This window comes from Streptococcus sp. ST16 (assembly GCF_046098135.1).
Taxonomy (GTDB): domain Bacteria; phylum Bacillota; class Bacilli; order Lactobacillales; family Streptococcaceae; genus Streptococcus.
Genome location: NZ_JBJUSE010000001.1, coordinates 173,015 through 230,685 on the forward strand (window position 1 = coordinate 173,015; position 57,671 = coordinate 230,685).

General features: G+C 40.8%; 55 protein-coding genes (2 of these 55 running past the window's edge). 34 read left to right on the forward strand and 21 right to left on the reverse strand.

The annotated features are described in order from the left end of the window. From smc to ACIY14_RS00895, 4 genes are all read left to right on the forward strand, one after another. Positions 1-2,988, forward strand: the 3' portion of a protein-coding gene (smc, locus tag ACIY14_RS00880; protein ID WP_409001203.1) for a chromosome segregation protein SMC. The gene continues 552 nt to the left of window position 1, outside the view; only the last 2,988 of its 3,540 coding nucleotides appear in the window; its start codon lies beyond the left edge, outside the window; it ends in the stop codon at positions 2,986-2,988. 143 nt (positions 2,989-3,131) lie between these two features. Then, on the forward strand, positions 3,132-4,058 hold the full coding sequence (locus tag ACIY14_RS00885; protein WP_409001204.1) for a bifunctional riboflavin kinase/FAD synthetase: 927 nt from the start codon (positions 3,132-3,134) through the stop codon (positions 4,056-4,058). A 276-nt stretch (positions 4,059-4,334) separates the two neighbouring features. After that, a complete protein-coding gene (locus ACIY14_RS00890; protein ID WP_000260599.1) occupies positions 4,335-4,571 on the forward strand; it encodes an AbrB family transcriptional regulator in 237 nt (78 codons plus the stop codon). Continuing rightward, on the forward strand, positions 4,568-4,981 hold the full coding sequence (locus ACIY14_RS00895) for a type II toxin-antitoxin system death-on-curing family toxin (RefSeq protein WP_409001205.1): 414 nt from the start codon (positions 4,568-4,570) through the stop codon (positions 4,979-4,981). Before ACIY14_RS00890 ends, ACIY14_RS00895 begins: the two co-directional genes overlap by 4 nt. A 90-nt stretch (positions 4,982-5,071) precedes the next feature. Here the strand turns inward: ACIY14_RS00895 and ACIY14_RS00900 are convergent, their stop codons facing one another. Genes ACIY14_RS00900 through ACIY14_RS00910 form a run of 3 tightly spaced genes read right to left on the reverse strand, consistent with a single transcriptional unit; the run spans position 5,072 to position 6,921 of the window. After that, entirely contained in the window at positions 5,072-5,887 is an 816-nt protein-coding gene (locus ACIY14_RS00900; RefSeq protein ID WP_409001206.1) for a TIGR03943 family putative permease subunit, read from the reverse strand. Then, a complete protein-coding gene (locus ACIY14_RS00905) occupies positions 5,884-6,789 on the reverse strand; it encodes a permease (RefSeq protein ID WP_409001207.1) in 906 nt (301 codons plus the stop codon). The genes ACIY14_RS00900 and ACIY14_RS00905 overlap by 4 nt, the downstream gene beginning before the upstream one ends. Next, positions 6,790-6,921, reverse strand: a complete 132-nt coding sequence (locus ACIY14_RS00910) for an SPJ_0845 family protein (RefSeq protein ID WP_000268697.1) — start codon at positions 6,919-6,921, stop codon at positions 6,790-6,792. A 136-nt stretch (positions 6,922-7,057) separates the two neighbouring features. On the opposite strand from ACIY14_RS00910, the gene ACIY14_RS00915 reads away from it, so the two are divergent. The 7 genes from ACIY14_RS00915 to ACIY14_RS00945 all read left to right on the forward strand — a co-directional run bounded on the left by ACIY14_RS00915 (position 7,058) and on the right by ACIY14_RS00945 (position 15,854). Beyond that, complete coding sequence (locus tag ACIY14_RS00915; protein ID WP_409001208.1) at positions 7,058-9,187, forward strand: Tex family protein; 2,130 nt, start codon at positions 7,058-7,060, stop codon at positions 9,185-9,187. Continuing rightward, a complete protein-coding gene (locus ACIY14_RS00920) occupies positions 9,174-9,617 on the forward strand; it encodes a SprT family protein (RefSeq protein WP_409001209.1) in 444 nt (147 codons plus the stop codon). The genes ACIY14_RS00915 and ACIY14_RS00920 overlap by 14 nt, the downstream gene beginning before the upstream one ends. 59 nt (positions 9,618-9,676) lie before the next feature. Further along, positions 9,677-9,949: a PspC domain-containing protein gene (locus ACIY14_RS00925; protein ID WP_001092797.1), complete on the forward strand. Its 273-nt coding sequence runs from the start codon at positions 9,677-9,679 to the stop codon at positions 9,947-9,949. Between the two features lie 190 nt (positions 9,950-10,139). Next, positions 10,140-10,811, forward strand: a complete 672-nt coding sequence (locus ACIY14_RS00930) for a hypothetical protein (RefSeq protein WP_409001210.1) — start codon at positions 10,140-10,142, stop codon at positions 10,809-10,811. A gap of 3 nt (positions 10,812-10,814) precedes the next feature. Beyond that, positions 10,815-12,338, forward strand: a complete 1,524-nt coding sequence (locus ACIY14_RS00935) for a hypothetical protein (RefSeq protein WP_409001211.1) — start codon at positions 10,815-10,817, stop codon at positions 12,336-12,338. A gap of 767 nt (positions 12,339-13,105) precedes the next feature. Further along, positions 13,106-13,864, forward strand: a complete 759-nt coding sequence (locus ACIY14_RS00940) for an ABC transporter ATP-binding protein (protein ID WP_409001212.1) — start codon at positions 13,106-13,108, stop codon at positions 13,862-13,864. Position 13,865: 1 nt separating this feature from the next. Beyond that, entirely contained in the window at positions 13,866-15,854 is a 1,989-nt protein-coding gene (locus tag ACIY14_RS00945) for an FtsX-like permease family protein (RefSeq protein WP_409001213.1), read from the forward strand. A gap of 39 nt (positions 15,855-15,893) precedes the next feature. Here the strand turns inward: ACIY14_RS00945 and ACIY14_RS00950 are convergent, their stop codons facing one another. Next, positions 15,894-16,589, reverse strand: a complete 696-nt coding sequence (locus tag ACIY14_RS00950) for a VIT family protein (protein WP_409001214.1) — start codon at positions 16,587-16,589, stop codon at positions 15,894-15,896. 205 nt (positions 16,590-16,794) lie between these two features. On the opposite strand from ACIY14_RS00950, the gene ACIY14_RS00955 reads away from it, so the two are divergent. From ACIY14_RS00955 to ftsY, 3 genes are read left to right on the forward strand one after another with little or no spacing between them, the layout of a single operon-like run. Next, the gene (locus tag ACIY14_RS00955) at positions 16,795-17,586 is read left to right on the forward strand and encodes a Cof-type HAD-IIB family hydrolase (protein WP_409001215.1); all 792 of its coding nucleotides are present in this window, start codon (positions 16,795-16,797) and stop codon (positions 17,584-17,586) included. Then, the gene (locus ACIY14_RS00960; RefSeq protein ID WP_409001216.1) at positions 17,586-18,404 is read left to right on the forward strand and encodes a Cof-type HAD-IIB family hydrolase; all 819 of its coding nucleotides are present in this window, start codon (positions 17,586-17,588) and stop codon (positions 18,402-18,404) included. Before ACIY14_RS00955 ends, ACIY14_RS00960 begins: the two co-directional genes overlap by 1 nt. A 3-nt stretch (positions 18,405-18,407) precedes the next feature. Next, entirely contained in the window at positions 18,408-19,718 is a 1,311-nt protein-coding gene (ftsY, locus tag ACIY14_RS00965) for a signal recognition particle-docking protein FtsY (protein WP_409001217.1), read from the forward strand. Between the two features lie 44 nt (positions 19,719-19,762). Here ftsY and zwf read toward each other — a convergent pair whose 3' ends face one another. The 3 genes from zwf to ACIY14_RS00980 all read right to left on the reverse strand — a co-directional run bounded on the left by zwf (position 19,763) and on the right by ACIY14_RS00980 (position 24,304). Further along, the gene (gene zwf, locus ACIY14_RS00970; protein ID WP_409001218.1) at positions 19,763-21,250 is read right to left on the reverse strand and encodes a glucose-6-phosphate dehydrogenase; all 1,488 of its coding nucleotides are present in this window, start codon (positions 21,248-21,250) and stop codon (positions 19,763-19,765) included. 148 nt (positions 21,251-21,398) lie between these two features. Further along, the gene (locus ACIY14_RS00975; protein WP_007516801.1) at positions 21,399-22,139 is read right to left on the reverse strand and encodes an amino acid ABC transporter ATP-binding protein; all 741 of its coding nucleotides are present in this window, start codon (positions 22,137-22,139) and stop codon (positions 21,399-21,401) included. Further along, a complete protein-coding gene (locus ACIY14_RS00980) occupies positions 22,139-24,304 on the reverse strand; it encodes an ABC transporter substrate-binding protein/permease (protein WP_409001219.1) in 2,166 nt (721 codons plus the stop codon). Before ACIY14_RS00980 ends, ACIY14_RS00975 begins: the two co-directional genes overlap by 1 nt. A gap of 180 nt (positions 24,305-24,484) precedes the next feature. Between ACIY14_RS00980 and uvrB the strand changes: the two genes are divergently transcribed. The 3 genes from uvrB (at position 24,485) to ACIY14_RS00995 (ending at position 27,686) form a co-directional block, all read left to right on the forward strand. Next, positions 24,485-26,473 (forward strand): excinuclease ABC subunit UvrB, encoded by a 1,989-nt coding sequence (gene uvrB, locus ACIY14_RS00985; protein ID WP_409001220.1) that lies wholly within the window; start codon positions 24,485-24,487, stop codon positions 26,471-26,473. 346 nt (positions 26,474-26,819) lie between these two features. After that, the gene (locus ACIY14_RS00990; RefSeq protein WP_409001221.1) at positions 26,820-27,053 is read left to right on the forward strand and encodes a hypothetical protein; all 234 of its coding nucleotides are present in this window, start codon (positions 26,820-26,822) and stop codon (positions 27,051-27,053) included. 165 nt (positions 27,054-27,218) lie between these two features. Continuing rightward, entirely contained in the window at positions 27,219-27,686 is a 468-nt protein-coding gene (locus tag ACIY14_RS00995) for an 8-oxo-dGTP diphosphatase (RefSeq protein WP_409001222.1), read from the forward strand. Here ACIY14_RS00995 and ACIY14_RS01000 read toward each other — a convergent pair. The 5 genes from ACIY14_RS01000 to coaB all read right to left on the reverse strand — a co-directional run bounded on the left by ACIY14_RS01000 (position 27,683) and on the right by coaB (position 30,716). Continuing rightward, positions 27,683-28,198 (reverse strand): transcription repressor NadR, encoded by a 516-nt coding sequence (locus tag ACIY14_RS01000; protein ID WP_033629698.1) that lies wholly within the window; start codon positions 28,196-28,198, stop codon positions 27,683-27,685. The genes ACIY14_RS00995 and ACIY14_RS01000 overlap by 4 nt on opposite strands. 11 nt (positions 28,199-28,209) lie before the next feature. Further along, positions 28,210-28,737, reverse strand: coding sequence for an ECF transporter S component (locus ACIY14_RS01005; protein ID WP_220106878.1), 528 nt, complete (start codon positions 28,735-28,737; stop codon positions 28,210-28,212). Between the two features lie 179 nt (positions 28,738-28,916). After that, a complete protein-coding gene (locus ACIY14_RS01010; RefSeq protein WP_001042727.1) occupies positions 28,917-29,480 on the reverse strand; it encodes an ECF transporter S component in 564 nt (187 codons plus the stop codon). After that, a complete protein-coding gene (gene coaC / locus ACIY14_RS01015; RefSeq protein WP_409001223.1) occupies positions 29,464-30,015 on the reverse strand; it encodes a phosphopantothenoylcysteine decarboxylase in 552 nt (183 codons plus the stop codon). Before coaC ends, ACIY14_RS01010 begins: the two co-directional genes overlap by 17 nt. A gap of 11 nt (positions 30,016-30,026) precedes the next feature. Beyond that, the gene (gene coaB / locus ACIY14_RS01020) at positions 30,027-30,716 is read right to left on the reverse strand and encodes a phosphopantothenate--cysteine ligase (protein ID WP_409001224.1); all 690 of its coding nucleotides are present in this window, start codon (positions 30,714-30,716) and stop codon (positions 30,027-30,029) included. 231 nt (positions 30,717-30,947) lie between these two features. Between coaB and ACIY14_RS01025 the strand changes: the two genes are divergently transcribed. The 4 genes from ACIY14_RS01025 (at position 30,948) to radC (ending at position 36,305) form a co-directional block, all read left to right on the forward strand. Next, the gene (locus tag ACIY14_RS01025) at positions 30,948-32,618 is read left to right on the forward strand and encodes a formate--tetrahydrofolate ligase (protein ID WP_409001225.1); all 1,671 of its coding nucleotides are present in this window, start codon (positions 30,948-30,950) and stop codon (positions 32,616-32,618) included. 71 nt (positions 32,619-32,689) lie between these two features. Beyond that, the gene (locus ACIY14_RS01030; RefSeq protein ID WP_409001226.1) at positions 32,690-33,202 is read left to right on the forward strand and encodes a GNAT family N-acetyltransferase; all 513 of its coding nucleotides are present in this window, start codon (positions 32,690-32,692) and stop codon (positions 33,200-33,202) included. Between the two features lie 88 nt (positions 33,203-33,290). Beyond that, positions 33,291-35,582, forward strand: coding sequence for a DNA helicase PcrA (gene pcrA, locus ACIY14_RS01035; protein WP_409001227.1), 2,292 nt, complete (start codon positions 33,291-33,293; stop codon positions 35,580-35,582). 42 nt (positions 35,583-35,624) lie between these two features. Beyond that, entirely contained in the window at positions 35,625-36,305 is a 681-nt protein-coding gene (gene radC / locus ACIY14_RS01040) for a RadC family protein (protein ID WP_409001228.1), read from the forward strand. On the opposite strand, the gene ACIY14_RS01045 is transcribed toward radC, so the two are convergent. From ACIY14_RS01045 to ACIY14_RS01075, 7 genes are all read right to left on the reverse strand, one after another. Continuing rightward, entirely contained in the window at positions 36,302-36,991 is a 690-nt protein-coding gene (locus ACIY14_RS01045) for a gamma-glutamyl-gamma-aminobutyrate hydrolase family protein (RefSeq protein ID WP_409001229.1), read from the reverse strand. The genes radC and ACIY14_RS01045 overlap by 4 nt on opposite strands. A gap of 15 nt (positions 36,992-37,006) precedes the next feature. Then, the gene (locus tag ACIY14_RS01050) at positions 37,007-37,648 is read right to left on the reverse strand and encodes a redox-sensing transcriptional repressor Rex (protein ID WP_409001230.1); all 642 of its coding nucleotides are present in this window, start codon (positions 37,646-37,648) and stop codon (positions 37,007-37,009) included. A gap of 93 nt (positions 37,649-37,741) precedes the next feature. Further along, the gene (locus tag ACIY14_RS01055; protein ID WP_025169551.1) at positions 37,742-37,945 is read right to left on the reverse strand and encodes a DUF4649 family protein; all 204 of its coding nucleotides are present in this window, start codon (positions 37,943-37,945) and stop codon (positions 37,742-37,744) included. Positions 37,946-37,951: 6 nt separating this feature from the next. Then, positions 37,952-38,299 carry a DUF1831 domain-containing protein gene (locus ACIY14_RS01060; protein ID WP_000863519.1) on the reverse strand — a complete coding sequence of 116 codons (348 nt, stop codon included), beginning with the start codon at positions 38,297-38,299 and terminating at the stop codon, positions 37,952-37,954. A gap of 4 nt (positions 38,300-38,303) precedes the next feature. Next, on the reverse strand, positions 38,304-39,419 hold the full coding sequence (locus ACIY14_RS01065) for a cysteine desulfurase family protein (protein ID WP_409001231.1): 1,116 nt from the start codon (positions 39,417-39,419) through the stop codon (positions 38,304-38,306). 9 nt (positions 39,420-39,428) lie between these two features. Next, positions 39,429-40,388 (reverse strand): ribose-phosphate diphosphokinase, encoded by a 960-nt coding sequence (locus tag ACIY14_RS01070; protein ID WP_409001232.1) that lies wholly within the window; start codon positions 40,386-40,388, stop codon positions 39,429-39,431. Positions 40,389-40,499: 111 nt separating this feature from the next. Beyond that, complete coding sequence (locus tag ACIY14_RS01075) at positions 40,500-41,069, reverse strand: CYTH domain-containing protein (protein ID WP_409001233.1); 570 nt, start codon at positions 41,067-41,069, stop codon at positions 40,500-40,502. Positions 41,070-41,197: 128 nt separating this feature from the next. Here ACIY14_RS01075 and ACIY14_RS01080 point away from each other — a divergent pair, with 128 nt between their 5' ends. From ACIY14_RS01080 to ACIY14_RS01120, 9 genes are all read left to right on the forward strand, one after another. Then, on the forward strand, positions 41,198-41,869 hold the full coding sequence (locus ACIY14_RS01080; RefSeq protein WP_000151551.1) for a GTP pyrophosphokinase family protein: 672 nt from the start codon (positions 41,198-41,200) through the stop codon (positions 41,867-41,869). Continuing rightward, the gene (locus ACIY14_RS01085; protein ID WP_000799063.1) at positions 41,853-42,671 is read left to right on the forward strand and encodes an NAD kinase; all 819 of its coding nucleotides are present in this window, start codon (positions 41,853-41,855) and stop codon (positions 42,669-42,671) included. The genes ACIY14_RS01080 and ACIY14_RS01085 overlap by 17 nt, the downstream gene beginning before the upstream one ends. Further along, on the forward strand, positions 42,668-43,564 hold the full coding sequence (locus ACIY14_RS01090) for an RluA family pseudouridine synthase (protein ID WP_409001234.1): 897 nt from the start codon (positions 42,668-42,670) through the stop codon (positions 43,562-43,564). The genes ACIY14_RS01085 and ACIY14_RS01090 overlap by 4 nt, the downstream gene beginning before the upstream one ends. 43 nt (positions 43,565-43,607) lie before the next feature. Beyond that, positions 43,608-44,582, forward strand: a complete 975-nt coding sequence (gene pta, locus ACIY14_RS01095; protein ID WP_268720308.1) for a phosphate acetyltransferase — start codon at positions 43,608-43,610, stop codon at positions 44,580-44,582. Positions 44,583-44,664: 82 nt separating this feature from the next. Then, complete coding sequence (gene mutY, locus ACIY14_RS01100; protein WP_409001235.1) at positions 44,665-45,840, forward strand: A/G-specific adenine glycosylase; 1,176 nt, start codon at positions 44,665-44,667, stop codon at positions 45,838-45,840. Positions 45,841-45,899: 59 nt separating this feature from the next. Continuing rightward, positions 45,900-46,607 (forward strand): response regulator YycF, encoded by a 708-nt coding sequence (yycF, locus tag ACIY14_RS01105; protein ID WP_409001236.1) that lies wholly within the window; start codon positions 45,900-45,902, stop codon positions 46,605-46,607. Then, positions 46,600-47,949, forward strand: a complete 1,350-nt coding sequence (gene vicK, locus ACIY14_RS01110; protein ID WP_409001237.1) for a cell wall metabolism sensor histidine kinase VicK — start codon at positions 46,600-46,602, stop codon at positions 47,947-47,949. The genes yycF and vicK overlap by 8 nt, the downstream gene beginning before the upstream one ends. A gap of 1 nt (position 47,950) precedes the next feature. Next, the gene (locus ACIY14_RS01115; protein WP_409001238.1) at positions 47,951-48,760 is read left to right on the forward strand and encodes an MBL fold metallo-hydrolase; all 810 of its coding nucleotides are present in this window, start codon (positions 47,951-47,953) and stop codon (positions 48,758-48,760) included. An 85-nt stretch (positions 48,761-48,845) separates the two neighbouring features. Further along, a complete protein-coding gene (locus ACIY14_RS01120; RefSeq protein WP_409001239.1) occupies positions 48,846-49,619 on the forward strand; it encodes a potassium channel family protein in 774 nt (257 codons plus the stop codon). Positions 49,620-49,655: 36 nt separating this feature from the next. On the opposite strand, the gene ACIY14_RS01125 is transcribed toward ACIY14_RS01120, so the two are convergent. Next, complete coding sequence (locus ACIY14_RS01125; RefSeq protein WP_409001240.1) at positions 49,656-50,003, reverse strand: thioredoxin; 348 nt, start codon at positions 50,001-50,003, stop codon at positions 49,656-49,658. A gap of 110 nt (positions 50,004-50,113) precedes the next feature. After that, positions 50,114-51,832, reverse strand: coding sequence for a phospho-sugar mutase (locus ACIY14_RS01130; protein WP_409001241.1), 1,719 nt, complete (start codon positions 51,830-51,832; stop codon positions 50,114-50,116). Positions 51,833-52,063: 231 nt separating this feature from the next. Here ACIY14_RS01130 and ACIY14_RS01135 point away from each other — a divergent pair, with 231 nt between their 5' ends. The 4 genes from ACIY14_RS01135 to ligA form a co-directional block, all read left to right on the forward strand. After that, complete coding sequence (locus ACIY14_RS01135) at positions 52,064-53,965, forward strand: ABC-F family ATP-binding cassette domain-containing protein (RefSeq protein ID WP_409001242.1); 1,902 nt, start codon at positions 52,064-52,066, stop codon at positions 53,963-53,965. A gap of 2 nt (positions 53,966-53,967) precedes the next feature. Then, positions 53,968-54,831, forward strand: coding sequence for a MutR family transcriptional regulator (locus ACIY14_RS01140; RefSeq protein WP_409001286.1), 864 nt, complete (start codon positions 53,968-53,970; stop codon positions 54,829-54,831). Between the two features lie 80 nt (positions 54,832-54,911). Beyond that, the gene (locus ACIY14_RS01145; protein ID WP_409001243.1) at positions 54,912-56,090 is read left to right on the forward strand and encodes an MFS transporter; all 1,179 of its coding nucleotides are present in this window, start codon (positions 54,912-54,914) and stop codon (positions 56,088-56,090) included. Positions 56,091-56,179: 89 nt separating this feature from the next. After that, positions 56,180-57,671, forward strand: the 5' portion of a protein-coding gene (gene ligA, locus ACIY14_RS01150; RefSeq protein WP_409001244.1) for an NAD-dependent DNA ligase LigA. It continues 467 nt past the right edge of the window; only the first 1,492 of its 1,959 coding nucleotides appear in the window; its start codon is at positions 56,180-56,182; its stop codon lies beyond the right edge, outside the window.

Consider the following 57,671-nt stretch of genomic DNA (forward strand, 5'->3'; position numbering starts at 1 on the left):
CAGGACAATCTAGACCGCTTAGAGGATATTATCTATGAGTTGGACAATCAAATCAAGCCTCTTGCCAAACAAGCCGAGAATGCTCGGAAGTTTCTAGACTTGGATGGTCAACGTAAGGCTATTTACTTGGATGTTTTGGTCGCTCAGATCAAGGAAAACAAGGCTGAACTAGAGCTGGCAGAAGAAGAACTAACTCAGCTTCAGGAACTTTTGACTAGCTATTACCAAAAGCGTCAAGAGTTAGAGGAGGAAAATCAAACTCTTAAAAAGAAACGCCAAGATCTCCAAGCTCAAATGTCCAAAGACCAAGGAAACTTGATGGATTTGACTAGTTTGATCAGTGACTTAGAGCGAAAATTAGCCCTTTCAAAACTGGAGTCCGAGCAGGTAGCCCTCAATCAACAAGAAGCACAAGCCCGTTTGGCGATTTTGGAAGATAAGAGGAAGACTCTAAGTAAAGAAAAATCTGAAAAAGAAGCAAATCTGGCACAGTTAGAGGAAAGTCTAGCTGAAAATAACAAGGAACTCAATCGTTTAGAAGCAGAATTGCTAGCTTTTTCAGATGATCCTGACCAGATGATCGAGCTCTTGCGCGAACGCTTTGTCGCTCTTTTACAAGAAGAAGCGGATGTCTCAAACCAACTGACCCGCATCGAGAATGAACTAGAGAACAGCCGTCAGTTATCTCAAAAACAGGCAGATCAACTTGAGAAACTGAAAGAACAACTGGCTACAGCAAAAGAGAAGGCAAGTCAGCAAAAGACTGAGCTTGAATCTGCCAAGGAGCAGGTTCAGAAATTATTGGCTGACTACCAAGCTAGTGCCAAGGAACAAGAGGAACAGAAAGTTTCTTACCAAGCCCAGCAGAGCCAGCTCTTTGATCGTCTGGACAGTCTCAAAAACAAGCAGGCTAGAGCCCAAAGTTTGGAAAATATTTTGAGAAATCATAGCAACTTTTATGCGGGTGTTAAGAGTGTTCTCCAAGAAAAAGACCGTCTTGGTGGGATCATTGGTGCAGTCAGTGAGCATCTGACTTTTGATGTGCGTTATCAAACTGCATTGGAGATTGCACTTGGAGCTAGCAGTCAGCATATCATCGTAGAAGATGAAAATGCGGCAACCAAGGCGATTGATTTCCTCAAACGTAACAGAGCTGGTCGTGCAACCTTTCTTCCACTGACGACTATCAAGGCTCGTACGATTTCTAGTCAGAATCAAGATGCTATCGCAGCAAGTCCAGGCTTCCTTGGTATGGCTGATGAGTTGGTGTCGTTTGACAAGAGATTAGAAGCCATTTTTAAGAATTTGCTCGCAACGACAGCAATATTTGATACTGTAGAACATGCGCGTGCCGCAGCTCGCCAAGTTCGTTATCAGGTTCGCATGGTGACGCTTGATGGTACAGAGTTGCGAACAGGTGGTTCCTACGCGGGTGGTGCCAATCGCCAAAATAACAGTATCTTCATCAAGCCAGAGCTGGAGCAATTACAAAAAGAAATTGCTGAAGAAGAAGCTAGTTTGCGATCAGAAGAAGAAAGTTTGAAGATATTGCAAGATGAGATGGCGGTATTGGCAGAAAGATTAGAAGCTATCAAATCTCAAGGCGAGCAAGCTCGTATTCAGGAGCAAGGTTTGTACCTAGCCTATCAACAAACCAATCAGCAGGTCGAAGAACTGGAAACGCTTTTGAAACTTCAAGAAGAGGAATTAAATCGCCTTACTGAAGGAGATTGGCAAGCGGATAAGGAAAAATGCCAAGAGCGCCTTACTACTATCGCAAGTGAAAAGCAAAATCTAGAAGCTGAGATTGAAGAGATTAAGTCTAACAAAAACGCTATTCAAGAACGCTATCAAAACTTGCAGGAACAGGTTTCTCAAGCACGCTTGCTTAAGTCCGAACTGCAAGGACAAAAGCGGTACGAAGTTACTGATATTGAACGCCTAGGTAAGGAACTGGATAATCTGGATATTGAACAAGAGGAAATCCAGCGTCTCCTCCAAGAAAAGGTTGATAATCTTGAGAAGGTTGATACGGATCTGCTAAGTCAACAAGCGGAAGAGGCTAAAACTCAGAAAACAAACCTCCAACAAGGTTTGATTCGCAAGCAGTTTGAATTGGATGATATCGAGGGTCAACTGGATGATATTGCCAGCCATTTGGATCAGGCTCGCCAGCAGAATGAAGAGTGGATTCGTAAACAAACACGTGCTGAAGCCAAGAAGGAAAAGGTCAGCGAACGCTTGCGCCATCTACAAGGTCAGTTGACAGACCAGTACCAGATTAGCTACAATGAGGCTCTAGAAAAGGCTCATGAACTGGAAAATCTCAATCTGGCGGAGCAAGAGGTTAAAGATCTTGAGAAGGCTATTCGCTCACTGGGTCCAGTCAATTTGGATGCTATTAAGCAATATGAAGAAGTCCATAACCGCTTGGAATTTCTAAATAGTCAGAGAGATGATATTCTTTCTGCGAAAAACCTTCTTCTTGACACCATCACAGAGATGAATGATGAGGTTAAGGAACGCTTCAAATCAACCTTTGAAGCTATTCGTGAGTCCTTTAAAGTGACCTTTAGACAGATGTTTGGCGGAGGTCAAGCAGACTTGATATTGACTGAGGGCGATCTTTTAACAGCTGGTGTGGAGATTTCTGTTCAACCTCCAGGTAAGAAAATCCAGTCTCTCAACCTCATGAGTGGTGGGGAGAAAGCACTATCAGCTCTGGCTTTGCTCTTCTCCATTATCCGAGTTAAGACCATTCCTTTCGTCATCTTGGACGAGGTAGAGGCGGCGCTGGACGAAGCCAATGTCAAACGTTTTGGGGATTACCTCAACCGCTTTGACAAGGATAGTCAGTTTATCGTCGTAACCCACCGTAAGGGGACGATGGCGGCAGCGGACTCTATCTATGGAGTTACCATGCAAGAATCAGGTGTGTCTAAGATTGTTTCGGTTAAGTTAAAAGATTTGGAAGAAACAATAGACTAGTTACTAAACGATAGCATCTCTTAGGAGGTGCTATTTTTTAAAACTAAAGTGCTAAATTTTCACTTAAGGTCAGTTCAGGCACAGAAAACGACATTTGGGATTTCCTCTTAGCGAAAAGACTTTCTCTATGATATAATAGTTTTATGATTACAACAGTACCTATTAAGAACGAAAAAGACATTGCAGTACCGGGGGAAACAGTCCTTGTATTAGGTTATTTTGATGGCATCCACAAGGGGCATCAGAAACTTTTTGAAGTGGCCAGCAAGGCTTCTATGAAGGATTATCTGCCAGTTGTCGTGATGACCTTTACAGAATCGCCAAAACTTGCCTTGCAACCTTACCAACCTGAGCTTATGCTCCATATCGTCAATCACGAGGAACGGGAGCACAAGATGAAATGGCATGGGGTAGAGGCTCTTTTCTTACTTGACTTTAGTAGCAAATTTGCTAGTTTAACGGGTCAAGAATTCTTTAATACCTATGTTCGAGCTTTAAAACCAGCTATTATTGTAGCAGGATTTGACTATACTTTTGGCTCTGATAAGAAAACTGCGGATGACCTGAAGGATTATTTTGATGGAGAGATCATCATTGTTCCTCCGGTCGAAGACGAAAAGGGCAAGATTAGTTCTACACGGATTCGTCAGGCAATTCTTGATGGAGATGTAAAGGAAGTCAATCATCTGCTCGGCACTCCGCTCCCATCTCGTGGAATGGTCGTTCATGGAAATGCTCGTGGGCGGACTATTGGTTATCCAACAGCCAATCTAGTTCTAAGAGATCGAACTTATATGCCAGCAGACGGTGTTTACGTAGTTGATGTAGAAGTACAACGTCAGAGATATCGTGGCATGGCAAGTGTTGGGAAAAATGTTACTTTTGATGGAGAAGAGCCACGTTTTGAAGTCAATATTTTCGACTTTTCAGATGATATTTATGGTGAGACAGTCATGGTCTACTGGCTAGACCGTGTCCGTGATATGGTCAAATTTGACTCCATCGAAGAGCTCGTAGACCAACTCCAGAAAGACGAAGAGATTGCTCGAAACTGGAAGGATGGAGAGTGAGAGTTAAAAAAGTGAACCATATTTTGTGTTCGCTTTTTTATTTTTGAAAGAAATTTTTATAGCGAGGAACATAATTGAAGCTTAATTGAAAATCTGTTAAAATAGTGATATTCATAACTTTAAAACCAAAGAAAAGAGACTAGTATGATTACAGGTGAATTAAAAAATCACTTATTCAGGAGTATTTCAGTTAAGATTTGAGATGAGATAGCAGTTTTACACTATCATTGTAATTACCGTAATTATTTGTTATAATACTTCAAAGGAGGAAAGCAGATGGTAGTAAAAACAAGAAAACAAGGAAATTCAATCACCATTACGATTCCAAGCGAGTTCAATATTCCAAGTGGTGTTAAATACGAAGCGAAATTGTTACCAAGTGGCGAAATTATCTTTACTCCTGAAGAATTGGATCATCAGGTTTCTTATGTATCTGATGATGCCTTTGACTTGAAATTGGATACAATTTTTGATGAATACGACGATGTTTTCAAAGCTTTGGTGGAAAAATGACAGTCTATTTAACAGAAAAGCAAATTGAAAAAATCAATGCTTTAGTAATTCAACGGTATTCTCCAAATGAGCAAATTCAAACAGTTAGTCTTTCAGCGTTAAATATGATTGTGAACTTACCAGAACAATTTGTTTTTGGCAAACCTCTTTATCCAACAATTTTTGATAAATCAACAATATTATTTGTCCAATTGATAAAGAAGCGTGTTTTTGCCAATGCCAATAAACGAACAGCCTTTTATGTTTTGGTGAAATTTTTACAATTAAATGGTTATCACTTTTCTGTTTCTGTGGAAGAAGCGGTTGATATGTGTGTGACTATAGCGGTAGACGATTTGACTGATGAAAAAATGATAAGCTATTCTAAATGGGTTTCTGAACATTCTATCAGAGAAAAGGTCAAAAAATAAGCTAGTATGTTGGATTGAAATGAGCATCAGAAAAAAATGAAGAGACAATATTAGAATTCTGTAATGCAGAAACTCTGATATTGTCTCTTTTTAAAACACACGATAGACATAAGGATTTTCTGGTTTGTCTACTTTTGTGAAACTCTCAACCTCTAGTGTTGGGAGTTTTTGTTTGAGTTCTTTATGGTAGTGAAGGGTCAGGGTTCCTCTAGCGATAATCCAGGTATTGTCAGGATACTGGCGTGAGTTTCCCTTGGTCAAGAGCCCATATACACCAGAGTCAGCGATACAGTGAATAATCCCAAAGCGAAAGAGGAACTGGCTATCTGGATGACTAGGGTCGTTATAGACAAAGCCTGTAAACTCGATTTTCTTTCCTTCAAACTCTTGTGGATAGTCATAGAGAACTTCCATGACTTCCATATAGTTTTCGTCTGTAATCTGAATGGTTGGCTGGGAGATGTATTTATCAGCTGTAGTCCTCATTTCCTTTTCATAAGCAGATTTGGAAAAATAGGTACTGGTATCGGGTTTGAGGTATTGACTGGATGTTCCTTCGCTTGCCTGAATAGCTGTGTCAATTCCTTCAGCAAGTGGGAAATGATAGCCTTTGGCAGATACGGTTCTCGAGTCCAAACTTACTGTCGGAAAGGCAACTCCAATCAAGAGAGGTAGAGACAGTAAAAGGATGCTGATTTGTCTAGCACGACGACTTTCCATATGGCTGTGAGAGTTGATTTTCTTAATCCAAATGTAGAATTGTACCAGAGCCAAGAGAAGAGAAAGGAACATGGAGATATAGACTAGATAGGAATAGTGGAGGTTGATGTAGTGGCTGAGCTTGCCAGATAGCTTGAGGTAAAGGGTCAGAGCAAAATAGCCCAGTAGAATGAAAAATCGAATCATAGCATCACCCCTATCATGTAAGAATAAAGCAAGACAAGCACTGTCACGATGCCCATGAATTGCCATATGAAGTGGGGTTTTAGGTAGTGTTTCATCATGAGGAGATTTTTGATATCAAGCATGGGGCCGATGACCAGAAAGGCAAGAACAGGAGCAAGACCAAAGCTCGAGAGGAGAGAAGCACCGATAAAGGCATCCGCCTCACTACAGAGGGAAAGGAGAAAGGCAAGAAACATGAGCAAGAGAATCGCAAGGACTGGACTAGCACTGATAGAGGTCAGGATCCGAGTCGGGACATAGACCTGGACGATAGCTGCAAAGAGACAGCCAAAGACCAGGTAACGCCCCATATCGAAAAACTCGTCAATAGCCTGTATAAAGACCTGAAAGGCTTTTCTAGCAGGGGTCAAGTGTGAAAAGTCATGTTCATGACAAGCAATAGGATTCTCTTTTTGAATGGGTTCCTTCCAGAAAAATCCTAGAAAAATTCCTAACATCAATGCGACTAAAATAGCTCCCAGAGCTCGCAAGAAGGTAATTTTTAAGGAATTACCAAAGGCAGAATAGGTAGCGAAAAGAACGATAGGATTGATGATGGGAGCAGTCACCAGAAAGGGAACGGCCGTGTAGCTGGGGACTTTCTTTTCCAAAAAACGATTGATGATTGGAACGATTCCACACTCGCAGGATGGGAAGAGAAAGCCAATGAAGGTACCAAAAAAGATCCTCCCCCAACGATTGCGAGGGAGAAACTCAGTGACTTTATCTGGTGTGATATAGACTTCAATCCAGCCGGAAATAATACTACCAATCAAAACAAAAGGAAGGGCTTCGATGATGATTGAGAGAAAAATAGCTCCCGCTTGTAATACACTAGGAGGAAGAGATTGGAAAAGTGTCATCTATTTTTTCTTCTCAACTTTTTCTTTTTTGTTTTTGTCATCTGGGAAAGTGACTTGTGTTAAGTCAGGAAGTTTGGCGAATTCTTCAAACATCTTGTCCAAGTCATCCGTTTTTGTAAATTTAACAGCCATGGGCCTACCTCTTTTCTAAATGTTACCTCTATTATACTATTATTTTGCGGAAAAGGGATTATTTTTATTTTGATAATCAAAGAGGTAAAAACAGATAAGGTGAAACAAGCCTTGTTCCTTATGGTATAATAGGTATATGGATAAAAAATATGAAAAAATTTCCCAAGATTTGGGTGTAACCTTAAAGCAAATCGATACCGTTCTAAGTTTGACGGCTGAAGGGGCGACAATTCCCTTCATTGCACGTTACCGGAAGGACATGACTGGTAGTCTGGATGAGGTAGCGATTAAGGCCATTATCGACCTAGATAAAAGTCTGACAAATCTCAACGACCGTAAAGAAGCTGTCTTGTCTAAGATTCAAGAACAAGGCAAGCTGACCAAGGAATTGGAGGAAGCTATCCTGGCAGCTGAAAAATTATCGGACGTAGAAGAACTCTACCTTCCTTATAAGGAAAAGCGTCGGACCAAGGCAACTATTGCCCGAGAAGCAGGACTCTTTCCTCTTGCTCGCTTGATCTTGCAAAATGTAGATGGCTTAGAGAAAGAGGCCGAGAAGTTTGTCTGTGAAGGATTTGTGACTGGTCAAGAAGCTTTGGCTGGTGCAGTTGATATCTTGGTAGAAGCCCTATCTGAAGACGTCAATCTACGTGCTATGACCTATCAGGAGGTGCTGAGACACTCTAAAATCACTTCGCAAGTCAAGGATGAAAGTCTTGATGAAAAACAAGTTTTTCAGATTTATTATGATTTTTCGGAGACAGTTGGCAACATGCAGGGCTATCGAACCTTAGCCCTCAATCGTGGGGAAAAATTAGGTATTTTGAAGGTTAGTTTTGAACATGCAACGGATCGTATTCTAGCTTTCTTTGCTGCTCGTTTCAAGGTGAAAAACGCCTATATTGATGAAGTTATCCAGCAATCTGTTAAGAAAAAGGTCTTGCCTGCTATCGAGCGACGCATTCGGACAGAATTAACTGAGAAGGCAGAAGAAGGAGCTATCCAACTCTTTTCTGACAACTTGCGAAATCTCCTCTTGGTTGCTCCACTGAAAGGGCGCGTGGTTCTAGGCTTTGACCCTGCCTTTCGTACAGGTGCCAAGCTGGCTGTCGTTGATGCGACGGGGAAAATGCTGACGACTCAGGTCATTTATCCTGTCAAACCAGCATCAGCTCGTCAAATCGAAGAGGCCAAGAAAGATTTGGCAGACTTGATTGGTCAATACAGCGTGGAAATTATTGCCATCGGAAATGGGACGGCCAGTCGTGAAAGTGAAGCCTTTGTGGCGGAAGTTCTGAAAGATTTTCCAGAAGTGAGCTATGTCATTGTCAATGAAAGTGGCGCTTCTGTCTATTCTGCCAGCGAACTTGCCCGTCAGGAATTTCCAGAATTAACCGTTGAAAAACGATCGGCTATCTCTATCGCCCGTCGTTTGCAAGATCCCCTTGCTGAATTGGTCAAAATTGATCCCAAGTCAATCGGTGTCGGGCAATACCAGCACGATGTTAGTCAGAAGAAACTGTCTGAAAGTCTGGATTTTGTCGTCGATACCGTGGTCAACCAAGTCGGTGTCAATGTCAATACAGCCAGTCCAGCTCTTCTTTCCCACGTGGCTGGACTCAATAAAACCATCTCTGAAAATATTGTCAAATACCGTGAGGAAGAAGGAAAAATCACTTCACGCGCTCAAATCAAGAAGGTTCCTCGCCTCGGTGCCAAAGCCTTCGAGCAAGCTGCAGGTTTCCTCCGTATCCCAGAAAGTAGCAATATCCTCGATAATACAGGAGTTCATCCAGAGAACTATGCTGCGGTTAAGGAGCTTTTCAAACGCTTGGATATCAAGGACTTGAATGAAGAAGCACAAAATAAGCTTAAGTCCCTTTCAGTTAAGGAGATGGCGCAAGAACTAGATCTTGGCCCAGAAACCCTTAAAGATATTATTGCCGACCTTCTCAAACCAGGTCGAGATTTCCGTGATTCTTTTGATGCACCTGTACTCCGTCAAGATGTACTGGATATCAAAGACTTAAAAGTCGGCCAGAAGCTAGAAGGTGTGGTGCGTAATGTCGTTGACTTCGGTGCCTTCGTTGATATCGGGATTCACGAAGACGGCCTCATTCATATTTCTCATATGAGTCGCAAATTTATCAAACATCCCAGCCAAGTGGTGTCTGTTGGAGATTTGGTAACGGTTTGGGTTAAGAAAATCGATACCGAACGTGAAAAAGTCAATCTGTCGCTCCTAGCTCCAGATGAATCTAACTGAGTACGTTCAGTCTGTTTCACTCGAAGACTTTGGTAGACCTTTCACGCACCAAGCCCAGTGGAATTCTCGTCTGCGAACGACAGGTGGACGATTTTTCCCCAAGGATGGGCATTTGGATTTTAATCCCAAGGTTTATAATGAACTAGGTTTGGAGATCTTTCGGAAGATCGTGCGCCATGAACTCTGTCACTATCACCTTTATTTTCAGCAAAAGGGGTATCGCCATAGGGACCGAGATTTTAAGAAACTTTTGAAAGAAGTGGATGGACTTCGCTTTGTTCCCCCTCTGAAAGACCAAAGTACCTACCTAGTCTATCAGTGTCAATCCTGCCAGCAGACTTATCAGCGTAAGAGAAGAATTGATACCAAACGCTATCGCTGTGGAGTTTGTCGAGGTAAACTCGTTATCATAAATCGGCCTAAGGACTGATGTTGATAGTTCTGATTCATGCTATACTACTTGTAAGAACACCGAAAGAGGAAACAATCATGAATACAAAATTTTATAAAATGAGACGAAATCGTATGGTATCAGGAGTTTTAGCTGGTCTATCAGACAAGTGGAATTTTGATGTAACCCTAGTCCGCTTTCTCTTTGCCATTTTTACCGTGGCAAATTTTGGAATTGGTGTGATAATCTACATCATCCTTGCCTCTATCCTGCCAACTAAGGAAGAGATTGAAGCTGAAATGTACGGAACAGGACCACGCAAACGCAAGGAAGCCCAAGCCATTGAAGATAATGATGGTTGGTTTTGGTGATAATAGTAGAAGCATGAACTTCGTCCAATAGGACGAAGTTTTTTAAACTTGTCAAATCAAATCCTGAAATGGTATAATAAGCGTATAAAATGATTTTGATTATTATGGTGAAACATGCCAAAGCATTGAAAACAATACATAGCAATAAGAAATCATAATTATAAATTCATGTATAATATGGGGGAACTTTATGTTTGAACAAAATACAACAGAATTAATTATTGTTTGTGATGAAAAAACAGTAGGATACGCTAATTATTTACGCCAGCTTGTAAGTACGAACGATGATGAAGAAGAGGTAGTAGGTACCAAAGATGGTGCTATCGAAGTAGTTGTTTGGCTTGAAAAAGACTATCTAGCTAATAGGGCAACTATAACATCCAATCAACATATACTTTTTATAGGTGAAAATCAAGCTAGTAAGAATGAAATATCTAGCATGAATGTAAAATTCGACAAGTATGGAATGAAATACGGTTGGTTAGGGAAACGTGGGATGATGCTAGTCTCAGAAGTTATTAGTCAACCAGAAACTTATAATGAATTTATTGAGCTTTGTCGAAATTATAAAACCGAATTTGAACTTATAGAATTTAAAAAATCTCTACCAGAACAGGCTATAGATGCTGCGGTAGGTGCTATGGGAGATATTCCAAATGTTATTTCGAATGTCGGGAATACACTATTTTCTTTCCTAGTAGGTTCTGCTCCAGCTATTGCAGCGGATGCAGTCAATGCGGTTGCAGAAGCTACAAAATGGATTACAACAACAGATGATCAGAGAAAAATAACTGACCAACAATTTCGAGCTTTGACTTTAATATTATACATGGATGGATTATCTGAATTCTTGGAGGGATAAAGAATGAATGGCTTTAAAGAGGGATCTGAATTCTTTGAGAAGCACACAGGTAATTTTTCAGGACATGCTACCGGAGTACATTATGTAGACGCTGTAGAATCAGAGATAAAGAAGCTGGTGAATAATCTAAATGACTTTGAAACAAGTGGTGCACGTATAGATACACTAAAGGGAGATGTTGCTGAGTTTTGGCATGCTGGGACTTTTAATATTAATGCAGCTATTAATTCTTCAAAAAACAGAGTACAAGTTGATCGTAGCCATGATTTTGGGTCTCCTGATATTACGGGAGTAAACTTCGATGCTGAATTTGGTTTAAAATATTATAAAAACGGAGCATCCAGTGCAGAACAACAAGCTAAGAGTATTTTTCAACGTTTTGGCGAATATAAATCACAAGGTGGGAAAGAAAGTTTAGATTTATATTTGGAGAAGAGGGGATACTCAGCAGACACAATTTTGAGTGATCCAGTTTATACAGGGCAGTATAGAGTAATTCCATCAGATCAGCTAAAAGAAGCGACTATGCTTTTAGAGCGAAAAATAAGAGAAGAAGCTGTAAAGCGACCGGAGCAAGTTCATCGCTATGAAGAAACTCTAAAATTACTCAGTGATAAAGTTAAAGATAATAAGGGGAATGAATCGATTGCTTTGTCGGAACAGGAAGCACGTGAACTTGCAAGATTGTCTAAAGAGGGTGGAGTAAATCCTGAGGACTTACATTTAACAACCGAAGAATTAATAAAGTATACCAATATCTTAAGGCATGCGTACAAAGCTGGCTTAACTGCAGCAACAATATCAATGGCGTTAAGAGTTGCTCCTGAAATATTGAATGCCATAGCTTATCTAATTAAAAATGGAGAAATTGAAGAAGGTCAATTTAAAAAGATAGGATTTGCAGCGATTACAGGTGCAGGCGAAGGATTTGTAAGAGGTACAGTTTCAGCAGCAATTACAGCAAGTTGTAAGGCGGGATTATGTGGTAGTGCGATGAAATCTGTTGATCCATCAATTGTTGGAGCAGTGACTGTATTAGTGATGAATTCCATGAAAAATTCGTATCTAGTCACTACTGGAAACATGAGCAGAGCTGAGATGGTTAATGAATTAATCAAAGAAATGTTTCTAACAACATGTGCTTTATCTATAGGGGTTGCAAGTCAATCACTAATTGAAATTCCTGTGTTAGGATACATGATTGGTAGTTTTGTGGGGTCGGTAGCTGGTTCTGTAATTTACTCTTCAATATACAATCCAGTACTATCATTTTGTGTCGATTCAGGATTTACTCTATTTGGTTTAGTAGACCAAAATTACGAATTGCCAGAACAAGTATTAAAAGAAATAGGGATTGAGGTATTTGAATATAAAAAATTTGAATTTAAGAAATTTGAATATAAAAAGTTCGAATTTAAGAAATTTGAAGTTCAAAAGAAAAAAAATAGAAAATCTAATTATACGAAGTTTGAAACTACTTTCTTAAGACGAGGAGTAATTGGTGTTAATTGTGTAGGATATTTATAATAGTCGGATTGAATATCTTTTATAAGTACGAATATATTTATAATTATAAAAGATAATTTATTTCTATCCGAAATTAGTTTTATTAAGTTAAATCAGTCAATAACCTTTAAATGATAATATAGAAACGCAAGGAAGCCCAAGCCATTGAAGACAATGATGGTTGGTTTTGGTGAGGTAAATCTACGATAACAAAAGTTTTGCTACATTACTACAAGAGAAAAGAAGGTATTAGCATGCTTAGAAAATACTTTAAAAACTATAAATGGACGGACGTGTTCTGGATTCTATTCATTTTGATTACTAGTTTTCTATCAACCAATAATTACTTATACCACTTAACGAAACAGGATTTTTCAGAAGAAGGTTGTCTTTTAGCAATTCCTTTGTTTCTTTTTCATTTTCTCTTCATTGATAAATTCGTCATTTCTAGACGAGATCAAAAAGATGATTAACTTTTAACCCTTGCATCCGCAAGGGTTTTCTTCTTGTATTTTATTTATGGTAAAATATTGATAGCGAAATTGCTTGATATTCTTCAATCTTACAAAAATGTAAGATTAAAGTCTCTTTTGTAAGGTTAGGTTATGGCAAGCCGTCTTTTTTTGCGATAAACTAGACTCATAAAGAACAAAGGAGTAAAACCATGAAAAGAATTTTACAAAAGAAAACAAGAAAACCAAGTCAAAAAGATATCGAGCGTGTTCAACTGGGATGCGCTATGATGCAAGCACAGTTTCAAATGATGGGATATTAAGAAGGAGAAAATCATGACACTTTTAGATGTAAAACACGTTCAAAAAATCTATAAAACACGTTTCCAAGGCAACCAAGTAGAAGCCCTCAAAGACATTCACTTTACCGTAGAAAAGGGTGACTATGTTGCCATCATGGGGGAGTCTGGTTCCGGTAAATCAACCTTGCTCAACATCCTAGCTATGCTTGACAAACCAACTCGGGGACAGGTCTACCTAAACGGAACAGACACAGCAACCATTAAAAATTCTCAGGCTTCTAGCTTCCGTCGTGAGAAGTTAGGCTTCGTTTTCCAAGACTTTAACCTGCTAGATACCTTGTCTGTTAAGGACAATATCTTGCTTCCCTTGGTCTTATCAAGAAAGCCTATTACTGAGATGATGAAAAAATTGGTAGTGACAGCTGAAAATTTAGGCATCAACCAATTGCAAGAGAAGTACCCTTACGAGATCTCTGGTGGGCAAAAACAGCGGGTTGCAGTAGCACGCGCCATCATTACCGAGCCTGAAATTCTGCTTGCGGATGAGCCAACAGGTGCCCTTGACTCCAAGTCATCTGCAGCCTTACTTGATGTTTTTGATGAAATCAATGAGCGTGGCCAAACCATTCTCATGGTTACCCACTCAATAGCAGCAGCTAGCAGAGCCAAACGTGTTCTCTTCATCAAGGACGGCATTCTTTACAACCAAATCTACCGTGGAAACAAGACAGAACGTCAGATGTTCCAAGAAATCTCTGATACCTTGACTGTCATGGCAAGCGAGGTGAATTAGTATGTTTCGATTGACCAATAAGTTAGCGGTATCTAACTTGATTAAAAACCGCAAACTCTACTATCCCTTTGCTTTAGCTGTTCTCTTAGCAGTGACCATCACCTATCTTTTTTACTCTTTGTCACTTAATCCTAACATTGGCAAGATCCGAGGGGGAGAAACTATCTCTATGACCCTGGCTCTCGGTATGGTGGTTGTTACCATCGCTTCTGGAATTATTGTCCTTTATGCCAATAGTTTTGTCATGAAGAACCGCTCCAAAGAGCTGGGTATATATGGTATGCTGGGTCTTGAAAAGCGCCATTTGATCAGTATGGTTTTTAAGGAGCTTCTTATTTTTGGTTCCTTAACGCTGACAGCTGGTCTCGGCCTAGGAGCTCTCTTTGATAAGCTAATCTTTGCCCTTCTTCTGAAGTTGATGAAAATGAAGGTGGAGCTCGTTTCAACCTTCCAACCAATAGTCTTTATCCTAGTTCTTATCGTTTTTGGCGCTATTTTCCTAGGTTTGATTTTTATCAATGCCTTTCGTATCGCACGAATGAATGCCCTTCAGCTCTCTCGTGAAAAGGCCAGTGGTGAGAAAAAAGGACGTTTCTTAGGTCTTCAAACCATTCTAGGTTTGATAAGTATGGGAGCTGGCTATTTCCTAGCAGTTACCGTTGAAAATCCACTTAATGCTGTTCTGATTTTCTTTGTAGCAGTCTTACTGGTAATCTTTGGTACCTATCTCTTGTTCAATGCAGGGATTACAGTATTCCTACAAATCTTGAAGAAAAACAAGCGTTACTATTACCAACCCAACAACATGATTTCCGTATCCAACCTCATCTTCCGTATGAAGAAAAATGCGGTTGGCTTGGCTACGATTGCTATTCTCTCAACCATGGTCTTGGTAACCATGTCAGCAGCAACCAGTATCTTTAAGGGCTCTGAAACTTTCAAGAAATTCATGAATCCACATGATTTTGGAATTACAGGGCGAAATGTTGAAAAAGAAGATTTAGATAAACTTTTGAGTCAGTTTGCTAGTGATAAGGGATTAACGGTTACAAAGAAAGAAGTCCTTACATACAGTAACTTTGGTGTAGCAAACCAAGAAGGTACGAAATTAACAATTTTTGAGAAAGGTCAAAATCGTGTCCAACCTAAAACCATTTTCATGGTCTTTGACCAAAAAGACTATGAAAACATGACTGGTAAAAAACTCTCCCTTTCAGGCAATGAAGTTGGGTTGTTTACTAAGAATAAGGAACTTCAAGGACAGAATGAACTCACTCTAAATAATCAGACCTATACCGTTAAAGAAGAGATTAAAAATGATTTCATTCTGGGACATGTGCCAAATCAGTATAATATTATAACATCTGACTACAATTATCTTGTTGTTCCTAATCTGCAGGCCTTTATTGATCAATATCCGGATTCCTCTCTCTTCGATCAACTTTATGCTGGTATGAATGTAACAGCTAGTGAGGAAGAACAGCTCAAACTTGCTGACGACTTTACAAAATCACTTGATAATTTCAATAGAGAATTAAGTAAAGAAGGAAGTTATGTTTACGGAAGCAATCTGGCTGATAGCAGTGCACAGATGAGTGCTTTCTTTGGTGGGGTCTTCTTTATTGGTGTTTTCCTCTCCATTATCTTTATGGTCGGAACTATTCTGGTCATCTACTACAAACAAATCTCTGAGGGCTATGAAGACCGTGAACGCTATATCATTTTGCAAAAAGTCGGACTCGATCAAAAGCAAATCAAGCAAACCATCAACAAACAGGTCCTAACTGTTTTCTTCCTTCCATTGCTCTTTGCCTTCCTACACCTTGCTTTTGCCTATCACATGCTTAGCCTCATCCTAAAAGCCATTGGGGTGCTAGATGCAACTATGATGTTGACAGTCACTCTGTCCATTTGTGCCATCTTCCTCATCGTCTATGTCTTGATCTTTATGATTACGTCGAGAAGCTATCGCAAGATAGTGCAAATGTAAAAAAGATACCTCGAAATTCATCGAGGTATTTCTTTTATCTTAAATGCTAAAGAGTTGTCCAAATAGGTAAGTTACCCCCATGGTGAGAAGTCCGATACAGAGGTTGCGGATCATAGCAGTTTTCGTAGGAGCCTTGCCTAGTTTAGCACTGGTATAGCCAGTAATGAGAAGGGAAAGAGCTACGATAAGAACAGTAGCTGGAATCCGAAAGTCACTTGGAAAGACCGTGATCGAAAGCATAGGAGGAAGACTTCCCAGTACAAAGGCGATAAAGCTAGAAGCGGCAGCATGCCAAGGATTGGTAAACTCTTCGTACTCGATACCATATTTTTCTTCAACTAAGGCTTTGAGTGGATTTTTTAGAAAGGCCTTGTTGGTCAAGAGTTGGGCGGACGTTTCACACTCACCATTTTGAAGATAAGCAGCATAGAGGGATTGTTTTGCAGATTCGATGTCTTTATCCAAGAGTAATTGCTCTCTAGCGACAGCGGCTTCTTCCGTGTCTTTCTGAGTAGATACAGAGACATATTCGCCACCTGCCATAGAAAAAGCACCAGCGAGGATAGCGGCTAGTCCAGATAAAAAGATAATCCAGATATTGCTTGTCGCACTGGCAACACCGATAACGACTCCAGCGATGGAAATAATTCCATCATTGGCACCGAGAACGCCCGCTCGTAGGATATTGAGTCGGCCTGCAAAGTTAGCATCAATTTCATGTTTTATTTCTGTCATAGTCATCTCCTTTCTCTCCATTATAGAGAAAAGAGTAGGGGAATACAAACTTTTTAAACTATCTGAAAAAAGTTCTACGATTCTAATTTTTAATCCTTTTGAAGTTTCTACGAAAAAGTAGTGCTATCCTACTGTACTAGAACTTTTTAAACTTATCTATGGTATAATAGAAAGTAGATTTATCAATTGGAGTATGAAGGATTTTATGATTAAACTTGTAGCAACCGATATGGATGGAACCTTTCTAGACGGAGAGGGTCGGTTTGATATGGAACGCCTCAAAAACTTACTCGTTTCCTACAAGGAAAAGGGAATTTATTTTGCTGTGGCTTCGGGTCGCGGTATCTTGTCCCTTAAAAAGCTATTTGCGGATGTGCGTGATGAAGTGATTTTTATAGCTGAAAATGGGAGCTATGTTGAGTTTCATGGTGAGGATATGTACGAGGCTACTATGTCTCGGGACTTTTACTTGAGCACTTTTGAAGCTTTGAAGAAATCGCCTTATTTTGATGAAAGAAAGATGCTCTTGACAGGGAAAGAAGCTTGTTATGTTTTGGACACAGTGGATGAGACTTATCTAATGTTTAGTCGTCACTATAATGAAAACATTCAAAAAGTAGCTAGTCTGGAAGATATTACGGATGAGATTTTTAAATTCACTACTAACTTTACTGAAGAAACGATAGAAGCTGGAGAGACCTGGGTCAACGAAAATGTTCCTGGTGTGAAAGCCATGACAACTGGTTTTGAATCCATTGATATTGTCTTGGACTACGTTGATAAGGGTGTGGCTATTGTTGAGCTGGCAAAAAAACTGGGACTTAGCATGGATCAGGTTATGGCGTTTGGAGATAATCTCAATGACCTTCATATGATGCAGGTTGTCGGGCACTCAATCGCTCCTGAAAATGCGCGACCAGAGATTTTAGAATTAGCAGAAGCAGTGATTGGCCACCATAAGGACCAGTCAGTGATGGCTTATATGGAGGGCTTATAATGGCAGATATTAAATTGATTGCACTTGATTTGGACGGTACTTTGCTGACAACGGATAAAAAGCTAACAGATCGTACTAAGGCGGTGCTAAAAGCTGCGCGTGATCGTGGCATCAAGGTCGTTCTGACAACAGGTCGTCCTCTGAAGGCTATGGATTTCTTTCTCCATGAGCTAGGGACTGACGGTCAGGAGGATGAGTACACCATCACCTTTAATGGTGGTCTGGTACAGAAAAATACAGGAGAGATTCTCGATAAAACGGTTTTTTCAATCGACGATGTGGCACGCTTGTACGAGGAAACTGAAAAACTAGGTTTGCCGTTAGATGCCATTTCAGAAGGAACAGTCTATCAAATCCAGTCGGACCAAGAAAGCCTCTATGCTAAGTTTAATCCAGCTCTGACTTTCGTGCCAGTCGCTTTTGAAGAGCTATCTAGTCAGATCACTTATAATAAATGTGTGACTGCCTTTGCCCAAGAACCCTTGGATGCAGCTATTCAACAGATTTCTCCAGAATTGTTTGACCAATATGAAATCTTCAAATCGCGTGAACTCTTATTGGAATGGTCACCGAAAAACGTCCATAAGGCAACAGGTTTAGCGAAATTAATTAAACACTTAGGAATCAATCAAAGTCAAGTCATGGCTTGTGGGGACGAGGCCAATGACCTTTCCATGATTGAGTGGGCAGGTTTGGGAGTTGCTATGCAAAATGCAGTTCCAGCAGTTAAGGCAGTTGCAAATGTGATTACCCCCATGACCAACGACGAGGAAGCCGTTGCTTGGGCTATCGAAGAATACGTGCTAAAGGAGGACTAGGATATGGGATTATTTGACCGTCTATTCGGAAAAAAAGAAGAGCCTAAAATTGAAGATGTTGTAAAAGAAGCTCTGGAAAATCTTGATTTGTCAGAAGAGGTTGAAGAAACCAAAACGGCAGTCGAGGAAACTTCTCAGGAAGAGACAACAAGAGAAAAAGTGGAAGAAACACTTGCTCAAGAAGAAATTCCTCAGATCACGACAGAAGAAGTGATTGAACCAGAAGCAGTCGAGGAAACTGCTCAGGAAGAGGTTGAGCTAGAAGTTGATGATACAGAGCAAAGCCAAGAACCTAAAGAAGTTTTAGAAGAAAAGAATCAAGAAACTTTAGAAACTGAGGAAGAGCTAGGGGCTGAAGACGTAGAAGAAGAAAGTCCACAGCCTGAAGAAACTGTTCAGGAAAAATATGACCGCAGTCTCACGAAAACGCGTACGGGATTCGGTGCTCGCTTGAATGCCTTCTTTGCCAACTTCCGTTCTGTCGATGAAGAATTCTTCGAGGAATTGGAAGAACTGCTCATCATGAGCGATGTCGGTGTGCAGGTTGCTTCAAACTTAACAGAAGAACTACGTTATGAAGCCAAACTTGAAAACGCTAAGAAACCTGACGCACTTCGTCGTGTCATTATCGAGAAATTGGTTGAACTCTACGAAAAAGATGGAAACTACAATGAAAGCATCAACTTCCAAGATGGTTTGACAGTCATGCTCTTTGTTGGTGTTAATGGTGTTGGGAAAACAACTTCTATCGGGAAATTGGCTCATCGCTACAAACAAGCTGGCAAGAAAGTCATGCTGGTTGCAGCAGATACCTTCCGTGCTGGAGCTGTTGCCCAGCTAGCTGAATGGGGCCGTCGTGTGGATGTTCCTGTTGTGACGGGGCCTGAAAAAGCTGATCCAGCAAGTGTGGTCTTTGATGGGATGGAACGTGCTGTAGCAGAAGGGATTGATATTCTCATGATTGATACAGCAGGCCGTCTGCAAAACAAGGACAACCTTATGGCTGAGTTGGAAAAGATTGGTCGTATTATCAAGCGTGTCGTTCCAGAGGCACCACATGAAACCTTCCTTGCCCTTGATGCTTCAACTGGACAGAATGCCTTGGTACAAGCTAAGGAATTTTCTAAGATAACTCCATTGACAGGAATTGTTTTGACAAAAATTGACGGAACTGCCCGAGGTGGTGTTGTTCTGGCTATCCGCGAAGAACTTAATATCCCTGTAAAATTGATTGGTTTCGGTGAAAAAATCGATGATATCGGTGAATTTAACTCAGAAAACTTTATGAAGGGTCTCTTAGAAGGCTTGATTTAATACAAAATAAATATCCTGCAAGATTGACTTGCAGGATATTTTTACTATTCTAAACGGCCATCTTCACGATAGGCGATATCTGGTTGCCAGGTCCATTTGGCTCCATACTTCTCAAGTAAGTCAAAGCTAGCTTGTGGCCCCATGCTTCCGGCTTTATAGTCATGAAGTGGGGCACCATTTTCAGCCCAGAGCTCTTCGATACGATCAATCAATTTCCAAGAAGCACTTACCTCATCCCAGTGACTAAAATTGGTTGAGTTGTTGTTCAAAACATCGTAGATTAATTTCTCGTACGGATCTGGTGAGGCCCCAGTAGCAGTAGCATCTGTACGGTAATCCAAAGAGCTTGGTGCTAGGTTAAATTCTTCACCGACTTGCTTCCCATTGAGGCTGAGAGAGAAGCCTTCTGTTGGTTGAATATAAATAGTTAAGATATTTGGCGCTAATGGTTCTCCAAAGATAGAGTCCATTTGCTTAAAGACAATATTGACATGAGTCCCTTTTTCAGTCAGGCGTTTCCCTGTACGGAAGAAGAAGGGAACACCACGGAAGCGATCGCTGTCTACAAAGAAGGCACCAGATGCAAAGGTTTCTGTTGTAGATTCAGGATCGACGTTTGGCTCGCTTCGATAGGAAATGTATTTCATGCCATCTATTTTACCAGAGCGATACTGACCACGGATAAACTGTTCTTTCAATTCTTCCTCAGTTGGATGATAGAGGTTTTTAAAGACCTTTATCTTTTCAGCACGAATCTCATCTTTTGTAAAGCTAGCTGGTTTGTCCATGGCTAGAAGAGAGAGGAGTTGTAGAGTATGGTTTTGCACCATATCACGAAGGGCACCAGATTCATCATAATAGCCACCACGTTCTTCTACACCCAAGCGCTCTGCAAAGGTAATCTGTACATTATCAATGTGTTCGCGATTCCAAACATTTTCAAAGATCATATTGGCAAAACGAACCGCAAAGATACTTTGAATCATTTCTTTCCCCAAGTAATGGTCGATACGGTAGATTTGCTCCTCATCAAAAGCCGCAAGGAGATCTTCATTGAGTTTGCTAGCTGTTTCGTAGTCTGTACCAAAGGGTTTCTCAACGATCAAACGCTCAAAACCTTTGCTATCAACAATGTTTTCAGATTTGAGGTGCTTGGCAATGGTTCCGAAGAACTGAGGTGCCATAGACAAGAAGAAGAGCTTGTTGAGTTCAGCTTGGTATTTTTCATTGAGTTCAGCTTGTAATTGGCGCAAAGCAATGTAATGTTCTGTATCATTCACATCATGGCTTTGATAGTAGAAGTGACTGGCAAATTCTTGGGCTTGCTCGGTACTATCTGCCAAATCAAGGATGGACTCGACAACTACAGATTCAAAATATTCCTTACTCCAAGGTCTACGAGCTGTTCCGATAACAGCAAAATGCTCAGAGAGATTGCCTGATTTATAGAGTCTGAAAAGGGAAGGGTAGAGTTTGCGTTTAGCTAAATCTCCACTCGCACCGAAAATTGTAACAATAACCTTTGATGACATCTAGCTACCTAATTTCTATATTTTTTCCTAGTTGGACTAGGGATGAGATTTTCTCATTGTCATAGCTTTTATTTTATCATAATTTTCAAAAAAATCAAAAATCCAATACGCAATTAAAAAACTGTAAGGAAAACCTTACAGTTTTGTTTTATACATTTAAGACCTTATCCAAGAACTCTTTCAGACGAGGGTGTTGTGGGTTATCGAAGATTTGATCTGGAGTTCCATCTTCCAGGAATTCACCATCAGCCGTAAAGATAACGCGGTTGGCTACCTGGCGAGCAAATCCCATTTCATGGGTTACGATAATCATGGTCATACCTTGTTCCGCCAATTCCTTCATAACATTCAGTACATCTCCGACCATTTCAGGGTCCAGAGCGGAAGTTGGCTCATCAAAGAGCATGATATCAGGATTCATGGCAAGTCCACGAGCGATAGCTACACGCTGTTTCTGACCACCTGATAGGCTATCTGGGTTGGCATTAGCTTTATCTGCTAGTCCAACCTTTTCAAGCAACTCCATCCCCAATTTTTCAGCTTCTTCTTTGGTCATTCGTTTGTGTTCAATAGGAGCAAAAGTGATATTCTCTAGAACGGACATGTGAGGGAAGAGGTTGAAATGTTGGAAAACCATTCCCACGTTCTCACGAACATGGTCAACATTGGTTGATTTGTCAGTCAAATCATAACCATTTACAGTGATGTGACCACTCGTTACCTCCTCGAGAAGGTTAAGGCTACGGAGGAAAGTGGATTTACCAGAACCCGAAGGACCGATGATACAGACAACATCCCCTTCATAGAACTTAGTAGTAATGCCTTTTAAAACTTCATTTTTTCCATAATACTTATGCAAATCATTTACATCAATTTTTAGTTTTGCCATTAACGAATCCTCTTTTCTAAGCGTTTCGCTAGTCTAGTCAAAAGCGTGATAATTACAAGATAGAAGATAGCAAGGATTGCATACATCTTGAAACTTTGGTAGTTACGGGCGATGATGATCTTACCAGTTTGGAAAAGTTCAACCAGACCGATAGCAGATACGATGGTTGTATCTTTCAATGCAATAACAAATTGGTTGACAAAGTTTGGCAACATCAATTTAGTTGCTTGTGGCAAGATAATCTTACGCATAGTTTTTCCATAAGAGATACCAAGACTGCGGCTGGCCTCCATTTGCCCAACTGGAACAGCTTGAATCCCACCACGAACAATTTCAGCGATATAAGCAGCTGCATTAAGTGAGAGGGCTATGGTACCAGCTACAAAGTCGTTAATTGGACTTTGATGGCCTGTAATGGACTCGATGAAGTTTGGAATTCCCCAGAAGATGAAGGCTGCAAGAATCATCAAGGGAATACCACGGATAACGTCAACGAAAATCTCAGAGATCAGACGAAGAGATTTGTATGGGCTAACACTAAACATACCAAAGATAATCCCGATGACAATAGCAATTGCAAATGAAATAAGCGCTAGAGCAAGAGTGATTCCAAGTCCACTAAGAAGTTGTTTGTAGTTGTTTTGAAGCAAGCCCCAGATAGTTGTTTCGTCAACCGTACTTGTAGAGTCAGTTGAAGTTTCGCTAGCTAGATACTTGTCAAGAATCTTTTGGAATTCTCCGTTAGCCTTGAGGTTGGCAAGTCCATTATTGAACATCTGGATCAATTCTGGGTTTGTTCCTTTTTTAACTGCAAAGGCTGTTTCACCGATTGGAGTTCCAGCGATTGGCGTTTTCAATTTTTGACCTTGGCTGATAGAATATTTGAGAACTGGCTCATCATCCATCACGGCATCAATAGAGCCAGTGTTCAGACTGTCATACATAGATGCGCCATCTGCGAAGGTTTTAATCTTATATCCGTATTTGTTTTGGTTTTCAGTAAGGAACGTTTGAGAAGCAGTCCCGTTTTTGACACCGACAGTTTTATCCTTGAGGTCTTCATAAGAAGCAATGGTGCTTGATTCTTTCACACCGAGAATCGTATTTGCTGTGTAGTATGATTCTGAGAAGTCGAAGGTTTCCTTACGGGCATCCGTTACAGACATTCCAGCGATGATACCATCAGCTTGTCCTGCTTGAACGGCGCTGATGGCTGCATCAAATCCTGGGTTGGTAATCTCAATTTCAAAACCTTGATCTTTGGCAATAGCCTTGATGAGGTCCATATCAATACCGGTGTACTGATTACTTGAATTTTGAAAGACGAATGGGGCGAAAGATGAATCGCTGGCAATAATGTACTTGCTTTTCACGGGAGTAGCTTTTTGTCCAGCAGCAGTAGTTGTCGTTGGGCTTGCCGTAGTTGTAGAAGCTGTCCATTTTTGGATGATTTGCTCTAGGCTACCATCTTTCTTCATTTGTGCTAGGGCTTCATTAAACTCGGTAACCAAGTGTTCATACTTGCTCCCTTTCTTGACACCAAAGGCAAAGCTTCCAACAGCCTCACCATCCATATTGATGCTGAGATCTTGTCCCTGTTTAATCGCATACTCGATAACAGGTTTATCATCCATGATGGCATTTACAGCACCAGCACTTAGACTGTTATTCATCAAATCACTTGTATCAAAGGTTTTGATAGAGAAACCGTATTTATCTTTGATACTTTCTAGGAAACGTTGAGCGGCAGTTCCATTCTTAACACCAACTGTTTTTCCGCTAAGTTCCTCATATTTGGTGATTTTATTTGCCTTAGTGGTAGCAATGACAACTTTTGTATCATAATAGGTATCAGACATGGTAAAGACATTTTCACGTTCTTTTGTTTTTGTCATACCTGCCATAATGGCATCTGCTTGACCTGACTGCACTGCATTTACAGCTGCATCAAAGCCAGGATAAGACATTTGGATGTTCCATCCTTTGATTTCTGCGACTTTATTGATAATATCAACATCAATCCCTTTGTAGGTTTGATCTGAATCTTTAAACTCAAAAGGCGCGTAAGCTGTATCAGACACAATCTTAACAGTATCAGCTTTTGCCATACCTAGTGAGAAAATGGGAAATAAAATGAGCAAACATGCTAGTATTTTTTTCTTCATTTTTAGTCTCCTTTTCCGAATATTTTTCCATTATACCAGAAAAAAGGTGAAAAGGCAAATTTTATGAATTTTATGTAAGAAAATATAACATGAATTGCTCGTTCTTATCAGTTTTGAGAAGAGTCTGAAAAGCAAATTTATGGTAAAATAGAAAGATAGAAAAATGCAGACGAGGCAATCATGATTAATCGAATTACAGATAATAAATTTAAACTAGTATCAAAATATGAACCTTCAGGAGATCAACCACAAGCGATTGAGCAGTTGGTCGATAATATCGAGGGTGGAGAGAAAGCCCAAATTTTGATGGGAGCGACAGGTACTGGGAAGACCTATACCATGAGTCAGGTCATTTCCAAAGTCAATAAACCAACTTTGGTCATTGCCCATAACAAAACCCTAGCTGGTCAGCTCTATGGAGAGTTTAAGGAATTTTTCCCTGAGAATGCTGTTGAGTACTTTGTATCCTACTATGATTATTACCAACCAGAGGCCTATGTCCCTTCGAGCGATACCTACATTGAGAAGGATAGCTCTGTCAATGATGAGATTGACAAGCTCCGTCATTCAGCGACTTCGGCTCTTCTGGAGCGTAACGATGTCATCGTCGTGGCTTCAGTCTCTTGTATCTATGGTTTGGGTTCGCCAAAGGAATATGCTGATAGCGTCGTTAGTCTCCGTCCAGGTCTTGAGATTTCTCGTGACAAACTCTTGAATGACTTGGTCAATATACAGTTTGAACGCAATGATATTGATTTCCAACGGGGAAGATTTCGCGTTCGTGGGGATGTGGTGGAGATTTTCCCAGCTTCCCGTGATGAACACGCTTTTCGAGTAGAGTTTTTCGGGGATGAGATTGACCGTATCCGTGAAGTTGAGGCTTTGACAGGTCAAGTATTGGGAGAAGTGGATCATCTGGCTATTTTCCCAGCGACTCACTTTGTGACCAATGATGACCATATGGAGGTTGCGATTGCCAAGATTCAGGCAGAGTTGGAGGAGCAGTTAGCTGTCTTTGAGAAGGAAGGCAAACTGCTGGAAGCCCAACGTTTGAAACAGCGGACAGAGTATGATATCGAGATGCTACGTGAGATGGGTTATACCAACGGCGTCGAAAACTACTCACGCCACATGGATGGACGAAGCGAAGGAGAGCCACCGTACACCCTTCTTGATTTCTTCCCTGATGATTTTTTGATTATGATTGATGAGAGCCACATGACCATGGGGCAAATCAAGGGAATGTACAATGGAGACCGTTCGCGTAAGGAAATGTTAGTAAATTATGGTTTCCGTTTACCGTCCGCCTTGGACAATCGTCCTCTTCGTCGTGAAGAGTTTGAAAGTCATGTGCATCAGATTGTTTACGTTTCAGCGACACCAGGTGACTATGAAAATGAGCAGACCGAGACAGTGATTGAACAAATCATTCGTCCGACTGGGCTTTTAGACCCAGAGGTGGAAGTCCGTCCGACTATGGGACAGATTGATGACCTCTTGGGTGAAATCAATGCCCGTGTTGAAAAGAATGAACGAACCTTTATCACTACTTTGACCAAGAAAATGGCAGAGGACTTGACCGACTACTTCAAAGAAATGGGCATCAAGGTCAAGTACATGCACTCAGATATCAAGACCTTGGAACGGACGGAGATTATTCGTGACCTGCGCTTGGGTGTTTTTGATGTCTTGGTCGGAATCAATCTGCTCCGTGAAGGGATTGACGTTCCTGAGGTAAGCTTGGTAGCTATTCTCGATGCTGACAAGGAAGGTTTCCTTCGTAACGAGCGTGGCCTCATCCAGACTATTGGTCGTGCTGCCCGTAATAGCGAAGGGCATGTCATCATGTATGCGGACACGATGACTCAGTCTATGCAAAAAGCCATCGATGAAACGGCCCGCCGTCGGAAAATTCAGATGGCCTATAATGAAGAACATGGTATTGTACCTCGGACGATCAAGAAAGAAATCCGAGACCTGATCGCTGTAACTAAGGCAGTTGCCAAGGAAGAGGACAAGGAAGTCGATATCAACAGTCTCAACAAACAAGAGCGCAAAGAACTCGTCAAGAAACTAGAGAAACAAATGCAAGAAGCCGTCGAAGTGCTTGACTTTGAACTGGCTGCCCAGATCCGTGATATGATGCTGGAAGTCAAGGCGTTGGATTAAGTAAAATAGTAAGTGAGATTCAGTTTCTTCAAAATGTGTAGTTGACTCCTTGTTTATAATAATGAAAAAACGATAAAAAATGAATCAAAAAAAATCAAACACAAAAAAGAATCTCTCAAGGAAAGAAAGTTTTCAGCTTTGGCTAGATTCTCATCAATTTTTAGGCTTCTTCTTAGTACTTGGTCTAATCTTAGGAATAGGCTTAGGTGTTACTCTAATTTTCGAAAGCCTTCCTATTCCTTCACCATACAGAGATATCAACTATAGTTTTCCAATATATATAAATCTTTTTTGCCTGGTATATCAATTCTTTGACTATTGGTTCCTAGACTTGTCTAGGAGAAGGATGACAATAAAAAGGTATGCGGATTTATTTATCTATCTTAATAGTATCGGTTTACTAGTTCATCTATTTTTAGGAGTTGGTGGGAAAAATAGTAAAGGGATTTTACCATCTCTCTTATCACTAGATTATCGCTATATCTGGTTTCCTATCGCAGCTTATATGCTATTCTTTTTCTTGGGATTGGTCATTTTACTTCTTGCTAAACATTTAGAAAGGAAGAAATTGAAGAAATGATTGTAATGTCTCTTTCACCTATTCTTGCCCATATAGGCCATTATATATAATTATCACTGTCAGAGTATCTTATCATAATACCATGACTTAGTTAATGCTTTTATCGTGAAATCCAAAAAAATACAACGAAGATACATTTTAATAACTTAGAAAGCGAGCAAATCTATGTCCCGTGCCCAAGCAACCATTTTAACCAACATCTGTCTAATCGAAGATCTAGAAAATAAGCGAGTAGTCATGCAATATCGCTCTCCTGAAAACAATCGCTGGTCTGGCTATGCCTTTCCAGGAGGTCATGTTGAGAATGGCGAGGCCTTTGCCGAGTCTGTCATTCGTGAAATATACGAAGAAACTGGTTTGACCATTCAGAATCCCCAACTGGTCGGTATTAAAAATTGGCCCTTAGATACAGGTGAGCGCTACATCGTCGTTTGCTATAAGGCGACAGAGTTTACTGGAAATCTCCAATCCTCAGAGGAAGGAGAGGTATCTTGGGTGCAAAAAGACCAGATTCCAAACTTGGATCTGGCCTATGATATGTTGCCTTTGATGGAAATGATGGAAGCACCTGACAAGTCTGAATTTTTCTACCGTCATCGTACAGATGATGGCTGGGAGAAAGAAATTTTCTAGTCTTTTACCAAATAACCTAACTGATCCAAGGCCTCCTCAATATAGTGGAGGTCTTGTTGTGTCTCGGCTTCAACAAGGTGGTAATGGATGCCGTCTGTCAATTCAGAAAGGGGTCTAAAGTCTGAATTCTCGACTTGTTCCAGAAAGTGCTGGACATCTCGGCGACAGGTGAGTTTGAGATGGGTTTCAATTTCACCATAAACGGGATGATCGATTAAGATATTTTGAACGCGTCCGCCATTATCTACAATGGCTAGAAGTTCCTGACCGATTTCTTCCAGTTCATGTTTCACTTTAAAGAGTTTGTGAACGTAGGGGCTGGCATCATTTTCTTTGTAGATATAACCACGATTGGTGGATAGGATAGGAGCCCCATCTGCTCGGAGAATAGCGATATCCTGTACAATGACTTGGCGCGTAACATGAAAGTGCTCAGCCAAGGTTTGACCATTGAGAGCTTTTGGTGCCTCTTTTAACAGTTTGAGAAGAGCTTGTTTGCGATCCTTTGTCATAGTTTTTCCTTTTAGCGACGTTTTCGAAGCACTTTATAGACAGCTAGTGCTAATGTATAGTCTACCATACTATGAACGATTGTGCCAAAACCAACTAGGACAAAGAGAACATAAAACATATTTTCAACGTTTGTCCCTGAAGTAGCATAAAAGATGATACAAGCTAGTACTTCAGCGATAGCATGAACAACACCCAAAACAAAGTTAAAAATCCAAGATGCCTTTGGTTTATCCAAGGTTTCAGGGAATTTTTTTAAGTAAAATGCTCCCAAAATACCAAAAACGATGTGAGAAAAGGCGCGCAGAACGATAACCATAGGGTAGCCTGCCATCAGGAAGCCGAGACTAGAAGCAATAATCACAAAAGCAGCCATCAAAGGTGATAGGAACATGGCAATAAAGATGGGGATATGACTTCCCAAGGTGTAAGAAGCCGGTGGGATAACGATTTTAAAAGGCATAATGATTGGAATCAAAATCGCGATTGCTGTGAGCAGGGCAGTCATGGTCATAAACTGCGTTTTTTTCCGTATATCCATAAGAACCTCCATTTATCTGTATATACACAAGTATAGTACAATAAATAATCAGTTAAGTCAAGAAGCATTAGTGATTTTTAATGGATATTTGGTTAAAATATGGTAAAGCATACTAGAAACTTAATTCTTATGTTTTAAATGCTAAACTCCACCTTCAGGACGAAAGTGGAGTTGTTTTTTTATTTCTTCAAGGTTTCGAGACGTGGGACAATTGCTACTGTTAGAACGGCAGAGATGACAAGCTCGGCAATTGAGTTTGTAGAAATAACTGTTGCCAGGAGTTTTTGGATATTGCCGTCGAAGACATTTCCAAAAAGGAAGAAGATTCCCCCAAGGACAAAGACGGTGTTGGTAAGGGAACCGAGAGCACCAGCAAAGATGAGACCCGTTCTGTTTTTTAATAATTTATAAACCAAGTAAGGTGTCAGACCAATCAAAACGCGAGGGACAATAGCGATAATCGCAGAATAAATGTTTCCGTTCGGTACGAATGGAGAGAAGAGGTAGCTAGTTGGAAGGATGGTAATCGTGTTTACCGTTAAGCTCAATAGCCCCATAAGAAAACCAAGTGTAACTCCAACTCGAGGACCATAAATAATGCTGGCAATAATGACCGGAATATGAACGATAGTTGGTTTGATTGGAAATGGGAAAAGGTTAAATAGGAGAGAAGTTAAAAAGTGGATAACGAGCATAACTGCAAAAAAGATAGCAATTGGAGCAATGTTAGAGCGTTTGTTCATTGAGGGTTTCCTTTATTCTTTCTAAAATAGTATTCAGGTCAGCTAGGGCGCCTTTGCCGTGATCGCCACAGGCTAGTAGAGATTCCTTTGGAGAGATAATCTGATAACCATAGGTCTCTAATGTTTTTAGATTAGCCTGGGTTGCCGGATGGTCATACATTTTTGTATTCATGGCTGGTGCGACTAACTTTTTGACGTGGTCTGGCAGGGCAAGCGCTGTGCTTGTCACCATGTTGTCAGCAAATCCGTGGGCTAACTTTGCGATGGTATTAGCAGTAGCGGGTGCAACGATAAAAAGATCAGTTCTTTTACCTAGTTCGATATGATTGACTTGATCAGGATAGGGTTCCTTCATGACATCAAGGTGAACTGGATTCTGTGAGAGAACCTGTAGTGTCAACGGTTGGATAAACTCTCTCGCTGCCTCAGTCATTAAGACAGTGACATGATGGCCTTGTTTCTTCAAGGAACTGATCAGGTCAGCTGATTTATATGAGGCAATGGAACCAGTCACTGCGATGAGAATATTTGCCATGGCTTTCCTTTCTATGAATCGTATGCTTGAATTTTTTCAAGGAGGAGTTCAGCAATTTCCTCTTTGGTTTGAACAGTTTGGAGTTGCTCTTTTTCAACAAAGATTGCATGATGCTGATTTGCTGAGATTTGAGTCAGGTCATTTGCAATGATTAAGTCTGCTTGGTTCTTGATAAGGCTTTTTCTAGCAATTTCTATGAGATAATCTTCAGAGACATCAACCAACAGTTTGAAACCAATCAGATGAATAGCTGGATTCCATTCCTTGACTAGAGAGATGATTTTGGGTGTTTTTTTCAGGAATAAAACCTGAACCTCGTCAGTTGAAGAAATCTTAGCTTGATGATTTTGCTTATTTAAAAATTCTTCTAAATTAGAGCTAGCCTGGACCTCCCCCAGCCCCGTCATATAAACAGGAGTATAGTCTGATACAGCCATTGAGTGGATTAAGACCTGATAATCCTTAACAAGTTCTTGCATCACAACTAGAAGGTCGTTGGTATTGTTAATTTCTCGAATGATTAGATTAGGATGAGCTTCTGGCTTCAAAGCTCGTTTTGTCGTTATCAAACAAACCTCATGACCAGCAGCAAGTAGGGCTTCGGTGATGATTTTCCCCAAGCGACCAGTCGAGTGATTAGTGATAGAGCGGACGCTATCGATTGCTTCACTGGTACCGCCTGACGTAACTAAAATTTTCATAGGACTATTATACCAAAAAATAAAATAGAATCAAAAGAAAGCGTTTGTTTTTTTATCTAATTTTCCAGCAAGATTATAGTTTTTGGCTATAAAAACTTATAAAAAGTAAAAAAGACGACTAAAATCGGCCTTAAAACTTTATGTTTATAAACTTTACTAAGCTTTTTGTATGTGAAAAAACTTTTTTTGTGTTATAATGAGTTATCATATTAGAGGTTAGAGGAGTTTGCTATGAAAACAGATATTGAAATCGCACAGAGCATTGAGTTAAAGCCAATCGTGGATGTTGTGGAGAAACTTGGGATTTCTTACGATGATTTGGAGTTGTACGGAAAGTACAAGGCTAAGCTCAGCTTTGATAAAATTCGTGCGGTTGAGAGCAATCCAGTTGGAAAATTGATCTTGGTAACTGCCATTAACCCAACACCTGCTGGTGAGGGGAAATCAACTATTACCATTGGTCTTGCGGATGCCTTGAACAAGATTGGCAAGAAAACGATGATTGCCATTCGCGAACCGTCACTTGGTCCAGTAATGGGGATTAAGGGTGGTGCTGCAGGAGGTGGTTATGCCCAAGTGTTGCCAATGGAAGACATCAACCTTCACTTTACTGGGGATATGCATGCCATTACAACTGCCAACAATGCTCTTTCTGCCTTGATTGACAATCACCTGCACCAAGGGAATGAGTTGGGAATCGACCAACGTCGTATCCTCTGGAAACGTGTTGTAGACTTGAACGACCGCGCACTTCGTCATGTGACCGTTGGACTTGGTGGTCCTCTAAATGGTATTCCTCGTGAGGATGGCTTTGACATTACCGTCGCTTCTGAAATCATGGCCATTCTTTGCTTGGCGACTGATATTGAAGATTTGAAACGTCGTTTGGCGAATATTGTTATCGGATATCGCTATGACCGTACACCAGTTTCTGTTGGTGATTTGCAGGTTGAGGGTGCTTTGGCATTGATTTTGAAGGATGCTATTAAGCCAAATCTCGTTCAGACAATTTACGGAACGCCTGCCTTTGTACACGGTGGTCCATTTGCTAATATCGCTCATGGATGTAACTCAGTCTTGGCAACAAGCACAGCCCTTCGTTTGGCTGACTATACTGTTACTGAAGCTGGTTTTGGTGCAGACCTTGGTGCTGAGAAATTCCTTGATATCAAGACACCAAACTTGCCAACATCTCCAGATGCTGTTGTCATCGTCGCAACCCTCCGTGCCCTTAAGATGAATGGTGGTGTAGCTAAGGACGCTCTTACAGAGAAAAATGTGGAGGCGATCCGTGCTGGTTTTGCTAATTTAAAACGCCACGTTGAGAACATCCGTAAGTTTGGTATTCCAGCAGTTGTTGCGATTAATGAATTTGTCTCTGATACAGAAGCTGAAATCGCAGCCTTGAAGGAACTTTGTGCCTCAATCGATGTTCCAGTTGAGTTGGCTAGTGTCTGGGCTGACGGTGCAGAAGGTGGAGTAGCTCTTGCTGAAACGCTTGTCAAGACGATTGCTGAAACACCAGTTAACTATAAACGTTTGTATGACAATGACCTTTCTGTCCAAGAAAAGATTGAAAAGATTGTTACAGAGATCTACCGTGGTAGCAAAGTGAACTTTGAGAAGAAAGCCCAAACGCAAATTGCCCAAATTGTTCAGAATGGTTGGGACAAATTGCCAATCTGTATGGCTAAAACTCAATATAGTTTCTCAGACAATCCAAATGCACTTGGGGCACCAGAAAACTTTGAAATTACCATTCGTGAGTTGGTACCAAAACTAGGCGCAGGCTTTATTGTAGCCCTTACTGGCGATGTCATGACTATGCCAGGTCTTCCAAAACGTCCAGCCGCTCTCAATATGGATGTTGAAAGTGACGGAACCGTTCTAGGATTGTTCTAATAGTTTAATTGAATTCAAATGAGTTTGGAAAAGCTATCCAAGCTCATTTTCGATTTTAGAGAGAGGAATATATGCCAAAGATTCGAACAGTAAGGGAGTCTGATATTCCAGACCTGCTTGCTATTTATGCTCCTTATGTCCTTAATACAGCCATTACATTTGAATATGAGGTGTCAAGTGTTGAAGAATTTCAAATAAGAATCCAAAAGACCTTGCTTAAGTATCCTTATCTAGTGCTAGAGGAAGAAGGCAAAATTTTGGGATATGCCTATGCTTCCACCTATTATGATAGGAGAGCTTATGATTGGTCAGTTGAAGTGTCAATTTACTTGCATCAAGAAGCCGAAGGTCGAGGGTTAGGGAGTCTACTCTATGACTGTCTGGAGGAAGAACTAGTGTCTAGGGGTTACTTACGCTTCTTAGCTTGTATCGCTTTGCCAAATGATAGGAGCATTTTTCTTCACCGAAAGAGTGGCTATGAACAAGTGGCTCATTTCCCTAAGATAGGCTATAAGTTTGGAAAATGGCATGATATCGTTTGGATGCAAAAGTCATTGACTCCTCCTGATGATATGAAAGAGTAGAATTCCACACGCAACCAGTCTAGGTAAAGATATTTTCCCTGATTTCTGATATAATAGAAACATTGACTTCAAGAGTAAGGAAGAGAAAATGAACGCATTATTGAATGGAATGAATGACCGTCAGGCTGAGGCGGTGCAAACGACTGAAGGCCCCTTGTTAATCATGGCGGGGGCTGGTTCTGGGAAGACTCGTGTTTTAACTCACAGAATCGCCTACTTGATTGATGAAAAGATGGTCAATCCTTGGAATATCTTGGCCATTACCTTTACCAATAAGGCTGCGCGTGAGATGAAGGAGCGTGCCTATAGCCTTAATCCAGCTACTCAGGACTGTCTGATTGCGACCTTTCACTCCATGTGTGTTCGTATCCTACGTCGTGATGCGGATCATATTGGCTACAATCGGAACTTCACCATTGTAGATCCAGGAGAGCAACGAACTCTCATGAAACGCATTCTTAAGCAATTAAACTTGGATCCTAAAAAATGGAATGAACGGACTATTTTGGGAACCATTTCCAATGCTAAGAATGACCTGATTGATGATGTGGCTTATGCTGCCCAAGCTGGAGATATGTACACACAAATTGTGGCTCAATGTTATACAGCCTATCAAAAGGAGCTTCGTCAGTCTGAGTCCGTTGACTTTGATGATTTGATTATGCTGACCTTGCGTCTCTTTGATCAGAATCCTGACGTTCTGACCTACTATCAGCAGAAGTTCCAGTACATTCACGTTGATGAGTACCAAGATACCAACCATGCCCAGTACCAACTGGTCAAACTCTTGGCTTCACGCTTTAAAAACATCTGCGTGGTCGGTGATGCAGACCAATCTATCTACGGTTGGCGTGGGGCTGATATGCAGAATATCTTGGATTTTGAGAAAGATTACCCTAACGCCAAGGTCGTTTTGTTAGAGGAGAATTATCGTTCAACTAAAACCATTCTTCAAGCAGCAAACGATGTCATCAAAAATAATAAAAACCGCCGTCCTAAGAATCTCTGGACCCAGAATGCGGATGGGGAGCAAATCGTCTACTACAGAGCCAACGATGAACAAGATGAGGCTGTTTTTGTAGCCAAAACCATCGATGAACTTGGTCGCAGCCAAAACTTCCTTCACAAAGACTTTGCAGTTCTTTATCGGACTAACGCCCAGTCTCGTACTATTGAGGAAGCCCTGCTCAAGTCCAATATTCCGTATACTATGGTTGGAGGGACTAAGTTCTACAGTCGTAAGGAAATCCGAGATATTATCGCCTATCTTAATCTCATTGCCAATTTGAGTGATAATATCAGTTTTGAGCGCATTATTAACGAACCTAAACGCGGAATCGGCCCAGGAACCGTTGAGAAAATTCGCGATTTTGCGAATATGCAAGACATGTCTATGCTGGATGCTTCAGCTAATATCATGCTGTCTGGCATCAAAGGTAAAGCAGCCCAGTCTATCTGGGATTTTGCCAATATGATTCTGGATTTGCGGGAGCAACTGGATCAATTAACCATCACCGAGCTAGTGGAAGCTGTTCTAGAAAAAACAGGTTATGTCGATAATCTTAATGCTCAGGCAACCTTGGAAAGCAAGGCACGGGTTGAAAACATCGAAGAGTTCCTATCTGTTACTAAGAATTTTGACGACAATCCTGATAGTCAAGAAGAGGCAACAGGTTTAGATAAACTCAGTCGTTTCTTGAATGACTTGGCCTTGATTGCTGATACGGACTCTGGCAGTCAGGAGACATCTGAAGTAACCTTGATGACCTTGCACGCTGCTAAGGGACTCGAGTTCCCAGTTGTCTTTATCATTGGGATGGAGGAGAATGTCTTTCCGCTTAGCCGCGCAGCTGAGGATCCTGATGAACTGGAAGAAGAACGCCGTTTGGCCTATGTAGGTATCACGCGCGCGGAGAAAATCCTCTATCTAACCAATGCCAACTCTCGCTTGCTTTTCGGTCGTACCAATTATAACCGTCCAACACGTTTCATCAATGAAATTAGTTCGGACTTGCTTGAATATCAAGGCTTGGCTCGTCCGGCAAATACTAGTTTCAAGGCTTCGTATAGCAGTGGTGGAATTGCTTTTGGACAAGGTATGAGCTTAGCCCAGGCCCTTCAAAAACGGAAACGAAATGCTGCACCAAGCTCTATCCAGTCAAGCGGTCTCCCGTTTGGACAGTTTGCAGCCGGAAATAAAAAAGATTCGACTGATACAAGTTGGTCTATTGGGGATATTGTTCTCCACAAGAAGTGGGGAGAGGGAACGGTCCTTGAAGTTTTAGGTAGCGGTGCTACGCAGGAATTGAAAATCAATTTCCCAAAAGTAGGGCTGAAAAAACTCCTAGCCAGCGTTGCCCCAATTGAGAAAAAAATCTAATTTTTCATCCTCCTCACGAATAATAAAGTGAGGAGGATTTTTATGTACAGTATTTCATTCCAAGAAGATTCACTCTTGCCTAGAGAAAGACTAGTTAAAGAAGGAGTAGAGGCTCTGAGCAATCAAGAATTGCTAGCTATACTACTCAGAACTGGAACACGTCATGCCAACGTTTTTGAAATAGCCCAAAAAGTCTTGAATAGTCTGACTAGTCTAACTGATTTGAAAAAAATGACCCTGCAGGAATTGCAGAGTCTGTCTGGTATTGGACGGATTAAAGCCATTGAATTACAAGCAGTGATTGAACTGGGGCATCGTATTCACAAACATGAAACCCTTGAGATGGAAAGTATTCTCAGCAGTCAAAAGCTAGCCAAGAAAATGCAACAGGAACTTGGCGACAAAAAACAAGAGCACCTAGTGGCGCTCTATCTCAATACTCAAAATCAAATCATCCATCAGCAAACTATTTTTATCGGCTCTGCGACACGCAGTATTGCTGAACCGAGGGAAATCCTTCACTATGCTTTGAAGCATATGGCAACTTCTGTGATTCTCGTTCACAATCATCCATCCGGTGCTGTATCTCCTAGTCGAAATGATGACCATGTCACTAAGCTAGTGAAGGAAGCTTGCGAACTGATGGGAATCGTTTTCTTAGACCACCTAATTGTCTCGCACTCGGATTACTTTAGTTACCGTGAAAAGACAGATTTAATCTAGAGTTCGTTAACAACATAGTCAAATAGTGTTTTATCCTTGGGGCGGTTTTCAAAGAGAAATTCAGGATGCCATTGAACACCAAGATAAGGGAAGCCGTCCGTAGTTGTCACAGCCTCAATTATTCCATCTTTAGGATCATGTGCTACAACCTTTAAATTGGGGGCTAGATCCTTAATACTCTGGTGATGGAAGGAATTGATATGCGAGATTTCTCCATAGATTTCTCGGAGAATTGTATCAGGCTCAGTCACGAGGCGTTGGGTCGTGTATTCGGCTGAACAGTCCTGCCAATGATCCTCGATATCTTGGTGAAGCGTGCCCCCCATAGCGACGTTGAAGAGCTGGGTACCTCGACAAACAGAGAAAATTGGTTTCTTCTGCTTGATGGCTTCTCTGATAAGGGCTAATTCAAATTCATCTCTTTGAAGATGGTAGTCATCACTGTCAATTGTTTTAGGCTGGCCATAGAATTTTGGATCAACATTTTGCCCACCTGTTAGGATGAGTTTGTCAATCATAGCGACGTAATGGCTTGCCATTTCTTGATCACCAATCGGTAGGATGATTGGAATTCCGCCAGCATCCTTGACTCCTTCAACAAAGCCTTTCGCTGCATAGCTCATCATGATGTCATCATCTGGATGAGTTTTTTCATTTCCTGTAATCCCAATAACTGGTTTTTTCATAAATGCTTTCGCTTTCTAATCCTCTTTACGCATAAAATAGAGGAGAGTTTGGAGTTCGCTTGTTAAATCAACATACTGAACGACCACATCTTTTGGGAGGTGAAGGTGAACAGGGGAAAAGCTGAGAATACCTTTTATACCTGCATCAACCAAAAGATTGGCAACTTCTTGTGATTGAACACTTGGAACTGTTAGGATAGCAGTTTTGACATCTGCTTCTTTGATTTTTTCTTTAATCTGTGAGATACCATAGATTGGAATTCCATCAGGTGTCTGGGTTCCAACTTCTGGATGGTCATCTAGGTCAAATGCCATGATGATTTTCATCTTGTTACGCTCATGGAAGCGATAGTGGAGAAGGGCATGCCCCATATTCCCAATTCCAACCAACATAACATTGGTAATGGAGTTATCATTAAGGAGGTCAGCAAAAAAAGTCATCAGTTTTTTAACATCATAACCAAAACCACGACGACCTAGTTCGCCAAAATAGGAAAAATCACGACGAACAGTCGCAGAATCGATACCGATAGCCTCTGCAATTTGCTTGGAGTTGGCACGTTCGATTTTCTCGGCATGAAATCTCTTGAAAATTCGATAGTAGAGAGAGAGTCTTTTTGCTGTTGCTTTTGGAATAGCAGACTGTTTATCTTTCACAAAACCACAACCTTTCTATTCTTCTATTTTATAGAAACATTGTGAAAAAATCAACAAAAACAAGAAAAAACTAAGAAAATCTTAGTTTTAGTCTTAAAAATTAGCTTGTGATAGAAAACGGTAGAGATCTCCGACCAATCCTTGATAGATAACTTTATCATCAAAGGTTAATGAGGTAACTAGGAATGTATCTGGAAGAGTTACACAACCTGATAGAGATAACATAAGCTCTTCGTAATCCTTATATTCAAGTGTACGTTCTACGTGATAGTTATCTTGATAGGTAAGTCGATACATAGCCAATTATCTTTCTTCTTTTGTGAAGATTCCGCGTTCTACAAGGCTGTCCATGAGGAAGTAGAATTTCTCTTGGTGAATATGATGGTCTTCTGATTTAAAGATATTCACCAAACGAAGGCCAGATTTGTCAGTGATGTTGAGTTTAGCACCTGTAAGGTCTTTATTGATGATGATTTTTAGGTTGAAGCCTTCGCCGCTGTTAGGTACTTTCTCAAGCAGACGAGTTAGTTCGAAGTTTCCAACTTTTGTTTCAAAGAAAGTATTGTCTTTGAGCGTGAATTTTTTGACAGATGGGCTAAGTGTATAGTCGTAGCGGCAGTTTTGTAGTTTAATGGTTTTTTCGAATGCCATTAGATTAATCTCCAATAATATTTTTTAAGGTTTGTGCGAGTTGTTTCAGTTCTTCCTCGGTATTAAGTGGAGACAGACTGATACGGACAGATTCTGTTAAACGATGAGAATCAGGCCCATAAAGAGCTTCAAGTACATGACTGGTTTGCACGACACCAGCAGTACAAGCCGAACCGGTAGAAATTGAAATTCCTTCAAGGTCTAACTGGAGTAAGAGCAAATCATTTTTTTGACCAGGAAAGCCAATGTTGATAACATAAGGAAGCTGGTGGTTGCTTTCATTGAGATAGTATTCTAGATCTGCAATCTCATCTAGAAAAGCAGATTTTAATCCCTCTAGTTTTTGGTAATGTTCAGCTTGCTGCTCTAAGTCCTCTTTGAGAGCAGCGACCATGCCTACAATGGCAGCAAGATTTTCTGTTCCAGCTCGTTTTTTTTGTTCTTGGTCTCCACCGTGAAGGTAGGAATCAAAGTCCGCGGAAGAAGCATAAAGAAAGCCGACTCCTTTTGGTCCATGGAATTTGTGGGCAGAAGCGCTGAGGAAATCAATTCCCAATTCCTCAGGATGGATAGGAAGTTTCCCGATAGCTTGAACAGCATCTACATGATAAGCCGCAGGATGCTCTTTTAAAACACGTCCAATCTCAGCGATAGGTAAGAGACTGCCCGTTTCATTATTAGCATACATAGTGGAAACGAGAATGGTATCGTCACGTAAAGCTTCTTGAATTTGCTGGGCAGTTATTTCTTGATTTACTGGTTGGATGATACTCGCTTCAAAACCAAAATGTTGCACCAGATAATCGATAGTCTCAAGCACAGAATGGTGTTCAATAGCTGTCGTGATGATATGTTTTCCATTTTTTTGATGACGGAGACAATAGCCGATAATAGCTGTATTGTTGCTTTCTGTACCACCAGATGTGAAAAAGATATGTTGAGATTTTGTCCCCAATAACTGGGCTAGTTCCTGACGGGCTTCTCGCAAGAGCTTGCCAGCCTGTCGACCATGACTATGAATACTAGAAGGATTACCATGGGTTTCTTGCATGACCTTGGTCATTTCTGAAATAGCAACTGCTGACATAGGAGTCGTTGCAGCATTGTCCAAATAAATCAAAGAATCACCTTATTCCTTTTTATTATATGCAAAGAGTGGGCTAACTGGTTTTCTTTCATGGATGCGGACGATAGCATCTCCGATTAACTCGCTAGCAGTAATGTAGCATACATTTTCAGGAGTTCTTTCTTTAGTTGCTACTGAATCTGTCACAAGGATTTCTTTGATGTTTGTAGCATCAAGGAGGTCTGCTGCACCTTCAACAAATAAACCGTGACTAGAAACTGCATAAATCTCAGTTGCGCCTTCACGTTCAACGATTTTGGCTGCTTCAGAGAAAGTACGACCAGTATTTAGAATATCGTCAATTAAGATAGCCTTCTTGCCTTTGACATCCCCAATGATATAGCCTTCGTTACGATTAGAATCGTCTTGGGCGTAGTCAATGATAGCGATAGGGGCATCAAGGTATTCAGCCAAACTACGAGCACGTTTAACACCAGAGTTCTTTGGACTAACAACAACAACATCAGAGCCAAGAAGTCCTTTATCACAGTAGTGCTTAGCAAATAGAGGAACAGTATAAAGATTGTCTACAGGAATGTCAAAGAAACCTTGGACCTGAACAGCGTGGAGGTCAAGCGTTAGAACACGGCTTACACCAGCCTTGACAAGCATATTGGCAACCAATTTTGCAGTGAGGGGTTCGCGAGAAGAAGCGATACGATCCTGACGAGCATAACCAAAGTAAGGAAGGACAACGTTGATACTATGAGCACTTGCACGAACACAAGCATCAACCATGATTAATAATTCCATCAAGTGGTTGCTAACGGGGTAGCTGGTTGACTGGATGATGTAAACATCGTAACCACGAACACTTTCTTCGATGTTGACCTGGATTTCACCATCAGAAAATTGACGAGAGGATAATTTCCCGAGAGGTACACCAACTGTATCCGCAATCTTTTGAGCGATTTCTGGGTTAGAGTTTAGGGTGAAAAGTTTCATGTTGTTTCTATCTGACATTATAGACCGTCCTCTGTAAACTTTGTGAATCTCCTTTGAGAAAGTTTTGTTTTTCAAAGCAAGATTCTTTTATTTTTATCTTTTCTATTCTACCAAAAAAAGGAGATTATTTCAGCTTTTTTTCATGCTTTTAATAAAACGAATTAATTTTGATGGAGCTTTCTGATAAGTTATGTGATTTTCATCTAAAAATTTCCGAAAATCGGCTTTCCCTTTTTCATGGTCTGTGACTTCAAGCTCGAGTTCATAGTCCGTTTGGTCAAAGTAGTGACTTTCATCTAAGGCCATTAAGCCAATTTCTGTTTTCGTTTCATAACGAAGAGTCGAAAGGCAGCCTAAAACAAGCCAATCATGGCTTTCGATGCCAATCTTAGCGAGCTTCTCTAGAACGAGCCCTTGAGGTAGTTTTAGTTTTTCTAGATATGATTCAGCTTCTGGAAGAGTTAGTTTCTGATTGTATTCCATATTTCCTACAGTTTGAGGTACTTTCAAGGTCAATTCCGCCCAATCTGCAAAAGTGCGAATGCGCATGGCAACCTTCTTTTCACGCAATTGGAAATCTGGTGTGTCAATGTAGTAGTTTTTCTGAAGGACGGGTTGGATATGGGAAAACTGCTTTTTTAGATGATCATAGTCCTCTTTTTTCAGAAGTGTTTTCAATTCTATTTCTAAATGTTTCATTTTTTCAACCTTTTCTATATCTTTGAAAGCGATTTATGGTATAATGGACAATGTATTTATTGTATACGAATGTACTGAAAAAATCAAAGATTTTCGACAGAGCAATCAAACATTACAAGGGAGAAAGTATGACCATAGAATGGGAAGAATTTTTAGATCCTTACATTCAGGCTGTTGGTGAATTGAAGATTAAACTTCGAGGAATTCGCAAACAGTATCGTAAGCAAAACAAGCATTCTCCGATTGAGTTTGTAACGGGTCGTGTCAAACCGATTGAAAGTATCAAAGAGAAGATGGCTCGTCGAGGAATTACTTATGCAAATCTAGAACATGATCTGCAAGATATTGCTGGTTTACGTGTCATGGTTCAGTTTGTTGATGACGTTAAAGAAGTGGTTGAGATTCTACGTAAACGCCAAGATATGAGAATCGTTCAGGAACGAGACTATATCACTCATCGTAAGGCTTCAGGTTATCGTTCTTATCACGTGGTTGTTGAGTACACGGTTGATACGATCAACGGGGCTAAGACGATTTTGGCGGAAATTCAAATACGGACGTTAGCCATGAATTTCTGGGCTACGATTGAACACTCGCTCAATTATAAATACCAGGGCGATTTTCCAGAAGAAATCAGGAAAAGACTGGAAATTACAGCGAAAATAGCTTATCAACTGGATGAAGAAATGGGTAAGATTCGTGACGATATACAGGAAGCGCAGGCTCTCTTTGATCCATTGAGCAGAAAACTAAACGATGGTGTAGGAAATAGTGACGATACAGATGAAGAATACAGGTAAACGAGTTGACCTCATAGCAAATAGAAAGCCGCAGAGTCAGAAGGTTTTGCATGAGCTGAGGGAAAAACTAAAGAAACAACATTTTATACTGAACGATACCAATCCCGACATCGTGATTTCGATTGGTGGCGATGGGATGCTTTTGTCTGCCTTTCACAAGTATGAGAATCAGTTAGACAAAGTTCGATTCGTAGGTGTTCATACAGGGCATTTGGGATTTTACACAGATTATCGTGATTTTGAGTTGGATCAGTTGGTGACTAATCTTCTGCTAGACACTGGCGCCAAGGTTTCTTATCCAGTTTTGAATGTCAAGGTAACGCTTGAAAATGGAGAAGTGAAAATCTTCCGAGCTTTAAATGAAGCGAGCATCCGTCGATCAGATCGCACCATGGTTGCGGATATCATCATTAACCACGTTCCGTTCGAGCGATTTCGTGGAGATGGAGTGACTGTTTCAACGCCGACGGGAAGTACTGCCTACAACAAGTCCTTGGGTGGAGCTGTCTTGCATCCTACCATTGAAGCCTTGCAGTTGACGGAGATAGCGAGTCTTAACAACCGAGTCTATCGCACTCTGGGATCATCAATCATTATTCCCAAAAAAGATAAGATTGAGCTCTTACCAACACGCAATGATTACCACACCATATCAGTCGATAACAGCGTCTATTCATTCCGTAATATCGAACGGATTGAGTATCAAATCGACCATCACAAGATTCACTTCGTAGCGACTCCAAGCCACACTAGTTTCTGGAATCGTGTCAAAGATGCCTTCATTGGCGAGGTGGATGAATGAGGTTCGAATTTATCGCAGATGAGCACGTCAAAGTCAAAACTTTCCTCAAGAAACATGAGGTTTCCAAGGGACTTTTGGCTAAGATTAAGTTTCGAGGTGGGGCTATTCTGGTCAATGGTCAACCTCAAAATGCAACTTATCTCTTAGATGTTGGAGACAGGGTGACCATTGATATTCCAGCGGAGGAAGGCTTTGAAACGTTGGAAGCAATTGAGCGGCCACTGGATATTCTCTATGAGGATGACCATTTTCTGGTTTTGAATAAACCTTATGGAGTAGCTTCCATCCCCAGTGTCAATCATTCTAATACCATTGCGAATTTTATCAAGGGCTACTATGTTAAGCAAGAATATGAAAACCAGCAGGTTCACATCGTGACTAGGCTTGATAGAGATACTTCTGGTTTGATGCTTTTTGCCAAGCACGGCTACGCTCATGCACGTTTAGACAAGCAGTTGCAACGAAAGTCTATCGAGAAACGCTACTTTGCTTTGGTTAAAGGAGCTGGTGTTTTGGAGCCTGAAGGGGAAATTATCGCCCCGATTGCGCGTGATGAAGACTCCATTATCACGAGACGGGTTGCCAAAGGTGGGAAATACGCTCATACATCTTACAAAGTTGTAGCGTCTTATGGAAATATTCACCTAGTCGATATTCGCCTGCATACTGGACGAACTCATCAGATCCGAGTGCATTTTTCTCATATTGGTTTTCCTTTGTTGGGAGACGATCTCTATGGAGGAAGCTTAGACGATGGGATTCAACGTCAGGCTCTGCATTGTCATTATTTATCTTTTTACCATCCTTTTCTAGAGCAAGATTTGCAACTAGAAAATCCCTTACCGGATGATTTCAGCAATCTTATTACTCAGTTATCAACTAATACTCTTTAAACACTATTTGGAGTATAATTTATTTTCTTAAAGGAGAAAACTCATGGAAGTTTTTGAAAATCTTAAAGCCAACCTGGTTGGCAAAAATGCTCGTATCGTTCTCCCTGAAGGGGAAGAGCCACGTATTCTTCAAGCAACAAAACGCTTGGTAAAAGAAACAGAAGTAATTCCTGTTTTGCTTGGAAACCCAGAAAAAATCAAAATTTATCTTGAAATAGAAGGGATCATGGATGGTTATGAAGTAATTGATCCCCAACACTATCCTCAATTTGAAGAAATGGTTGCTGCTTTAGTAGAGCGTCGTAAGGGCAAAATGACTGAAGAAGAAGCGCGCAAAGTTTTGGTTGAAGATGTCAACTACTTTGGTGTGATGCTAGTCTACTTGGGCTTGGTTGACGGTATGGTATCTGGTGCGATTCATTCAACCGCTTCAACAGTTCGCCCGGCCCTTCAAATTATCAAAACGCGTCCAAATGTTACTCGTACTTCAGGTGCCTTCCTTATGGTACGTGGTACGGAACGGTACCTATTTGGGGACTGTGCTATCAATATCAATCCAGATGCAGAAGCCTTGGCTGAAATTGCGATCAATTCAGCAATCACAGCTAAGATGTTTGGTATTGAGCCTAAAATTGCTATGCTAAGCTATTCTACTAAAGGTTCAGGATTTGGTGCAAGTGTTGATAAGGTCGTAGAAGCGACTAAAATCGCTCATGATTTGCGTCCAGACCTTGAGATTGATGGTGAGTTGCAATTTGATGCAGCCTTCCACCCTGAAACTGCAGCATTGAAAGCTCCAGGAAGTAACGTTGCTGGGCAAGCAACTGTCTTTATCTTCCCTGGTATCGAAGCAGGAAATATTGGCTACAAGATTGCAGAACGTCTTGGTGGCTTCGCGGCTGTAGGTCCAGTTCTACAAGGTTTGAACAAACCGGTTAACGACCTTTCTCGTGGATGTAATGCCGATGATGTTTACAAGTTGACCCTTATCACAGCAGCTCAAGCAGTTCATCAATAAGATTTAGTCCTCTTTCCCATGGAAAGAGGCTTTTTAGTACTGAGAAAAGGACAGCTAGAAGCTTCTATGTTATACTAGATATATGTTAGATTTGAAAAAATACGGTATCGTCATGTGGCCGGAGGAGAAGATCATTTCTTTTCGTGAGAAACTCCTCAACTGGTATGATGAAAACAAAAGAGATTTACCTTGGCGGAGAAGTAAAAATCCTTATCACATCTGGGTATCTGAAATCATGCTCCAGCAGACCAGGGTGGATACAGTTATTCCCTATTATGAACGATTCTTGGACTGGTTTCCAACTGTTGAAAGTCTGGCGAATGCCCCTGAAGAGCGTCTGCTGAAGGCTTGGGAGGGATTGGGCTATTATTCTCGAGTACGCAATATGCAGGCTGCAGCTCAGCAGATTATATCTGACTTTGGTGGTCAATTCCCAAACACCCATGAAGGAATTTCTGGCCTGAAAGGGATTGGCCCCTATACTGCGGGAGCAATTTCCAGTATCGCTTTTAATTTACCCGAGCCAGCAGTTGATGGCAATGTCATGCGAGTTTTAGCGCGCTTGTTTGAGGTAAATTATGATATCGGAGTTCCCAGCAATCGCAAGATTTTCCAAGCTATTATGGAAATCTTGATTGACCCGAGACGACCAGGAGACTTTAACCAAGCTCTGATGGATTTAGGGTCCGACATAGAGGCCCCAGTTAATCCTAGACCAGAAGAAAGCCCTGTTAAGGAATTTAGCGCAGCCTATCAGAATGGGACCATGGATGTATATCCGATTAAAGAACCCAAGAAAAAGCCTCTCCCAATCTATCTCAAGGCTTTGGTTGTGCGCAATGACCGTGGTCAATATCTTCTTGAGAAAAATGAAAGTGAGAAACTACTAGCCGGTTTTTGGCATTTCCCACTGATTGAAGTTGAGGATTTCTACAGCGATGATAATCAACTAGATCTCTTTTCTCAAGTCAAAGAGGAAAGCAGAGCTTTTGGACCAAGCCCTCAAGAAAACTTTGAGCAGGATTATGATTTAGAAGTGAATTGGTCCCAGCAAGTATTTGACCAGGTAAAGCATGTATTTAGTCATCGGAAATGGCATATTCAAATCCTAGCAGGTCAAGTGACAGATTCGAAACAGTTTTCTGACAGAGAAATTCGCTGGGTTTCTCCTCAGGAGTTTTCTGATTATCCACTTGCTAAACCTCAACAAAAAATTTGGCAGGCTTATAAAGCAACTCTCAAAGATGAAGGCTTATAGTAGCCATTTGTGCCTTCTTTGCATTTTTTTGTTATAATAGATAGAGAAAAGGTGATAAAATGAAAAAAATATTAATTGTAGATGATGAGAAACCAATCTCAGATATTATTAAGTTTAATATGGCCAAGGAAGGTTATGAGGTTGTCACAGCCTTCAATGGTCGTGAAGCAATTGAGCTATTTGAAGCAGAGCAACCAGATATTATTATTCTAGACTTGATGCTCCCTGAAATTGATGGTTTAGAAGTTGCTAAAGCTATTCGTAAGACTAGTAGCGTGCCGATTATCATGCTATCAGCTAAGGATAGCGAGTTTGACAAGGTTATTGGTTTAGAGTTAGGTGCAGATGATTATGTTACAAAACCTTTCTCAAACCGTGAGTTGCAAGCACGTGTCAAGGCTCTGCTTCGTCGTACAGACCTAGTTTCTGTGGATAGCCAAGAGTCTGATGAGAAGAAGACGCAGCCCTTACAAATTGGTGATTTGGAAATCGTTCCAGATGCTTACGTGGCTAAGAAATATGGTGAGGAATTAGATTTGACCCACCGTGAGTTTGAACTCTTGTATCACTTGGCCTCTCATATTGGACAAGTGATTACGCGTGAACACTTGCTTGAGACTGTCTGGGGGTATGACTATTTTGGTGATGTTCGTACGGTGGACGTGACTATCCGACGTTTGCGTGAGAAAATTGAAGACACACCAAGCCGTCCAGAGTATATCCTCACACGTCGTGGTGTTGGCTACTATATGAAAAATAATGATTGAAGATATTAGACAAACTATTCTGACCAGTGATTTTATCTTTATCCTGATTTTACTTGGCTTTATCCTAGTGGTGACCTTGCTCTTGCTGGAAAACCGTCGCGATAACATCCGGTTAAAAGAGATAAATCAGAAGGTCAAGGATTTAATTGCAGGTGATTATTCTCAAGTTTTGGACTTGCAAGGTAGTACAGAGATCACCAACATCACCAATAATCTGAATGATTTGTCAGAAGTTATTCGTTTGACCCAAGAAAATCTGGAACAAGAGAGTAAAAGGTTGCATAGCATTCTCTCTTATATGACAGATGGTGTCCTTGCGACCAATCGCCGTGGCCAGATTACTATGATCAACGATATGGCCAAGAAACAGCTCGGTGTGCAGAAAGAAGATGTTCTGAATAAAAGCATTCTCGAATTGCTTAAGATAGAAGATGAGTATGAGTTGCGTGACCTGATTACGCAGATTCCTGAGTTGACGATTGACTCCCAGGATGCCAATGGTGAATATTTGAGCCTTCGTGTACGTTTTGCCCTTGTCCGTCGCGAGTCTGGGTTCATCTCTGGTTTGGTTGCTGTTTTACATGATACAACCGAGCAAGAGAAGGAAGAGCGTGAGCGGAGACTCTTTGTTTCGAACGTCAGTCATGAGTTGCGGACTCCTTTGACCAGTGTTAAATCGTATCTTGAAGCCTTGGATGAAGGAGCTCTGTATGATCCTGTCGCCCCTGATTTTATCAAGGTTTCACTCGATGAAACCAACCGTATGATGCGTATGGTGACAGATCTCTTGCATCTCTCTCGTATTGACAATGCGACTAGTAAACTGGATGTAGAGTTGATTAACTTTACAGCCTTCATCACCTTCATCCTCAACCGTTTTGATAAGATGAGAAATCAAGATGAAGAGAAAAAATATGAGCTAGTAAGAGATTATCCAATAACTTCAGTTTGGATTGAGATTGATACGGATAAGATGACCCAGGTGATTGATAATATTCTCAACAATGCTATCAAGTACTCGCCAGATGGTGGGAAGATTACGGTTAGCATGAAAACCACGGATGACCAGATGATTTTATCAATTTCTGACCAGGGTCTTGGGATTCCAAAACAAGATTTGCCTAAGATTTTTGACCGCTTTTACCGTGTGGATCGCGCAAGAAGTCGTGCTCAAGGTGGGACTGGTTTGGGTCTGGCTATCGCGAAAGAAATCATCAAACAACACAATGGTTTTATTTGGGCAAAAAGCGAATACGGTAAGGGCTCAACCTTTACCATAGTGCTCCCTTATGATAAGGATGCCGTAAAAGAAGAAATATGGGAGGACGAAATAGAAGACTAGAATGAGTGAAAAAGGCTTTAAATACAGTATTTTAGCATCAGGTTCCAGTGGAAATTCCTTTTATCTGGAAACTCCAAAAAAGAAAATCTTAGTGGATGCAGGCTTGTCTGGTAAGAAAATCACCAGTCTTTTGAGCGAAATCAATCGTAAGCCAGAAGATTTGGATGCTATTTTGATTACGCATGAACATTCAGATCATATTCATGGAGTTGGTGTATTGGCTCGCAAATATGGTATGGACCTTTACGCCAATGAAAAGACTTGGCAGGCTATGGAAAATAGCAAGTACCTCGGTAAAGTGGATTCATCACAGAAGCATATTTTTGAAATGGGTAAAACCAAAACCTTTGGCGATATCGACATTGAGAGCTTTGGGGTCAGCCACGATGCGGCAGCACCACAGTTTTATCGCTTTATGAAAGATGACAAAAGTTTTGTTATGCTGACCGATACAGGTTACGTCAGTGACCGTATGGCAGGAATTGTCGAGAATGCGGACGGTTATCTCATCGAGTCCAACCACGATGTGGAAATTTTGCGAGCAGGATCTTACGCTTGGCGTCTCAAACAGCGAATCCTATCGGATCTTGGTCACCTCTCTAACGAGGATGGCGCTGAGGCCATGATTCGTGCAATGGGAAATCGAACCAAGAAAATCTACCTCGGGCATTTGTCCAAAGAGAACAATATCAAGGAGCTGGCTCATATGACTATGGTCAACCAGCTAGCACAAGCTGATCTGGGAGTAGGATTAGACTTTAAAGTTTACGACACTTCCCCAGATACTGCAACACCATTGACAGATATATAAAAAAGAAGGCGAGTGCCTTCTTTTCTTATGTATTTATCAGAGATTTAGTGTGGTATAATGATTAAAAATATATAGGAGTAATATTGTGAAGAAAAAATGGTTATTTAGAGATTACTATGATACAACGATTATCATTCTGGCACTGATATCGGTTGTTCTGGTCTTGCTTGGATTTGCGGAAATGATTGATTTGGACAATCCTCCCTACAGCATCATTGATTTAGTGATTTGGTTTGTTTTTGTGGTAGATTATGGTTGGCGCTTCTTTTCAAGTCAAGGAAAATGGCGATTTATCTTTGAAAATATATTTGACTTGTTAGCTATCCTTCCTTTAAATGCTATTTTTACAGTATTTCGATTAGGGCGTGTCTTCCGCTTAGCAAGACTGACAAAATTACTGAAACTCACTCGTCTTTTAAGAATCGTTGGCTTGACTGGCAAGTTGGAAAAGAAGGTTAGCAAACTCTTACGAACAAATGGCTTACTTTATATTTTCTATCTCAATTCCTTTATTGTACTGGTAGGGAGTTCAATTTTATCAGTTGTTGAAGAAAAATCTTTCTCAGATAGTCTTTGGTGGGCGCTTGTAACGGTAACGACTGTTGGTTACGGAGATATTGTTCCTACTTCCATTTTTGGGAAGTGGTTAGCAGTGTTACTGATGCTTATCGGTATTGGAACAATAGGGATGTTAACAAGTGCCTTGACGAATTTTTTTGTAAAGGATAATCAAGATAATCAGATACAATTTGAAAAACTACAAGATGAATTATCCAGTCAGAGACTACTACTAGAGAAACAATCTGAGAAGATAGAAGAACTGCATGGAATGATACAAAACTTGCTTGAAAAAAAGTAATTTAGACCATACAAAAACCACTCGTCGAGTGGTTTTTTACAATCCTGCAAATTCTTTGATTTCTTCTGCTGACATGGAAGAGTCGCAACGGACCTTGATCTGGCCATCTGAAATGTGAACAAATCCTGGTACGGTTGGGATTCCATAACGTGAACGGAAATCTTGCAAATCATTGAGTTGGCTTGGTTCTTCACTGTTGATGAAGTAGATGTGGGCTTTGGTTTCAGCTACGACACCTGCCAATGTACCTGCAAATTTACGGCAGTAAGGGCAAGTTTTGCGACCAATAAAGAAGGTTGCAGTTTCTTTATTATCAAGTGCTTCTTGAGCACGGGCAACAGTTGTGACTTCAAGATCTTTAATATTTTCTAAAAATTGTTCCATGAGTTTACCTCGCTTTCATTGATATGTCTAGTATGCCACAAAGTTCCTAAAATTGCTTAGATTTGATACGAAAAAAAGATGAGACTAGTTTATCTCATCTTTATAGAGTGTTATTTCACAAACGCATTGATTTCCGCTTCGATGTTAGCAATCTTAGCTTGTGAATCTTCGTTGTTTTCACCCACAACGGCAATGTAGAACTTGATTTTTGGTTCTGTACCTGAAGGGCGAACTGCAATCCATGAACCGTCAGCAAGTGTATATTTCAACACATCACTTGGAGGAGTAGTCAAAGTTGTCACAGTACCATCTGTAGCAGTAGCAGTTTGTGCTTTGAAGTCTTCTACAACAGTGATAGCTGTTGCGTTCCATTCTTTCGGAGCATTGTTACGGAATTTAGCCATGATTGCTTTGATTTGTTCTGCACCATCGACACCAGAAAGGGTAACAGAGATGGTTTTTTCAGCGTAGTAGCCGTATTCTTTGTAGATTTCTTCGATACCATCAGCAAGTGTCAAACCACGTGAACGGTAGTAGGCGGCAAGTTCAGCCACGACTAGAACGGCTTGGATGGCGTCTTTATCACGTACGAATGGTTTAATCAAGTAACCGAAGCTTTCTTCAAATCCCATCATGTAAGTGTGATTGTGTTTTTCTTCAAATTCTTGGATTTTCTCTGCGATGAATTTGAAACCAGTCAAAACATTGAACATGGTTGCGCCGTAGCTTTCAGCAATCTTCGTTACCAAGTCAGTTGATACGATGGATTTGCAGAGAGCAGCATTTTCAGGAAGAGTTCCAGCACTCTTATGAGCTTCCAAGATGTATTTAGCCATGATAGCACCGATTTGGTTACCTGAAAGGTTGAGGTAGCTCCCATCTTTTTGAAGCACTTCAACACCAACACGGTCAGCGTCTGGGTCAGTCGCCACAAGAACATCAGCACCAACTTGACGGCCGAGTTCTTCAGCAAGTGCAAAGGCTGCTTGGTTTTCTGGGTTTGGAGATTTAACAGTTGAGAAATCTGGATCTGGAGTTGCTTGAGCTTCAACGACTTGAACTGAGTCAAATCCTGCTTGAGCAAGAGCACGACGGGCCAACATTTCACCAGTACCATGAAGTGGTGTGTAGACAATCTTCATGTCTTTACCGAATTCTTCAATTAAAGCTGGGTTGATGTTTACATCTTTAACTTCTTTGAGGTATTCTGCATCAACAGCTTCCCCGATAACTTCAATCAAGCCAGAAGCTTTTTCAGCTTCCACATCAGCAACTTCAACTGTAAATGGGTTTTTGATTGCACGAATGTAAGTCGTCAAAGCATCTGCATCGTGAGGAGGCATTTGCCCACCGTCTTCACCGTAAACCTTGTAACCGTTAAATGGAGCAGGGTTATGGCTGGCAGTAATCATGATACCTGCGAAACAGTTGAGGTGACGAACTGCAAATGAGAGTTCTGGAGTTGGACGAAGGCTTTCAAATACGTAAGATTTGATACCGTGTTTAGCAAGAACTGCAGCAGATTCAAAGGCAAACTCAGGTGAGAAGTGACGGCTATCATAGGCAATCGCAACACCACGTTCTTTTTCATTTCCACCTTTGGACTCAATCAAACGAGCCAAACCTTCAGTTGCTTGACGAACAACATAGATGTTGATGCGGTTTGTACCTGCACCGATCAAGCCACGCATACCTGCAGTACCAAATTCAAGATTGGTGTAGAAAGCATCTTCTTTTGTTTTTTCGTCCATGTTTTCTAAATCTTGACGAAGATAGTCGGGAAGGTCGGCAAAATCAACCCATTTTTGATAATTTTCTTGGTAAGTCATAGAGTATCTCCTTTTTTCATAAATTCCTTTAATCGCTTTCATTATATCACGATTTGATATTTTAGTAAAACGTTAGCATAACTTAAAATGTAGGAAATTTACTTTTATTTCATTGTAGAAGAATAGCCCAATACGCTTTCTAATGAAAAAGAAGATGAATAGTTCGGGTTTATGACTCAAACTTTTTTCATTGCAATTGTGCAAAAGAGAAAAAGATAGTAAAATAGATGTATGATTATTTTACAAGCCAATAAAATTGAACGATCTTTTGCTGGAGAGGTTCTCTTTGAACATATCAACCTGCAAGTGGATGAACAAGACAGAATTGCCCTCGTTGGAAAAAATGGAGCGGGTAAGTCTACTCTTTTAAAGATTTTGGTTGGGGAAGAGGAGCCAACTAGTGGAGAAATCAACAAGAAAAAAGATATTTCTCTGTCTTACCTAGCCCAAGATAGCCGTTTTGAGTCTGAAAATACCATTTATGATGAAATGCTTCACGTCTTTGATGACTTGCGTCGGACAGAGACACAACTGCGTCAGATGGAGTTGGAGATGGGTGAAAAATCTGGTGAAGATTTGGATAAATTGATGGCAGATTATGATCGTTTATCAGAGAATTTTCGACAGGCTGGTGGCTTTACCTACGAAGCTGATATTCGAGCGATTTTGAATGGCTTCAAGTTTGATGAGACTATGTGGCAGATGAAAATTGACGAGCTTTCTGGTGGTCAAAATACTCGTCTAGCACTTGCCCAAATGCTCCTTGAAAAGCCCAATCTCTTAATATTGGACGAGCCAACCAACCACTTGGATATCGAAACCATTGCCTGGCTAGAGAATTACTTGGTGAACTATAGCGGCGCCCTCATTATTGTCAGTCACGACCGTTACTTTTTGGATAAGGTTGCGACGGTTACACTCGATTTGACTAAGCATTCCTTAGATCGTTATGTGGGCAATTACTCTCGCTTTGTTGAGTTAAAGGAGCGAAAGCTAGCTACTGAGGCAAAAAACTATGAAAAGCAACAGAAGGAAATCGCGGCTCTAGAAGACTTTGTCAATCGCAATCTAGTCCGAGCCTCAACGACCAAACGTGCTCAATCTCGCCGTAAACAACTAGAAAAAATGGAGCGTTTGGACAAGCCTGAAGCTGGCAAGAAATCAGCCAACATGACCTTCCAGTCGGAAAAAACATCAGGCAATGTTGTCCTGACTGTTGAAAATGCAGCTATTGGCTATGATGGGGAAATACTGTCAGAACCTATCAACCTAGACCTTCGTAAGATGAATGCTGTTGCGATTGTCGGACCAAATGGTATTGGCAAATCAACCTTTATCAAGTCTATTGTGGACCAGATCCCCTTTATCAAGGGAGAGAAGCGTTTTGGGGCCAATGTTGAGGTTGGTTACTATGATCAGACTCAAAGTAAGCTGACAGCAAGTAATACGGTTCTAGACGAACTTTGGAATGATTTTAAACTGACTCCAGAAGTTGAAATTCGCAACCGCCTTGGTGCCTTCCTCTTCTCTGGTGATGATGTTAAGAAATCAGTAGGCATGCTGTCTGGGGGCGAGAAAGCTCGTTTGCTTCTTGCAAAACTTTCAATGGAAAACAATAACTTCCTGATTCTTGACGAGCCGACCAACCACTTGGATATTGATAGCAGGGAAGTGTTGGAAAATGCCTTGATTGACTTTGACGGAACCTTGTTGTTTGTCAGCCACGACCGTTACTTTATCAATCGTGTAGCCACTCATGTTTTGGAATTATCTGAGAATGGTTCGACCCTCTATCTTGGAGATTATGACTACTATGTTGATAAGAAAGCAGAAGTAGAAATGATTCAAACTGAGGAAGCTTCAACTAGCAATCAAGCAAAAGAAGCAAGTCCAGCCAATGATTATCAAGCCCAGAAAGAAAGTCAAAAAGAAGCCCGTAAGCTCATGCGACAAATCGAGAGTTTGGAAGCTGAAATTGAAGAGTTAGAAACTCAAAGTCAAGCCATTTCTGAACAGATGCTGGAAACCAACGATGCCGAAAAGCTCATGGAATTGCAGACTGAACTGGACAAAATCAGCCATCGTCAGGAAGAAGCTATGCTTGAGTGGGAAGAATTATCGGAGCAGGTGTAGAGATGGAACATCTTGGAAAAGTATTTCGTGAATTTCGAACTAGTGGGAAGTACTCCTTAAAAGAGGCGGCAGGTGAATCATGTTCAACCTCTCAGTTATCTCGCTTCGAGCTTGGGGAGTCTGATCTAGCAGTTTCCCGTTTCTTTGAGATTTTGGATAATATTCATGTGACTGTTGAAAATTTTATGGACAAGGCTAGGGATTTTCAAAATCATGAACATGTTGCCTTGATGGCTAAGATTATTCCGCTTTACTACTCAAATGATATTGCAGGTTTTCAACAACTTCAAAAAGAACAACTACAGAAAGCCAAGAGTTCGACCAATCCCCTCTATTTTGAGCTGAATTGGATTCTGCTACAAGGCCTTATTTGCCAGAGAGATGCTAGTTACAGTATGGAACAGAGTGATTTGGATAAGGTGGCAGATTATCTCTTCAAAACGGAAGAATGGACCATGTATGAGTTGATTCTTTTTGGTAATCTCTATACTTTCTACAATGTGGACTATGTATCTCGGATTGGTAGAGAAGTCATGGAACGAGAAGAGTACTACAAAGAAATTGGTCGCCATCGAAAACTTGTTCTGATATTAGCTCTTAACTGTTACCAGCATTGTTTGGAGAACCGTTCCTTTACGGATGCGGACTATTTCGAAGGTTATGTAGAGAAGCTGATTGGAAATGGTATCAAGCTTTATGAGCGTAATATCTTCCATTATATCAAGGGATTTTCCCTCTACCAGAGAGGTCAGAAAGAAGAAGGTTGTAACCAGATGCAGGAAGCTATGCATATTTTTGAAGTGCTTGGACTTCCAGAGCAAGTGGCTTATTATCAGGAACATTATGAAAAATTTGTAAATCCTTAAATTTCCCAAATAAGGGAAAAATAAAGAGACTCCTTTCAGTTTTGATACAATAGTTTCAAAATTTGAGAGGAGCTTTTTATATGAATCGACATGCAATCCAGTTGATTAGTCGTGGGGCTATTAATAAGGTAGGGAATATGCTCTATGATTATGGAAATAGTGTTTGGTTAGCATCAATGGGGACGATAGGACAGACTGTTCTTGGAATTTATCAAATTTCTGAGTTGGTTACATCGATTCTGGTCAATCCCTTTGGCGGAGTGATTTCAGACCGCTTTTCGCGTCGCAAAATTTTGATGACGACAGACTTGATTTGCGGACTTCTCTGTTTAGCGATTTCTTTCATCAGAAATGATAGCTTGATGATTGCTGCCTTGATTTTTGCCAATATTGTTCAGGCAGTTGCCTTTGCATTTTCTCGTACAGCCAATAAAGCCATTATAACTGAGGTTGTAGAGAAAGACGAGATTGTGACCTATAATGCTCGCTTAGAGCTCGTTTTGCAGGTTGTAGGTGTTAGCTCCCCTGTACTTTCTTTCCTCGTTTTACAATTCGCCAGTCTCCATATGACGCTCGTTTTAGATGCCATTAGTTTTTTCATTGCATTTACCTTAGTAGCTTTACTTCCCAAAAAAGAGACTCAGGAACAAGTGAAAAGGACTTTCTGCTGGAAAAATATTTTTTCTGATATGAAAGAAGGACTTGACTATATCTGGCGCCAGCAAGAGATCTTTTTCCTTTTGTTAGTGGCTTCCAGTGTTAATTTCTTTTTTGCAGCTTTTGAATTTCTCCTCCCCTTTTCAAATCGTCTTTATGGGGTAGAAGGGGCCTATGCGAGTATTTTGACTATGGGCGCTATTGGTTCGATTATCGGAGCTCTTCTAGCTAGTAAAATAAAGGCAAGTGTTTATAATCTTTTGATTCTATTGGCTTTGACTGGAGTTGGAGTTTCTATGATGGGATTACCACTGCCAACTTTTCTTTCCTTTTCTGGAAATTTAGTTTGTGAACTGTTTATGACGATTTTTAATATTCACTTTTTTACTCAGGTGCAAACCAAGGTTGAGGGGGAATACTTGGGCAGGGTATTGAGTACTATTTTTACCTTAGCCATTCTCTTTATGCCGGTTGCAAAAGGCTTTATGACGGTGCTTCCAAGTGTTCAACTCTCTTCATTCCTGATCATTGGAAGTGGTGTTGTCACCCTATCTTGTCTATCCTTCATTTATGTACGAAGTCATTTTGAAAAAGAGTTATAATTTCTCTTTTTTAGAAAATATTTCACTATTAACTATTTTTCAGCCCTTCTCTATTGTGAGGAGGGCTTGATTTATGGTAGAATAGTTTTATGAATGAAAGAATGAATGAGTTAGTTACCTTGCTCAATCGCTATGCAACCGAGTACTATACAAGTGATAATCCCTCGGTGTCAGATAGCGAGTATGATCGCCTCTACCGAGAGTTGGTCGAATTGGAAGCTGCCTATCCAGATCAAGTTTTAGCGGACAGTCCGACCCATCGTGTTGGTGGTAAGGTTTTAGACGGTTTTGAAAAATACAGTCATCAGTATCCTCTTTATAGTTTGCAGGATGCTTTTTCACGTGAAGAGTTAGAAGCTTTTGATGCGCGTGTTCTAAAGGAATTGCCCCAACCGACCTATATCTGTGAATTGAAAATCGATGGTTTGTCTATATCGCTTACGTATGAAAAGGGGATTTTGGTTGTTGGTGCCACACGTGGGGATGGTTCTGTTGGTGAAAATATCACCGAAAATCTCAAGCGCGTCAAGGACATTCCTTTGATTTTGCCAGAAGAACTTGATATCACTGTTCGTGGAGAGTGTTACATGCCACGCGCTTCGTTTGACCAGGTCAACCAAGCTCGCCAAGAAAATGGGGAGCCTGAATTTGCCAATCCTCGTAATGCAGCGGCTGGAACTTTGCGTCAGCTGGATACGGCAGTAGTGGCCAAGCGTAATCTTGCAACGTTTCTCTATCAAGAAGCAAGTCCTTCTACTCGTGATAGCCAAGAAAAAGTCTTGAAGCATCTTGAACAGCTTGGCTTTGTAGTTAATCCTAAACGAATATTGGCTGAAAGCATAGATGAGATATGGAATTTTATCCAAGAAGTAGGACAAGAACGGGATAATTTACCTTATGACATTGATGGGGTGGTGATCAAGGTCAATGATCTAGCAGGTCAAGAAGAGCTCGGTTTTACCGTTAAAGCACCCAAGTGGGCAGTCGCCTATAAATTTCCCGCTGAAGAAAAAGAAGCCCAGCTCCTTTCAGTTGACTGGACGGTAGGCCGTACGGGTGTTGTGACTCCGACTGCAAATCTAACACCTGTTCAGCTTGCTGGGACCACTGTTAGCCGTGCAACACTGCACAATGTAGATTATATTGCTGAAAAAGATATCCGCAAAGATGATACGGTTATCGTTTATAAGGCTGGAGACATTATTCCTGCTGTTTTGCGTGTGGTAGAGTCTAAGCGTGTTTCTGAAGAAAAACTAGATATTCCGACTAATTGTCCAAGTTGTGACAGTCACTTGCTTCATTTTGAAGATGAAGTGGCTCTTCGTTGTATCAATCCACGATGCCCTGCCCAAATCATGGAAGGTTTGATTCACTTTGCCTCTCGAGATGCCATGAATATTACAGGACTTGGTCCATCTATCGTTGAAAAGCTTTTTGCTGCTAATCTAGTTAAGGATGTGGCGGATATTTACCGTTTGAAAGAAGACGATTTCCTCCTTTTAGAAGGCGTCAAGGAAAAGTCTGCTTCTAAACTGTATCAGGCCATTCAAGCATCCAAGGAAAACTCTGCTGAAAAGCTTT

Bases quoted from the DNA above. Each gene is read 5' to 3' on its own strand.
- ACIY14_RS00885 (WP_409001204.1), top strand. From the start codon at position 3,132: ATGATTACAACAGTACCTATTAAGAACGAAAAAGACATTGCAGTACCG.
- ACIY14_RS00890 (WP_000260599.1), top strand. From the start codon at position 4,335: ATGGTAGTAAAAACAAGAAAACAAGGAAATTCAATCACCATTACGATT.
- ACIY14_RS00895 (WP_409001205.1), top strand. From the start codon at position 4,568: ATGACAGTCTATTTAACAGAAAAGCAAATTGAAAAAATCAATGCTTTA.
- ACIY14_RS00900 (WP_409001206.1), bottom strand. From the start codon at position 5,887: ATGATTCGATTTTTCATTCTACTGGGCTATTTTGCTCTGACCCTTTAC.
- ACIY14_RS00905 (WP_409001207.1), bottom strand. From the start codon at position 6,789: ATGACACTTTTCCAATCTCTTCCTCCTAGTGTATTACAAGCGGGAGCT.
- ACIY14_RS00910 (WP_000268697.1), bottom strand. From the start codon at position 6,921: ATGGCTGTTAAATTTACAAAAACGGATGACTTGGACAAGATGTTTGAA.
- ACIY14_RS00915 (WP_409001208.1), top strand. From the start codon at position 7,058: ATGGATAAAAAATATGAAAAAATTTCCCAAGATTTGGGTGTAACCTTA.
- ACIY14_RS00920 (WP_409001209.1), top strand. From the start codon at position 9,174: ATGAATCTAACTGAGTACGTTCAGTCTGTTTCACTCGAAGACTTTGGT.
- ACIY14_RS00925 (WP_001092797.1), top strand. From the start codon at position 9,677: ATGAATACAAAATTTTATAAAATGAGACGAAATCGTATGGTATCAGGA.
- ACIY14_RS00930 (WP_409001210.1), top strand. From the start codon at position 10,140: ATGTTTGAACAAAATACAACAGAATTAATTATTGTTTGTGATGAAAAA.
- ACIY14_RS00935 (WP_409001211.1), top strand. From the start codon at position 10,815: ATGAATGGCTTTAAAGAGGGATCTGAATTCTTTGAGAAGCACACAGGT.
- ACIY14_RS00940 (WP_409001212.1), top strand. From the start codon at position 13,106: ATGACACTTTTAGATGTAAAACACGTTCAAAAAATCTATAAAACACGT.
- ACIY14_RS00945 (WP_409001213.1), top strand. From the start codon at position 13,866: ATGTTTCGATTGACCAATAAGTTAGCGGTATCTAACTTGATTAAAAAC.
- ACIY14_RS00950 (WP_409001214.1), bottom strand. From the start codon at position 16,589: ATGACAGAAATAAAACATGAAATTGATGCTAACTTTGCAGGCCGACTC.
- ACIY14_RS00955 (WP_409001215.1), top strand. From the start codon at position 16,795: ATGATTAAACTTGTAGCAACCGATATGGATGGAACCTTTCTAGACGGA.
- ACIY14_RS00960 (WP_409001216.1), top strand. From the start codon at position 17,586: ATGGCAGATATTAAATTGATTGCACTTGATTTGGACGGTACTTTGCTG.
- ftsY (WP_409001217.1), top strand. From the start codon at position 18,408: ATGGGATTATTTGACCGTCTATTCGGAAAAAAAGAAGAGCCTAAAATT.
- zwf (WP_409001218.1), bottom strand. From the start codon at position 21,250: ATGTCATCAAAGGTTATTGTTACAATTTTCGGTGCGAGTGGAGATTTA.
- ACIY14_RS00975 (WP_007516801.1), bottom strand. From the start codon at position 22,139: ATGGCAAAACTAAAAATTGATGTAAATGATTTGCATAAGTATTATGGA.
- ACIY14_RS00980 (WP_409001219.1), bottom strand. From the start codon at position 24,304: ATGAAGAAAAAAATACTAGCATGTTTGCTCATTTTATTTCCCATTTTC.
- uvrB (WP_409001220.1), top strand. From the start codon at position 24,485: ATGATTAATCGAATTACAGATAATAAATTTAAACTAGTATCAAAATAT.
- ACIY14_RS00990 (WP_409001221.1), top strand. From the start codon at position 26,820: ATGACAATAAAAAGGTATGCGGATTTATTTATCTATCTTAATAGTATC.
- ACIY14_RS00995 (WP_409001222.1), top strand. From the start codon at position 27,219: ATGTCCCGTGCCCAAGCAACCATTTTAACCAACATCTGTCTAATCGAA.
- ACIY14_RS01000 (WP_033629698.1), bottom strand. From the start codon at position 28,198: ATGACAAAGGATCGCAAACAAGCTCTTCTCAAACTGTTAAAAGAGGCA.
- ACIY14_RS01005 (WP_220106878.1), bottom strand. From the start codon at position 28,737: ATGGATATACGGAAAAAAACGCAGTTTATGACCATGACTGCCCTGCTC.
- ACIY14_RS01010 (WP_001042727.1), bottom strand. From the start codon at position 29,480: ATGAACAAACGCTCTAACATTGCTCCAATTGCTATCTTTTTTGCAGTT.
- coaC (WP_409001223.1), bottom strand. From the start codon at position 30,015: ATGGCAAATATTCTCATCGCAGTGACTGGTTCCATTGCCTCATATAAA.
- coaB (WP_409001224.1), bottom strand. From the start codon at position 30,716: ATGAAAATTTTAGTTACGTCAGGCGGTACCAGTGAAGCAATCGATAGC.
- ACIY14_RS01025 (WP_409001225.1), top strand. From the start codon at position 30,948: ATGAAAACAGATATTGAAATCGCACAGAGCATTGAGTTAAAGCCAATC.
- ACIY14_RS01030 (WP_409001226.1), top strand. From the start codon at position 32,690: ATGCCAAAGATTCGAACAGTAAGGGAGTCTGATATTCCAGACCTGCTT.
- pcrA (WP_409001227.1), top strand. From the start codon at position 33,291: ATGAACGCATTATTGAATGGAATGAATGACCGTCAGGCTGAGGCGGTG.
- radC (WP_409001228.1), top strand. From the start codon at position 35,625: ATGTACAGTATTTCATTCCAAGAAGATTCACTCTTGCCTAGAGAAAGA.
- ACIY14_RS01045 (WP_409001229.1), bottom strand. From the start codon at position 36,991: ATGAAAAAACCAGTTATTGGGATTACAGGAAATGAAAAAACTCATCCA.
- ACIY14_RS01055 (WP_025169551.1), bottom strand. From the start codon at position 37,945: ATGTATCGACTTACCTATCAAGATAACTATCACGTAGAACGTACACTT.
- ACIY14_RS01060 (WP_000863519.1), bottom strand. From the start codon at position 38,299: ATGGCATTCGAAAAAACCATTAAACTACAAAACTGCCGCTACGACTAT.
- ACIY14_RS01070 (WP_409001232.1), bottom strand. From the start codon at position 40,388: ATGTCAGATAGAAACAACATGAAACTTTTCACCCTAAACTCTAACCCA.
- ACIY14_RS01075 (WP_409001233.1), bottom strand. From the start codon at position 41,069: ATGAAACATTTAGAAATAGAATTGAAAACACTTCTGAAAAAAGAGGAC.
- ACIY14_RS01080 (WP_000151551.1), top strand. From the start codon at position 41,198: ATGACCATAGAATGGGAAGAATTTTTAGATCCTTACATTCAGGCTGTT.
- ACIY14_RS01085 (WP_000799063.1), top strand. From the start codon at position 41,853: ATGAAGAATACAGGTAAACGAGTTGACCTCATAGCAAATAGAAAGCCG.
- ACIY14_RS01090 (WP_409001234.1), top strand. From the start codon at position 42,668: ATGAGGTTCGAATTTATCGCAGATGAGCACGTCAAAGTCAAAACTTTC.
- pta (WP_268720308.1), top strand. From the start codon at position 43,608: ATGGAAGTTTTTGAAAATCTTAAAGCCAACCTGGTTGGCAAAAATGCT.
- mutY (WP_409001235.1), top strand. From the start codon at position 44,665: ATGTTAGATTTGAAAAAATACGGTATCGTCATGTGGCCGGAGGAGAAG.
- yycF (WP_409001236.1), top strand. From the start codon at position 45,900: ATGAAAAAAATATTAATTGTAGATGATGAGAAACCAATCTCAGATATT.
- vicK (WP_409001237.1), top strand. From the start codon at position 46,600: ATGATTGAAGATATTAGACAAACTATTCTGACCAGTGATTTTATCTTT.
- ACIY14_RS01115 (WP_409001238.1), top strand. From the start codon at position 47,951: ATGAGTGAAAAAGGCTTTAAATACAGTATTTTAGCATCAGGTTCCAGT.
- ACIY14_RS01125 (WP_409001240.1), bottom strand. From the start codon at position 50,003: ATGGAACAATTTTTAGAAAATATTAAAGATCTTGAAGTCACAACTGTT.
- ACIY14_RS01130 (WP_409001241.1), bottom strand. From the start codon at position 51,832: ATGACTTACCAAGAAAATTATCAAAAATGGGTTGATTTTGCCGACCTT.
- ACIY14_RS01135 (WP_409001242.1), top strand. From the start codon at position 52,064: ATGATTATTTTACAAGCCAATAAAATTGAACGATCTTTTGCTGGAGAG.
- ACIY14_RS01140 (WP_409001286.1), top strand. From the start codon at position 53,968: ATGGAACATCTTGGAAAAGTATTTCGTGAATTTCGAACTAGTGGGAAG.
- ACIY14_RS01145 (WP_409001243.1), top strand. From the start codon at position 54,912: ATGAATCGACATGCAATCCAGTTGATTAGTCGTGGGGCTATTAATAAG.